The sequence below is a fragment of the Ectopseudomonas toyotomiensis genome (genome assembly GCF_017167985.1).
In the GTDB taxonomy this organism is placed as follows: domain Bacteria; phylum Pseudomonadota; class Gammaproteobacteria; order Pseudomonadales; family Pseudomonadaceae; genus Aquipseudomonas; species Aquipseudomonas toyotomiensis.
On the sequence record NZ_CP070505.1, the window covers coordinates 2653576 to 2709816 of the forward strand.

Genomic DNA, 56241 nt, shown 5'->3' on the forward strand with positions numbered 1-56241 from the left:
GCCCAGACCTACGGCGGTATCAGCGTTGTCTGCTATGACTGCAGTGGCGATCACCATAACGTCGACTACGTGGCGACCGAGCGCTTCGAGGCTCGGGTCGAAGCGGACTCCGCCTCATCACGTATCCACAGCGGTGCCAACCTGCTGCTCAACGGCGGCGAAATCGCCAACCGCTACAGCACCCTGAGCGCGGCTGGCGATATCGACATCGATGCCGACAGTCTGGAGAACACCGGTGCCACGCTCGCCTCGGTAGAACGTGTGCGCCGCTACAACACCGGCCGGGTCACAGACGGAACGGATGAGCGTTTCCGGGCCAACTACATCAATCCCTACAATGCCCAACCCTTGCCCAAGGTATTGCCCGGAGCATTGGGGCAATGGAATCTGGTCAGCGATATCCAGCGAGACACGCCCATCGGCGTCGCGGCGCCCGGCATCATCCAGGCTGGCGGCGATGTGCGTATTCAGGCCACTCAGCCTATTACTAATGAATCCGTCCTGGCCCATAACGCACCCCAGGCCGGTACTGAGCAAACACTGGAAACCACTGTAGGTGGCGCCTCTGCCCCCCTGATCGTGCAGCTCAACCCGCAACTGCCTGCTGATACCGCGCAGCAGGCCGTCGACCCCATCAGCCTCCCTGGCTTCGGCCTGCCGCAGGGGCAGAACGGCCTATTTCAGACCAACACCGATCCCGGCCATCGCTACCTGATCGAAACCAATCCGGCCTTCGTCGACCTCAAGCAATTCGTCAGCTCCGACTACATGCTCGGCCTGCTCGGTTTCGATAACGACACGGCGCAGAAACGCCTGGGCGATGGCCTGTATGAACAGCGTCTGCTCGAACAGGCCATCGCCGCGCGTACCGGCAAACGCTACCTCGATGGCTTCAGCAACAACGACGCGCAATTCCGCTACCTGATGGACAACGCCATTGCCAGCAAGGAGGCGTTGAGCCTGTCGGTTGGTGTGGGGCTTTCCTCTGCCCAGGTCGCGGCGCTGACCCACGACATCGTCTGGCTCGAAGAGCGCGAAGTGAACGGTGAGAAGGTGCTGGTGCCGGTGCTGTACCTGGCCCAGGTTGGTGATCGCCTGGCACCCAGTGGCGCCTTGATCCAGGGTCAGGATGTTGCCCTGATCAGCGGTGGCAACCTGAACAATAGCGGCACCTTGCGTGCCAGTGAAAACCTCAGCGTCACCGCTGCCAGCATCGGCAACAGCGGTTTGATGCGGGCGAGCGACCGCCTGCAACTGCTGGCGACAAACAGCATTCGCAACGCCCAGGGCGGGATCATCAACGGTCAGGACGTATCCCTCATTGCCCTGACAGGCGATATCAGCAACGAACGCACCATCAGCCAGCAGAGCCTGAGCGGCAAGGGTTTCAGCCAGTTGACTAGCGTGGTCGATAAGGCAGCCGGCATCGAATCCGGCAACGATCTGCAACTGCTCGCTGGGGGCGATATCCAGAACATCGGCGGCAGCCTCAAGGCGGGCGGCGACGCCAAGTTGAATGCCGGTGGTGATGTGATCATCGCCTCTGCTGCTGAAGAACACGGCAGCATGCGTAAGGACAAGCGTCACTTCTGGAGCACCACCAGCACCACCCAGCATGGCAGCGATGTGCAGGTGGGTGGGGATCTGGCCGTGACCGCCGGGCAGGATATTGCCGTGGTGGCCAGTGCGGTGAAAGCGGACGGTGACGTGCTGCTGGACGCTGGCCGTGACGTGACCATCGCTGCAGCGGCCAACGAAAGCAGCAGCGAGTACCGCTACAAGCGCAGTGGCAAGAAGGTCGACAAGGAGAACAGCAGCGTACGCCAGCAAGCGGCGGTGATCGAGGCGGGTGGGGATCTGGATGTCCTGGCCGACGGCAACCTGATCCTGAGCGCCAGCCAGCTCAGGGCCGAGGGTGAGGCATTTCTGTATGCCGGTGAGCAACTGGCGCTGCTGGCTGCACAGAACAGCGATTACTACCTCTACGACATGAAGAAGAAGGGCTCCTGGGGCAGCAAGAAGACCCAGCGAGACGAAGTCACCACCGTACGCAATGTCGGCAGCTCCATCACCACCGGCGGTGATCTGATCCTGGTCAGCGAAGGCGACCAGCTGTACCAGAAAGCGCGCCTGGAAAGCGGCAACGACCTGATCCTCGACAGCGGCGGCAGCATCACCTTCGAAGCGGTCAAGGATCTGGATCAGGAGAGCCACGAGAAGAGCAGCAACAGCCTGGCCTGGACCTCAGCCAAGGGCAAGGGCAGTACGGATGAAACCCTCTACCAGAGCCAGTTGATCGCCAAGGGCGACCTGGTGATACAGGCCGTGGATGGCCTGAAGATCGACGTCAAGGAGGTCAATCAGCAGAGCGTGAGCCAGACCATTGACGCCATGGTCAAGGCTGACCCCGAACTGGCCTGGCTCAAGGAGATGGAGCAGCGCGGTGATGTCGATTGGCGGCAGGTGAAGGAGATACATGACTCCTTCAAGTATAGCCATTCGGGGTTGGGGGCTGGGGCGCAGTTGGTGATTGCGATCGTGATGGCTGCCGTGGTTGGCCCGATGGCTGCCGGCGCTCTTGGCGGCGCTGCTACGGGAGCAGCTGCGACCAGCCTGGCAACGACCGGAGTGATCAGCACGATTAACAATAAGGGCAACCTAGGCGCCGCGCTCAAAGACACCTTTAGCAGCGATAGCTTGAAAAATGCTGCTGTGGCAGGAGTGACGGCGGGTCTTACGGAAGGCCTGTATGACAGCATGCTTAATACCAAGACCAACGCGATCACTGGCAAGGTCACGGTTGATCTCAGCAATCTTGATGGCATTGGCCGCTTTGCCGGCAATCAGGTGCTGCAAGGCGGAACCTCTGCCGCGTTGAATAAAGCCCTTGGTCGGGACGTGGACTTCAAGGATGTGCTTCAAAGTGCGCTGTTCAATACTTTAGCGGCCGCTACCTTCAATGCCGTGGGAGATCATACGCAAGGTGTTCTAGATGATGGCAGCGCAGGAAAGGTTGCTATTCATGCGTTTGTGGGTGGTCTGCTTAGCGAAGCGACAGGCGGTGACTTTGTTACTGGTGCGCTTGCTGCTGGTGCGAATGAGGCACTCGTCAAGCAGCTAAACGTTCTCGTTGACGGCAATGAAAGCCTGCTGCTGATGATGTCCCAGTTGGTGGGTGTGGCTGCTGCTGCGATGACAGATGGGGACATGGAGAATGCTGCGTGGGTGACGAAGAATGCTACGCAGTACAACTTCATGGGGCATCAGGAGCTTGATGAGCTTGTTGCAGACGCTCAAGTTTGTGAAGCAAGAGGAAACTGTGACGAGGTAAGGCAAAAATTCAGGGATATTTCTCTCGGTGGCGATGATGCGTTAGGGGCTCTCTGTGCTACTGATCCGGCTAGTTGCATTGAGCTGTATGGTGATCTGGCTCATGATCGCCTAAGTTTGCAGGAGAGAATCAGCAAACTCTATTTCGACGACAGTATTCCCTCGGTACTCAAACGTGATCTGCATGTTTATCAAATGCAGAACATGAGTGCGGTTGGTACACTGACGAAGGCACAGGTGCAGATCGGTCTTGAGAACCAAGGTCTCTCTAGTGATAGCGCTCAGCTAGGCGCTATGGTGGCTGCGGCAGCAGCGTCTGGCGGCCTGGTAGGTCGAACTGGTGGGGCAAACGGTGCATCCAGTGCGGCTACACCGAATGGGGCGATTTGGTCGTCGACTAAAAGCAAGTCAGCAGTTGAAAATGCCTTGGGACATTGGAATAAACACAAGAGTGAGTTTCCAGAACTTCAGAATGCAAAGCAATATGCGGAGCAGTCCAAACGGTTCTTAACAAATCCACCGCAGGGGACTCTGACAAAGACCAATGCTCGAGGTGATACTCTTAGATATGATCCTAATACAAATACGTTTGGCGTATTAGGACAAGATGGTGCGCCGAGAACAATGTTTCGTCCTGCAGATGGAATTAATTACTGGAATCGGCAGTAGGAGTTAAAAGATGAGTTATCCCTGTCCTTGTTGTGGGTATTTGACGTTCGATGAAGAGCTTCCTGGGACTTTTGAGATTTGCCCTGTTTGTGGGTGGGAAGATGACGAAACACAATTTCGTGATCCGACTTACACTGGTGGTGCGAATGCTGTAAGCCTTGAGCAGGCCAGGAAAAATTTCGGAGCTATCGGCGCTGTTGACAAAGAAAGCCTGGGTTCTGTTCGTGAGCCATTGCTAGAAGAGATTCCTAACTAAAAAAAAGGGAAAAGGGGACAGATTTTAATGGCACTTACTTAGCCCTCGTTGGATGTCCCTTCTTTTGGATTTCCGTGCGTTCCACTTGGCGCGCTCGGGTTAGAGAATAATAGGGTACAGACCACGCTTATTGGTCTAGGGTTATGGAATTCCATGGAAGGAGGTCTGTATGCCACGTCGAGCACGCATATCACTGCCAGGCGTTTCAGTTCATCTGATTCAGAGAGGGAACAATCGCTCAGCCTGTTTTTACGCTGACGAGGACTATCTTTTTTATCTGGATGTATTGATGGAGCAAGCAAAGAAGTATGGATGTGCGATCCATGCCTGGTGTCTGATGACCAACCATGTTCATTTGTTGGCCACGCCCGAAAGCCCTGACAGTGCAGGACTCATGATGAAGGGGCTAGGGCAGCGTTACGTGCAGTATGTTAATCGCACATACCGCCGTAGCGGGACGCTGTGGGAAGGTCGTTTCCGCTCTTGTCTCATGCAGGAAGAGGCATATGTGTTGGCTTGCTATCGATACATTGAGATGAACCCCGTACGAGCAGGCATGGTTGAGCACCCAGCTGAATATCGCTGGTCGAGCTACCGGGCCAACGCGCAGGGCGAGCCCTCGGTACTGCGCTGCCCACACCCTCTCTACCAAGCATTGAGTCGAGATGAAAGGCTTAGGGCTGAGGCTTACAGAGAGTTGTTCCGCTATCAGCTAGACCCAGGGCTGGTTGATCAAATACGTGCCGCGACAAATGGAAACTACGCACTGGGAAGTCCGAAGTTTTCTGCCGAAGTTGAGGCAGCGTTGGGGCGAAGAGTCACAAGAGGCAAGCCAGGGCGTCCCAAGAGTGCGCCGGATATTTAGTAAAACGTGGTCTGTCCCCTATTGTTTCTATTGTTCTCTATTGTTCTCCCCTTTGTTCTCCCTATTGTTCTCTATTATTGTTCTGCATTTGTGCAGTGAGGTGAGGCATGAATACAGTTGAAGATGCCTATGGCGAATTGGCTAAAGGGATTTTTGATTTTATCGGAAGTCGCTCGTGGGATAGAGCCTTCTGTAGTTGTCAAATCTATCGCCAAATGGCTTCTACCACCTACTGGCTAGAAGTTTGTGGCAATGTTGATAAGAAGGCCTTGGGATGGCCAGATACCTGTATTGATAGTGGTAGGGCGGCGCTTTTTATTAGGGATGATATCCTTAAGGGGAATGGGCAGCGTATCTGGGGGTTGATCTTTACGCTTTATCCTGATGGGAAATTTAATATTGAATATGATTACACTAAGCCAGAGGGCTATGAAGAGACTGACGATGTTGTAGGTGAGATATAGGCAATGTGTCTGCCTGTCTAGGAAAAGGGAAAATAGGGGGCAAGTAATAGGGGGCAGACCCTGAGGAATCCCCACAAAATATCCAGAAACGAGAACACAGAAACGGAACAATAGGGGACAGACCACGTTTATTGGTCTAGGATTATATGGAATTCCATGGAAGGAGGTCTGTATGCCACGTCGAGCACGGATATCACTGCCAGGCGTTTCAGTTCATCTGATTCAGAGAGGGAATAATCGCTCAGCCTGTTTTTACGCTGACGAGGACTATCTTTTTTATCTGGATGTATTGATGGAGCAAGCAAAGAAGCATGGATGTGCGATCCATACCTGGTGTCTGATGACCAACCATGTTCATTTGTTGGCCACGCCCGAAAGCCCTGATAGTGCAGAACAATACAGAACAATAGGGGACAGACCACGTTTATTGGTCTAGGGTTATGAAATTCCATGGAAGGAGGTCTGTATGCCACGTCGAGCACGCATATCACTGCCAGGCGTTTCAGTTCATCTGATTCAGAGAGGGAATAATCGCTCAGCCTGTTTTTACGCTGACGAGGACTATCTTTTTTATCTGGATGTCTTGATGGAGCAAGCAAAGAAGCATGGATGTGCGATCCATGCCTGGTGTCTGATGACCAACCATGTTCATTTGTTGGCCACGCCCGAAAGCCCTGATAGTGCAGGACTCATGATGAAGGGGCTAGGGCAGCGTTACGTGCAGTATGTTAATCGCACATACCGCCGTAGCGGGACGCTGTGGGAAGGTCGTTTCCGCTCTTGCCTCATGCAGGAAGAGGCATATGTGTTGGGTTGCTATCGATACATTGAGATGAATCCTATCCGTGCAGGCATGGTTGAGCATCCGGCTGAGTATCGCTGGTCGAGCTACCGGGCCAACGCGCAAGGTGAGTCCTCAGTGCTGCGCTGTCCGCACCCCCTCTATCAGACACTGGGTCGAGATGAGGGGCTCAGGACTGAGGCTTATAGAGAATTGTTCCGCTATCAGCTAGACCCAGGGCTTGTTGATCAGATACGTGCTGCGACAAATGGAAACTACGCACTGGGAAGTCCGAAATTTTCTGCCGAAGTTGAGGCTGCATTGGGGCGAAGAGTCACAAGAGGCAAGCCAGGGCGTCCCAAGAGTGCGCCAGATATTTAGTAAACCGTGGTCTGTCCCCTATTATTTTGTCCCCTATTATTTACAGCGTCGGGCATAAAACCGTGCTGTCGCTCTGGCGTATCGGCCTTGAGTACCTCAGGCGCTCGGCCAGCGATTTATCATGCCCGGTTCTGGCGAAGATGGAGCTCTTGCTACGTGACGAGGTTCACCGGCAGACGCAGACACTGGAGTAGATTTGTGGGGATTCCTCAGAATCTGTCCCCATTTTCGGGCGCAGATTAAAGTTGCAAACGATACTGGTCAGCCTTTGAATCTTGTTGTGAGTCCTAGGACGTACAGCGTCTCTAAAGAGCTCATGTTCCAAGTAAGGGAAACCGGTGGTGATGTCTACAGATATAACCCCGCTACGGGCGACTTGACGAAATTTTAATGACTTATGAAACCATATATACAAATTTCAATTAAAACTAAATCTGCGACGGTTGGTTGGGGCGTTGGCGAGAAGCTTATTGACTCGTTAAGTCTAAATGGTGGTTTACTGCTTCCAGAGCAGGTGTCGCACAATGCAGATAAGTTCACAGAGCCTTTTATAGGAAAGGCTGCGAGTGACGGTGTTTGGGCGTCTAAAGCTGCCATCCGTGTCAATGGCTCGTTGTCGGACTTCTACCAAGACTTTGCATGGAGAAGAAAGAAGGCGATTAAATCCTCGGGAAGTGTTGTTCATACATCTCAAAATGTTCGAGGGCAAATTGTTCCGGGTTCCGCCCGCTTAAATTCTGCTTGCAGTGAGCAAATTGACTGGTACGCGCTCTTTAGCGTGTGGTGCGAAATTTTCCCCCCGCAGCTTGGAATGCTTCATCTCTTCAGTGAACCTGAGCTTGGTTCTCATGAGAAGAATAATAGCTTTCAGATTGGGTCATTTAATGCGGCCTTGAAGCCCGATGTGCCGAACATTGGCTGGGCAATGTTCTATGGAGACGAGTTTGCCCGAGAGGTTGATTCTGACAAAATCGCAGCGTCAGGTTTTCCTATTGAGAAAATAGGTAATGGCTACCTAGTGAGGGTCACAAATAGCATTCAGGACGTGGCGAGTGATTTCTCGTTATTTTCAAAACGCCGCGCTGAGCTTAAGAGCTTGTTCCGAGAGGAATTTTTCCTAATCAAGAACGAGCCTTCAATTTGAATAGAACAATAGGTAGAACAATAGGGGACACCCATTAGCCGGCCTGGCGTCAAGACTCAAAGCAACCCGCCCTGCGCGGTTCAGTAAGCCCTTACTACCACCTTGCCCGCCTGTCTTGTGTCCATTGAGTCTTGGCTGTCCCGGCCTGGCTTGGTGCGCCGATTAAAGTTGGCACTTTCCGATTCGCTGTTGGGTCGTAACTGATGTAGGGGATGGCAAAGCAGCGAGGGCATTGCCTGGCATTGGCTTCGCAGCAGTGTCATACCCTGCATAGGATCGGCAGCCGCTTATGGGCTACCGGTTTCAGGCGCCGCTCCATCGTGGGCCGCCACCGACAAGCAAGGAGATTGCCATGGGCTTGGGAACCATACTGCTGATCATTCTGCTTCTGATGCTGGTTGGTGCGCTCCCAGCGTGGCCACATAGCCGCAGTTGGGGTTATGGGCCCACTGGTGGCTTGGGGCTAGTGCTGGTCATCGTGCTGGTGCTAGTGCTGCTCGGTTACGTGTGAGCCGACGCCTGCGTCGTTGATGCAGGCGGTCGCCACCAGTGATTTTCGTCGCTGATGGCCTAGCGGGCTCAGGTGGGGCAACTTCCCGTTCGCGTCAGCCGCCAGTGGGTCTGGCGTGCAGGCCCCGACGGTCGCAATGAAGCTTGGATCTTCTGACGGTGTGGAGTCGGTAGGAGCGGGTTGCCCCGCCCCTGAGCGCCCTAGCGAATCTCCACCACCACCTTGCCCACCGCCTTGCGCTGGCCGAGTGCATCGATGGCTTCACCGCCGCGCTCCAGTGGAAAGGTCTGCGACACCAGCGGCTTGAGCTTGCCTTCGGCGTGCCAGGCGAACAGTTGCTGGAAGTTCGCGGCGTTGTCCTGCGGCTGGCGCTGGGCGAATGAGCCCCAGAATACGCCGACCAGGGAGGCGCCCTTGAGCAGCGGCAGGTTGGCCGGCAGTGCCGGGATGCCACCGCCGGCGGCGAAGCCCACCACCAGGAAGCGGCCGTTCCATCCGATGCTGCGGAAGGCTTCTTCGAACAGCGTGCCGCCCACCGGGTCGTAGATCACGTCGACGCCCTGGCCGCCGGTGAGCTTTTTCACCTCGTCCTTCAGGCTCTGCTCGCTGTAGTTGATCAGCTCGTCGGCGCCGGCGTTGCGCGCCACTTCCAGTTTTTCCACGCTGCTTGCCGCGGCGATGACCTTGGCGCCCATGGCCTTGCCGATTTCCACAGCCGCCAGGCCGACGCCGCCGGAGGCGCCGAGCACCAGCAGGGTTTCACCCGGTTGCAGGTTGGCGCGCTGCTTGAGGGCGTGCATCGAGGTGCCGTAGGTCATGCCGAAGGCCGCCGCGGTGGTCAGGTCCATGCTCTTGGGCACCGGTAGCACGTTGTAGGCCGGCACGGCGACCTCTTCGGCGAAGCCGCCCCAACCGGTCAACGCCATGACCCGATCACCCGCGCGCAGATGGCTGACTTTCTCGCCGACGGCCTTGACCACACCGGCTACCTCGCCACCCGGGGCGAAGGGGAAGGGCGGTTTGAACTGGTATTTGCCTTCGATGATCAGCGTGTCGGGGAAGTTGACCCCGGCGGCCTGCACCTCGATCAGCACCTCGTTCTTTTTCGGCTCGGGGCTTGGCAGGTCTTCCAGTACCAGGGTATCGGCGGGGCCGAAGGCTTTGCACAGCAGGGCTTTCATGAAGGTCATTCCTCTTGCAGGGTGCCATGCAGTGTAGAAAGCGCCCGCTGAGGGTCAACGAGCATGCCGATGCCTGATAGGTCGGCATAAGCGCCGGACTTGGGTGCGGGCCTGTGGATGGCTATGCTAGGCACATCCCCGATGGAGTGCCGAACGTGAAACTGTTGACCGCCCTGCTACTGAGCCTGTCGATCTGCCTGCCTGCCCTGGCCTCTTCGGAAAAGAAGGAGGAGGCTCCTGCGACGATTTATCACAACCTGACGCCAGCGCTGATCGGCAACCTGGCGGATCAAGGCAATCGCCTGAAGTTCTTCAAGGCCGATGTATCCCTGCGGGTGACCGGCACCGAGGCCGAGGAGAAGCTCAAGCAGCATGAACCGCTGATCCGCCATCAGATGGTGATGCTGTTTTCGGCGCAGACCAGCGAGACCATCAACGCTCCCGATGGCCGTGAGAACCTGCGCCTGGAAGCCTTGAAGAAGGTGCAGGACGCGATCAATGGTGAAGAGGGCAAGCCGATTGTCGAAGACCTGCTGTTCAACAATCTGATTATTCAGTGAAAGGGTGCGGCTTCAGCAGCGTGATTTTCGCGGCTGAAGCCGCTCCTACATGTTGTTCAGGCCATCTGCGCCAGGGTCTTGCGAAAACGCGTCAGTGCCGCGACGAAGAACAGCGTGCCGATGCCGGCGATAGCCAGCATGTAGGGCCAGACGATGGTCAGCCCCGCACCGCGATAGAGAATGGCCTGGGCCAGCGCGACGAAGTGAGTGGTCGGCGCCGCCAGCATGATCTGTTGCACCAGCTCGGGCATGCTCTCGCGTGGCGTGGTGCCGCCGGAGAGGATCTGCAGCGGCAGCAGCACCAGGATGATCAGCAGGCCCAACTGCGGCATCGAGCGCGCTACCGTGCCGAAGAAGATACCCATCGAGGTGGTGGCGAACAGGTGCAGCGCCGCGCCGGCCAAAAACAGCGCGATGGAGCCTTCGATCGGCACCTGCAGCCAGCCCTGAACCACCAGCAGCAGTGACAGGGCGGCAGCCGTCAGTACCACCAACCCCATCGACCAGACCTTGGCCAGCATTATTTCCAGTGGCGTCACCGGCATCACCAGCAGGTGTTCCACGGTGCCGTGCTCGCGCTCGCGGATCAGCGCTGCGCCAGTGAGGATGATCGACAGCATGGTTATCTGGTTGATCACCTCCATCACCGAGCCGAACCAGGCGCGCGTCAGATTGGGGTTGAACTGTATGCGCAGCGCCAGTTCGGCCGGCTGCTGCAGCTCGCCCCGGTAGCGGCGGACGAACTCGGCCACTTCGCTGGCACCGATGTTCTGGATGTAGCCGGCACCCGTGAAGGCCATGCTTACCTGGGTGGCGTCGACATTGAGCTGGATCGCCGGGCTGCGGCCGGCGAGCACGTCGCGCTGGAAGTTCGGCGGAATGTTCAGGGTGAAGGTATAGCGCCCGGAATCCATGCCGCGATCCATCTCGCTCAGGTCGATGCGCTCCGGCGTACGGAAATAGGGCTCCTGAAAGGCCTGGATCAGCCGCTCGGAGAGCTGCGACTGGTCTTCGTCGACCACGGCGATGGCGGCGTTGTGCAGGCTCTCCGGCATGCTGGTGGCGGCGGAGTAGATGCCCATGCTGAAGGCCCAGAGGATCAGCAGCACCAGCGCCAGGTCATGCTGCAGGCTGCGCAGCTCCTTGATGCCGAGGTGGAGGATATTGGCCAGGCGTTCCATCAGACCTCCTGTTTGCGCAGCAGGCTGGCGCTGATCAGCGTTAGCAGCGGGATGGTCAGTGCCAGGGCGGCGAAGTAGCCGGCCAGGTCCTGCAGCTCCAGTGCCTTGGAGAAGATGCCGCGGCTGATCACCAGAAATTGTGAGGTCGGGTAGAGCTGGCCGACCACCGCGCCTGCGCCTTCCAATGAGGCGACCGGGTAGATCAGCCCGGAGAACTGGATGGCCGGCAGCAGGGTGACGATGGCGGTGCCGAACACCGCGGCGATCTGGCTCTTGGTGAAGGTCGACATCAGCAGGCCGAGGCCTGTGGCGCACGCCAGGTAGAGCAAGGCGCCGGCCAGCAGGGTCAGCGGGTTGCCCTTGAGCGGCACGTCGAATACGGTGACCGCCAGCAGCGCCAGGAGGATGAAGTTGAACAGGCCCAGAGCGATGTAGGGCAGTTGCTTGCCGAGCAGGAATTCCAGGCGGGTGACTGGTGTGACGTAGAGGTTGATGATCGAGCCCAGTTCCTTCTCGCGCACCACGCCGAGGGCCGTGAGCATCGCCGGAATCAGCATCAGCAGCAGCGGAATTACTGCCGGCACCATGGCCTTGAGGCTCTCCACGTCCGGGTTGTAGCGATAGCGCACTGCAAGCGTGGCGGCGTTGGCTGCTTGTGGCTGTGGCGAACGCCGCGCCAGCTCGCTCAGGTAATGCTGGTGCAGGCCGGTGACGTAGCCCTTGATGGTTTCGGCGCGGGTCGGCATGGCGCCGTCGATCCACATGCCGATCTGCGGGCTGGCGCCGCGCTTGAGGTCGCGGCCGAAGTTCGGCGGAATCTCCACCGCCAGGCTGATATCGCCGCCCCGCAAGCGCCGTTCCAGCTCGTCGTAATCGGAGAGCGGCGTTTTCTCCAGGAAGTAGCGCGATCCGGACAGGTTCAGGTGGTATTCCTGGCTGGTGGTGGTCTGGTCGCGATCCAGTACGGCGAAGCTCAGGTCCTCCACGTCGAGGCTGATGCCGTAGCCGATGATGAACAGCAGCAGCACAGTGCCGAGCAGTGCCATGCCGCCGCGAATGGGGTCGCGGCGCAGTTCCAGCGCTTCGCGCCGGGCATAGCTGAGCAGGCGGCGCAAACTGAACAGCTGGCGCTGCGGTGGTGGTGCCTGTTCAAGCGGCGGCGCCTCGCTGGCGGGCTGTTCGCCAACCGCCTCCTGCAGGTAGGCGATGAAGGTGGCTTCTAGGCTGTCCAGCCCGCGTTTTTCCATCAGGCCTTGCGGCGTGTCGCTGTCGAGCACCTTGCCGGCGTGCATCAGCGAGATGCGGTCACAGCGCTGCGCCTCGTTCATGAAGTGAGTGGAGATGAAGATGGTCACGCCGTCCTGGCGCGACAGGTCGAGCATCAGTTGCCAGAAGCCGTCGCGGGCCACTGGGTCGACACCCGAGGTGGGCTCGTCGAGGATCAGGATTTCCGGCTTGTGGATCACCGCCACGGCCAGCGACAGGCGCTGGCGGATGCCAAGCGGCAGGCGTTCGGGGAGCATGTCCATGACTTCGCCGAGGTCGAAGCGTGCTGCCATCTGTGCCATGCGCGGCTCGATCTCAGCGGTCGGCACATGGAACAGCTGGGCATGCAGCACCAGGTTCTGCCGCACCGTCAGCTCGCCGTACAGGGAGAAGGCCTGGGACATGTAGCCGACGCGCTTGCGCGTGGCCATATCGCGCGGGTCGACTGCCTGGCCGAACAGCAGCGCCTCGCCCTCAGACGCTGGCAGCAGGCCGGTGAGCATCTTCATGGTGGTGCTCTTGCCGCAGCCGTTGGAGCCGAGAAAACCGAAGATCTCGCCACGGCGGATGCGGAACGATACCGAGTCCACCGCGACGAAATCGCCGAAGCGCATGGTCAGGCCCTTGGCTTCGATGGCGATCTCGTTGCTGTCTTGCAGGGGTGGAATGACCACCTGCTGATGGCCGCGGCGGCGTTCCTCGGGCAGCAGGGCGATAAAGGCCTGTTCCAGGCTGGTGCTATGGGTGCGGGTGCGCAGTTCTGCCGGGCTGCCTTCGGCCAGCACGCGGCCGGCATCCATCGCTACCAGATGGTCGAAGCGCTCGGCTTCCTCCATGTAGGCGGTGGCCACCAGCACGCTCATCTGCGGGCGCTGCGTGCGGATGCGGGCGATCAGTTCCCAGAACTGGTTGCGCGACAGTGGGTCGACGCCGGTGGTCGGCTCGTCGAGGATCAGCAGGTCGGGGTCATGGATCAGCGCGCAACACAGCCCCAGCTTCTGCTTCATGCCGCCGGACAGCTTGCCCGCTGGGCGCTCGCGAAATGCAGTCATGCCGGTGCTGCGCAGCAGATCGTCGATGCGCCGCTCGCGCTCGGCAGCGTCCTGGCCGAACAGGCGGCCAAAGAAGTCCAGGTTCTCGAACACCGACAGTGTCGGATAGAGGTTCTTGCCCAGGCCCTGCGGCATATAGGCGATATGCGGGCAGACACGGCGGCGATGGCGGGCATCGGCCATGTCACCACCGAGCACCTCGATGTTGCCTTCCTGAATCTTGCGCGCACCGGCGATCAGCGCCAGCATACTGGACTTGCCGACGCCGTCCGGACCGATCAGGCCGACCATGCGACGCTCTGGCAACTGCAGATCCACCTTCTGTAGGGCCTGGGTCTGGCCGTAGCGCAGGCCGACGCCAGCCAGGCGTGCGACCGGGGCGTTCATTGCGGAACCTTGATCGCCAGATGCGTGGGCCACTCGGCGTCAGGATCGAGGCGCAGGTAGGCCATGCCTGGTACGCCGGTCTTCACCTGCTGCAGGTGTTTGCTCAGCAGCTCGGGGTCGATGCGCGCCTTGACCCGGAACATCAGCTTCTCGCGTTCGCTGGCGGTTTCCACGGTCTTCGGCGTGAACTGGGCGACGCTGGCGACATAGCTGACCTTGGCTGGAATCACGTATTGCGGTGCGGCGTCGATCACCAGGCGCACCTCGCTGCCCAACGCGACGCGACCTGCCTGGCGCTCGGGCAGGAAGAAGGTCATGTAGACGTCGGTCAGATCCACCAGGTTGAGCAGCTTGCCGCCGGCACCGAGCACTTCGCCGGGTTGAGTGACGCGGTATTGCACGCGGCCGGCGCGTGGTGCCTTGAGCTGGCTGTCGTCGATGTCCACCTGCAGCCTCTCGACGCTGGCGCGGGCCGCTTCGGTGGCCGATTGCGCTTCGATGGCCTGCGACTGGGCTGCAGCTATGCCGGCCTCGGCCGAGCTGACCTGAGCGCGCGCGGCGGCCAGCGCGGCCTCGGCACTCTGCAGGCGGGCCAGGTCGTCATCCAACGTCTGCTGAGGCAGGGCGTTGCGCTTGACCAGCGTGGCGCTGCGCGCGTGACGTTTGCGCGCGGCATCCAGCTCCGCCTGGCGTTGGTGCACCACGGCCTCGGCGGCAAGTTTTTCGCTTTGACGCAGGCTGATCTGGCTGGCGGCGGTGATCTGGCCATTCTCTGCCTGACGCAACTGGGCACGGGCCTGGGCCAGTTGGGCTTCGAGCACCTGGGTGTCCATGCGGGCGAGAATCTGGCCGGGCTCGACGAAGTCACCTTCGTCGACTTCGATGCTGGCGACGCGCCCGGCTAGTTTGGTCGCCACATCCACTTCGGTGGCTTCGATGCGCCCGTTACCGCTGGCGAACCCCTCGCCCAGCCCCGCTGGGCGCAGTTGCCACCAGGCTGCGGCCGCCAGCAAGGCCAGGCTGGCGGCGATCAGATAGGGCAGGCGGCGTTTTGCGTTGGTCATCTCGGCTTCCCTGTAGCGCCCCATGGCTGGGGGCTTTCACGACATTTCCATTGTCTGCCAGATGCGCCTCAGGGGGCTTGATGCAGGTCAAGCGCGGGGGGCTGCCACAGGCAGGTTCGGTTGCGACCCTCATGCTTGGCACGATACAGCGCCTGATCACCTTGGGCGAGCAGTTCGCCTGGCTGTTCGTCGCTCACTGGGTCGACCACCGTGATACCGATGCTCAGGGTCAGGTGGCCGAACGGGCTGGCCGGGTGATGGATATCCAGGCTGGCGATGGCTGCATGGACGCGCGCGGCGACCTGCTCGGCACCCTCCAGATTGGTATTGGCGAGAATGATCGCGAACTCCTCGCCACCGTAGCGGCAGGCCGTATCGCCTTCGCGTTGCAGGCTGTCGCGCAGGGCTGCACTGACTCTGCGCAAGGCGTCGTCACCGGCGAGGTGGCCCAGTGCATCGTTGTAGGCCTTGAAGTGGTCGATATCCAGCATCAGCAGCGCCAAAGGCGCGTTGAGGCGGCGCAGGCGGCGCCATTCGGCGAGCAGTTGCTGATCGAAGTAACGGCGGTTGTACAGCCCGGTCAGGCCGTCGAGCTGCGACAGGCGCTGCAGTTGCGCTTCCAGTTGCAGTCGCTCGCTGTTGTCGCGGGAAACGGCGATCAGGTATTCGCGGTCATGCAGTTGCACCAACTGGGTGTTGATTTCGGCTGGTTGGCGACTGCCATCGCGGCGGATCAGCTCGCGCTGGAATATCCGCGAAAGGTTGTCGCGCTGCGCCTGGCGCGCCTGCTCCAGCCAGCGGTGGAAGCCTGGCAGGACTTTCTCCGGATCATCGCGCAGCAACTCGGCGAACTGTTCAGGGCGATAGCCAAGCGTGGCGTAGGTGGCCTGATTCATATGCAGCAGCTCGCGGGTGCCGCTGTCGAAGATGAACAGCCCGTCATGGCTGGAGTCGGTCAGGTCCAGCACCAGCTGTAGACGCTCGCGGTTCTCGCGCAGGCGCTGCTCGGTCTCTTCGCGGCGTTCGGCCTCCAGCTTGAAACGGCGGTTGGCCAGTTGCAGGGCATGGGCGCGACGGCTGTTCTCCAACGCCAGGGCCAGGGCGGCGACCAGTAGCAGGCTGATCGCCAGGCTGGCGCCGAGCACCACGCCGGGCAAGGGCGACTCGAGCTGGTCGAGCAGTTGCTCGGTGGGGCTCAGGCGCAGGCTGAAGTCCTGATTGTTGAGCAGGCTCAGGCCCAGTTGCAGGCTGTGTCGCGCATCGGTGTCCGCTGCGCCATGACGGAACAGGCTGTGACTGTTCTCCAGCAGTTCGAGGTTGAAGGCTTCGCGATCGATCTGGGTCAGCAACTGCAGCATCAGCGGTTCGACGCGAAATACCCCCTGGAGGAAACCGTCGAACACCTTGGTGCCGTCATGCTCGCGGTACAGCGGTGTGTAGAGGACGAAGCCGCGTCCGCCCTGGACCAGATCGAAGCTGTTGGAGAAACGCTGTTCGCCGCTCTCGCGAGCCTCCATCGCCAGTGGGTAATTGGGGTGCTCCGGGTCCAGGCGAAAATTCAGCGCCGCTTCGTTGCCGGCCACCGGTAGCAGCCAGCGCATGCGTAGATCGTCGCCGACCCACTGGATGGATTGATAGGCGGGAAAGCCTCGCAGTACACGCTCCACCTCCTCACCCCAACTGGCATGCGGCAGGCGGCCCAGGCTGTTCCACAAGCGGGCGATGCGTTCGAGGCTGGCCACCTCCAGGTGCAGCGTGCTCTCCAGCTGACGCGCCAGGCTGCGTGCCTGGTAGCCGATACGCTCATCGACACGCTGTTGCTGTACGGCCTCGATCTGACGCCAAAGCAGAACGCTGGCGCCGCTCAGCACCAGTAACAGGAACGCCAGCGCAAGTCGCGCCGGCCAGGGGGAGGATGCCGGCATGGAAAAACTCCTAGGCTCTGTGTCGTGATAGCACAGTGCCGCATGCGACTCAACGCATGGCGAGAATTGCTGTCCATTCGGCATCGCTCACCGGCATCACCGACAGGCGACTGCCCCGTTGTACCAACGCAAGTTCGGCCAGTAGCGGATTGTTCTTCAGTTGCTGCAGCGCCAGCACCTCGTCGAAGGCTTCGACGAACTCGACGTCCAGAGCGCTCCAGGGGTTCTTCTCGGTACTGGCCTTGGGATCGTGATAGTGGCTTTGCGGGTCCAGCGCGGTGGGGTCCGGGTAGATCTCGCCGGCAATACGTGCAATGCCGGCGATGCCGGGTTGTGGGCAGCTGGAGTGATAGAAGAAGAACAGATCGCCCGGCTTCATTGCACGCATGAAGTTGCGCGCCTGGTAATTGCGTACGCCATCCCAGCGCGTTTTGCCCAGTCGTTGCAGGTCGTGGATGGACAATTCATCGGGTTCGGACTTCATCAGCCAATAAGGCATGAACTTTGCTCCTGCAGGTCTGTCCGTAAGCGGACGCTCGTTTGAGGGATATCTCCGACGGCCGGTTGGCGCCGGAAATTGCACAGTGCTTGGCGCTGACGGAAAATGCCCGGCTTAACGCTTGGCGCCGTCGTATTGCACACAACAATAACGCGCGACCAACGCGCGCATTGCCTTGAAGGGGGAGGCAATAGATGAAACGCAAGCCAGATCTTTTGTGGGTTCTCGTCGTACTGTTCAGCCTGGGCGTGGTTACCACGGGTTACACCCAGAGCCTTTGGGAGCGCCAGAGCGAAGCTCCGATCAATGTAACGCAGCAGCCCTGATTCGCGGACTGCCAGCGTAAGCGCCGCAGGGAGCGCGGTGCCGCATCTTTCGATTCAATACCACGCCTTGTCCGTCACCGTTGCCTGCAAGGGCACGTCCCAGCTGGCCATCGCCAGTTCTTCCACGCGCTGACACTCATGCGCCAGGCCCAGTAGTGTCGGCATGTGCCAATTTTTGCGCATGCGCAGATAAGCCAGGCTGCGGTCGTAGAACCCGCCGCCCATACCCAGGCGCCCGCCGCGATCATCGAAGCCCACCAGCGGTAGCAGCACCAGATCCAGCGCCCAGACCTTGCGTTGGCGCTTGGGCTGCGTGCGTGGCTCGAGGATGCGAAAGCGATTGCTCGCCAGTTTCTCGTGCTGGCTGACGCGCTGAAACACCATCTTGGTGCGTGGCCAGGCGCTGAGCACCGGCAGGTAGGTGTGTTTGCCGCGCTTGTGTGCGGCGGCCAGCAAAGGCCTTGGGTCGATTTCGCCATCGTTGGGCAGGTACAGGGCAATATGCCTGGCGCGGCGAAACTGCGGGCTTTGTGCCAACTGACGATACAGGTTACGTGCGGCAAGACGTTGCTGGCTGCGGCTGAGTGCGCGACGACGCTGGCGCAGCACGCGGCGCAGTTGCGGGCGACTGAGAGTGGCGGGCGTAGTCATGAAAGGCAGCTTGGACGAGGCGGGTAGCAGCGTTGAAGGTCACTGCTGGAAATGATGACTTCCCGGCGTGCCGCTGTCGGTTTAGCCCTTGAACCCGAAAGTTCAAGGTGGAGGTTGCAGGAGGCGTTAAGGCTTTCCGTCAGGCGGACATGCACACCGGCCCCAACATGCAACCCCCGTGGTTGTGCGTATCGGCTCAGGGACATCACCGACTGGCGCACACCCCAGGAAGTTGCGCCCAGTATACCCGAACAGAGGGTCTGCGGGGCGGCCTGCGACGAACTGGCAGGCATGACGGTGCTCAGGAGCTCGGGTCGTCGGCCAGTGCATGGTCGACACGATCGAGCAGGTCGCGCACCTGCTGGCGGGTGGAATTGGCGTCCTGATCCAGGCGCTGCTGCTTGTGCAGCAGGTCGTGGGTGATGTTCAAGGCTGCCATCACGGCGACGCGGTCGGCACCGATCACTTTGCCGCTGGTACGGATCTCGCGCATCTTGCCGTCCAGGTAGCGAGCCGCGCTTTCCAGATTGGCGCGTTCGTCCTGCGGGCAGGCGATGCAATATTCTTTGTCCAGAATATGGACGGTCACGGTGTTCGACTGGGTCATGAGTCCTGCTCCAGGGCTTTAAGGCGCGAAATCATCGATTCGACCTTGTGCCGGGCCATTTCGTTCTTTTCGATCAGATGGGCGCGTTCCTCACGCCAGGCCTGTTCGTTCGCCAGCAGGAGTCGGTTGTGAGCCTTTAGCTGCTCGACACGCTGGATCAGCAGTTCCAGCTTGGCGGTCAATGCGTGCAGATCGGCGTCTTCCATGGGCTCTCGCTATGGGAGGGAATGGCTGGACTATATAGGCTTGTCCCGGTTATGGGTCAAACCATGCTTGGCAGTGGTGTGATGCACATGACGGCATCACCCCGGCGGCCTCGGCTCGGATGGTCTTGGCGCGTCTGCCGGTGCTAGGATACGAGGCCTCCATTCTAGAGATTGCGCCGCCTGGCGCCTAGCTATCTATGTCGATTCCAAGCTCTCCCTACGCCGCCTTCGCCGCTCTGCTCAATAGCGCCGGGCATTCCGTTTCCCCTGCCGAACTGCACGGCCTGCTGCTTGGTCGCAGCTGTGCTGGCGCTGGCTTCGACGCCGATGCCTGGCTGCTCGACGCGGCCGACCTGCTTGGTGGCGAGCCTCAGGACAACGTGCGCCAGGCGCTGATCGGCCTGCAGGAAATGGTCAAGGGTGAGCTGTGCAGCGAAGACGTCACCGTGGTGCTGCTGTTGCCGGATGACGAAACCCCGCTGGCGCAGCGCGCGGTCGCTCTGGGGCAGTGGTGTCAGGGCTTTCTCGGTGGCTTCGGCCTGACCGCTCGCGACGGTGCGCTGAGTGCCGAAGCCATGGAAGTGTTGCAGGATCTCTCCGCCATCGCCCAGGTGCAGAGTGCACTGGAAGAATCGGAGGATGGCGAGAGCGACTACATGGAGGTGATGGAATACCTGCGTGTGGCACCGCTGTTGCTGTTCACCGAGTGCGCCAAGCCTGCGGCACCTGCTGCCAAACCGTCCCTGCACTGATTTTTCGTCGGAGCCTGCCTTGATCAGCATCCCCAAGTCCGAATATGCCCGTCGGCGCAAGGCGCTGATGGCGCAGATGGAACCCAACAGCATCGCCATTCTGCCGGCGGCGCCGGTGTATATCCGCAATCGTGACGTCGAGCATGTGTACCGTCAGGACAGCGATTTCCAGTACCTCACCGGTTTTCCCGAGCCGGAAGCGGTGATGGCGCTGATTCCTGGGCGCGAGCATGGTGAATATGTGCTGTTCTGCCGCGAGCGTGATCCCGAGCGCGAGTTGTGGGATGGCCTGCGTGCCGGCCAGGACGGTGCGATCAGCCAGTTTGGCGCCGACGATGCTTTCCCCATTGGCGATATCGACGACATCCTGCCGGGGCTGATCGAAGGGCGCGAACGTGTCTATTACGCCATCGGCAGCAATCAAGAGTTCGATCATCGGCTGATGGAGTGGGTCAACCACATCCGCGCCAAAGCGCGCCAGGGCGCTATGCCGCCAAACGAATTCGTCGCCCTCAACCACCTGCTGCACGACATGCGCCTGTACAAATCGGCCGCCGAAGTGAAGGTGATGAAGGAAGCTGCCGAGATCAGTGCGCGCGCTCATATCCGTGCGATGCAGGCGAGTCGCGCCGGCCTGTTCGAATATCACCTGGAAGCCGAGCTGGACTACGAATTCCGCAAGGGTGGGGCGAAGATGCCGGCCTATGGCAGCATCGTCGCCGTCGGCCGTAATGCCTGCATCCTGCACTACCGCGAGAATGACGCGGCACTCAAGGACGGTGATCTGGTGCTGATCGACGCCGGCTGCGAAATCGACTGCTACGCCAGCGACATCACCCGTACCTTCCCGGTCAGCGGCAGGTTTTCGCCCGAGCAGAAGGCTATCTACGAGCTGGTGCTCAAGGCCAACGAGGAGGCATTCAAGTTCATCGCTCCAGGCCGGCACTGGAACGAGGCCCATGAGGCTACCGTGCGGGTGATCACTGCCGGCCTGGTCGATCTGGGTCTGCTCGAGGGTGATGTTGACGAGCTGATCGCCAGCGAAGCCTACAAGCCTTTCTATATGCATCGCGCCGGCCACTGGCTGGGCATGGATGTGCATGACGTCGGCGACTACAAGGTCGGCGGGCAGTGGCGCGTGCTGGAGGTCGGCATGGCGATGACCGTCGAGCCAGGCATCTATATAGCCCCTGACAACGACAAGGTCGCCAAGAAGTGGCGCGGCATCGGCGTGCGCATTGAGGACGACGTGGTCGTGACCAAGAAGGGCTGCGAGATTCTCACCAATGGTGTGCCCAAGACCGTTGCCGAGATCGAGGCACTGATGGCGGCCGCGCGCACCGAGGCGGCCTGAGCCCATGTCACGCATACAGCTGGCCATTATCGGTGGCGGCCTGGTGGGTGCCAGCCTGGCACTGGCGCTGCAGGGCACGGCGCGTCAGCGTGGTTGGCGCATCGCCCTGATCGAACCCTTCGCCCCAGGCAGCGAATACCAGCCCAGCTATGACGCGCGCTCTACCGCGCTGTCCTATGGCAGCCGGTTGATCTACGAGCGCCTGGGCCTGTGGCAGAGCATTGCCCAGCGGGCCGAGCCGATTCAGCAGATTCATGTGTCTGACCGCGGCCGCTTCGGTGCCACGCGCCTGCAGGCCATCGAGGAAGGCGTGCCGGCGCTCGGTTACGTAGCTGAGAACGCCTGGCTCGGCCATTGTCTGTGGCAGGCGCTGGATCAGGATGTGATCGAGTGGCGTTGCCCGGCCGAAGTGGTCGGCATGCAGCGTCTCGACGATGGCTATCGCCTGACCCTGAACGACGAAACCTGCCTCGACTGCGACCTGGCGATTCTCGCTGATGGTGGGCGTTCCGGCCTGCGTGAGCAGCTTGGTATCGGCGTCAGCAGCAAGCCCTATGGGCAGAGTGCGCTGATTGCCAACGTCAGCCCGCTGGAGGCACATCGCGGCCAGGCCTTCGAACGTTTCACCGATGATGGCCCGATGGCGCTGCTGCCCCTGAGCGACAACCGCTGCGCACTGGTCTGGACGCGCGCCGCGGCTGACGCCGAACGTCTGTTGCGCGCCAGCGAGTCAAGTTTTCTCAGCGAGTTGCAGCAGGCTTTCGGTTATCGCCTGGGCGCCTTGCGCCAGGTGGGTGCACGGCATCTCTATCCGCTGAGCCTGGTCGAGGCGCAGGAGCAGGTGCGTCCGCATCTGGTGGTGCTGGGCAACGCCGCACACAGCCTGCACCCCATCGCCGGCCAGGGCTACAACCTGTCGTTGCGCGATACCCTGGCGCTGGCCGAGGTGCTGATCGGCAGCGAGGCAGCACTGGGCGATTTCGCCACCCTTCAGCGTTACCAGCAAAGGCAGCAGCTCGATCAGCAAATGACCGTCGGCTTCTCCGACCAGGTGACGCGCCTGTTCAGCAACGCGCAGCCGCTGCTGACTGCCGGGCGTAACCTGGGCCTGCTGGGCCTGGATCTGCTACCACCGGCCAAGCGCTGGTTCGCCCGCCAGGCGATGGGCATGGGCACGCGAAGTCTCTGACAGCCAAGGAATGAATATGCGAGCGGATCTGATCATCGTCGGTGCCGGAATGGTCGGCAGCACCCTGGCCCTGGCATTGGAGCACAGCGGTCTGGACATTCTGATCGTCGACGGCAGCCCGCTGAGCGTGGCGCCGTTCGACGTGCAGGCGCCGTTCGAGCCACGTGTCAGCGCGTTGTCGATGGCCAGCCAACGCATTCTCGAACGCCTGGGCGCCTGGCAGGGCATCGCGACTCGGCGTGCCTGCCCCTACGGCGAGATGCGCGTCTGGGATGGCTCCGGCACCGGCAGCATCCACTTCGCTGCGGCCAGCGTGCATGCCGAGACGCTTGGCCATATTGTCGAGAATCGCGTGGTGCAGGATGCCCTGCTCGAAAGGCTGCACGACAGCCAGATCGGCCTGCTGCCTGGCGCGCGCCTGGAGCAGCTGCGCCGCTCCGGCGACGACTGGTTGCTGACGCTTACCGATGGTCGCCAACTGCGCGCACCGCTGCTGGTCGCGGCCGACGGCGCCAACTCCGCGGTACGCCGCCTGGCCGGCTGCGCCACGCGCGAGTGGGATTATCTGCACCATGCCATCGTCACCAGCGTGCGTTGCGAGCGAGCGCACCAGGCCACTGCCTGGCAACGCTTTACCGACGATGGTCCACTGGCCTTTCTGCCGCTGGCAGGCCCTGCCGGCGAGCACTGGTGCTCGATCGTCTGGTCGACCGTGCCGGTCGAAGCCGAGCGCTTGATGGCGCTGGACGACGAGGCTTTCTGCATCGAGCTGAGCAAGGCCTTCGAATCGCGCCTGGGCAAGGTGCTGCACGCCGACCGCCGGCTGTGCATCCCGCTGCGCCAGCGTCATGCCAAGCGTTATGTCGAGCCTGGGCTGGCGCTGATTGGCGATGCTGCGCACACCATCCATCCGCTGGCGGGGCAGGGCGTCAACCTGGGTTTCCTCGACGCTGCCGTGCTGGCCGAGGTGCTGCTGCATGCCGCCGAACGCGGTGAGTGCCTCAGTGATGAGCGCGTGTTGAGCCGTTTCGAGCGTCGGCGCATGCCGCACAACCTGGCGATGATGGCGGCGATGGAAGGCTTTCAGCGCTTGTTCCAGGCCGACCCGTTGCCGCTGCGCCTGCTGCGCAACGTCGGTCTTGACCTGGTGGATGGCCAGGCCGAGGCCAAGGCGCTGTTCGTGCGTCAGGCGCTTGGGCTGGCCGGCGACCTGCCGGAACTGGCGCGAGCCTGAGCTGACGCAACTTGTAATAACTGCTGCGTGTCGTCTCGCTGTTTACGTTGAGAAGGCAAATAACATTCACTACTATTCAGCCACTTTGCTCACCCACAAGAGGCTGGTCCCATGAAGGCTCGCAACGCGCTTCTCGCTGCATTCACTCTCAGCACCCTGGCAACCGCCGTTCAGGCTGCTGATGAGGTGGTGGTCTACTCCGCCCGTATCGACGAGCTGATCAAGCCGGTATTCGATCTCTACACCGAGAAGACCGGGGTCAAGGTGAAGTTCATCACCGACAAGGAAGCCCCGCTGATCGCCCGTCTCAAGGCCGAAGGTGCCAACACCCCGGCTGACCTGCTGATCACCGTCGACGCCGGCAACCTCTGGCAGGCCGAGCAGGAAGGCGTGCTGCAGCCGACCAAGTCCGATGTGATCGACGCCAATATCCCCGCCCAGTACCGCTCCAGCACTGACAGCTGGACTGGCCTGTCGCTGCGCGCGCGGACCATTTTCTACTCCACCGAGCGCGTCAAGCCGGAAGAGTTGTCCACCTACGAAGCCCTGGCCGACAAGAACTGGGAAGGTCGCCTGTGCCTGCGCACCAGCAAGAAGGTCTACAACCAGTCGCTGACCGCCACCCTGATCGAAACCCATGGCGCCGAGAAGACCGAGGAGATCGTCAAAGGTTGGGTCAACAACCTGGCCACCGACGTATTCCCGGATGACACCGCGCTGCTGCAGGCCATCGACGCCGGCCAATGCGACGTGGGCATCACCAACACCTACTACTACGGCCGTCTGCACAAGCAGCAGCCGGATCTGAAGGTCAAACCCTTCTGGCCGAATCAGGACGACCGCGGCGTGCACGTCAACCTGGCCGGTGCCGGTGTGACCAAGCATGCACCGCATGCCGAGCAGGCCAAGAAGCTGCTGGAGTGGATGACCACCCCGGAGGCACAGAGCATCTTCGCTGGCGTCAACCAGGAGTTCCCGGCCAACCCGGCGGTCGCACCGTCCGACGAAGTGGCTGCCTGGGGCAGTTTCAAGGCTGACTCGATTGCCACCGAAGTAGCCGGCAAGCGTCAGGCTGAAGCGACCATGCTGATGGATCGCGCCGGCTGGCAGTAAAGGAGATCGTGCCCACGCACTGGCGTGGGTACGTCACCAGTGGCGCTCCGCGTCATGTCTGTTGGCTTCTGACGCTAGAGCGTCAAGCGCTACATCATCGTACTTTCGGTAGTCCACACTGCTGCCGCTATACTGCGACGCCCCGCCTAGCCGGGGCGTCGTCATTTGCGTAGTCGAGGAATCCGCGTGCCGCATCCCGTCCAGCGTCGCTGGTACCCCATCGTCCTTGCCGTCGCCGTTCTGGTGCTGATGCCGTTGTCGGTATTGCTGCTGAGCTGGCATGAGGTCGATCAGCAGATCTGGTCGCACCTGTGGCAGACACAGATGGCGCGGCTGATTGGCAACACGCTGACACTGGTGATTGGCGTCGGTGTGGGCGTGACACTGCTGGGCGTCAGCCTGGCCTGGCTCACCAGCCTTTGCGAGTTCCCGGGTCGGCGCTGGCTGGACTGGGCGCTGATGCTGCCCTTCGCCATTCCCGCCTATGTCCTGGCCTTCGTCTTCGTCGGCCTGCTGGATTTCGCCGGCCCGCTGCAGACGCTACTGCGCGAATGGTTCGGCAGTGGCCTGCGCCTGCCGCGGGTACGCTCCACCGGTGGCGTGATCATCGTCCTGGTGCTGGTTTTCTACCCCTACGTCTATCTGCTCGCCCGTGGCGCGTTCCTGGCCCAGGGCAAGGGCCTGATGGAAGCCGCGCGGGTGCTCGGGCAGAGCCCCTGGCAGGCGTTCTGGCGGGTGGCACTGCCGATGGCGCGACCGGCCATTGGCGCCGGTCTGGCCCTGGCGATCATGGAAACCCTGGCCGATTTCGGTGCGGTGTCGGTATTCAACTTCGACACCTTCACCACGGCGATCTACAAGACCTGGTACAGCTTCTACAGTCTGACCAGTGCGACCCAGCTGGCCAGCCTGCTGCTGCTGGCGGTGGCGCTGGTGCTCTATGGCGAGCGCCGTGCGCGTGGCGCCGCGCGGCCAGCCAATGAGCGGCCGCGGGGCAAGGCGCTATACCACCTGCATGGCTGGAAGGCCTTTGCCGCCAGCGCCTGGTGCGGCCTGGTGTTCGCCTGTGCCTTCGTCATCCCGCTGCTGCAACTGCTGGCCTGGTTCTGGCAACGCGGCCGCTTCGACCTCGATGAGCGCTACGCCGGGCTGATTCTGCATACCCTTTATCTGGGCGGCATGGCGGCGCTGATCACGGTGAGCGTGGCCATGCTGCTGGCCTTTGCCCGGCGTCAGGCGCCGAATCGCGGTGTGCGTTTCGGTGTGGCGCTGGGCAACCTCGGCTATGCCTTGCCGGGGTCGGTGCTGGCGGTGGCGATCATGCTGGCGTTCAGCTTTCTGGATCGTGAACTGGTGATTCCACTGTCCACGGCATTGGGCGGTGCCGGCAAGCCGCTATTGCTGGGTAGCCTGGCGGCGCTGCTGGTGGCCTATCTGATTCGTTTCATGGCGGTGGCCTTCGGGCCGCTGGAAACCAGCCTGGCGCGTATTCGGCCGTCCCTGCCGGAGGCCTCACGCAGTCTGGGCGTTGGCAGCTTCGGGCTGTTCTTCAGGGTCTATCTGCCGCTGCTGCTGCCGGGCACCCTGTCGGCTGCGCTGCTGGTATTCGTCGACGTGCTCAAGGAAATGCCGGCAACCCTGCTGATGCGCCCGTTCGGCTGGGACACCCTGTCGGTGCGGGTGTTCGAAATGACTAGCGAAGGCGAATGGGCGCGCGCCTCGCTGCCGGCGCTGACCCTGGTGCTGGTCGGTCTGTTGCCGGTGATCCTGCTGATCCGCCGTTCGGCACGCGGTTTCGGTTGAGAGTGGTGGATTGTCTGCTTGCGTTCCCAGCGGTCCTCGTCCCGAGCGGCTCTAAGGCTGGGTGTGCATTTCCTCGTTGGCAGGGTGTACCGGGCGGCGATCCGTTCGCGAAGCAGTACAGCATGAGGCTCGATGGCAAGTTGTGCACCTTGGCTGACTGTTCGCTGACGCTCCTGAGTCCGCCCTACGACCTGACGCCAGGATGACCCCCCGGACGCATGCGGCTACAATGCGCGCCATTCGCGAGTCGGGGTAACCCGATAGTACTCATCTAGAAGCGTAGCCGAGGCAGCCAGTGCAAGGCGAAAGTGGGAGAGAAAGCGGAATGTACTTTTGTACATGAGCATTTCGAGCCCACTTTCAACGCAGCAATGGCAACGCAGGTAGCTTCTAGGGGTCTGAATCGCTTCGCCAAGCCCGGAAGGAGATTTACCCATGGGACAGCGTACCCCCCTCTATGACCTGCACCTGGCGCTGGGGGCCAAGATGGTGGACTTCGGCGGCTGGGACATGCCGCTGCACTACGGTTCACAAGTGGAGGAGCATCATCAGGTGCGCCGTGAGTGCGGCGTGTTCGACGTCTCGCACATGTGCGTGGTGGACGTGAGCGGCAGCCAGGCCCAGGCCTTCCTGCAGCGTCTGCTGGCCAACGACGTGGCCCGCCTGGAGAGCCCCGGCAAGGCGCTGTATAGCGCCATGCTCAATGAGCAGGGCGGGGTGATCGACGACCTGATCGTTTACCTCACCGAGCAGGGTTACCGCCTGGTGGTCAACGCCGGTACCCGTGACAAGGACCTGGCGTGGATGCATGCCCAGGCAAGCGACTTCGATGTGCAACTGCGCGAGCGTCGCGATCTGGCCATGCTCGCCATTCAGGGGCCGAAGGCGCGCGCACGGGTTTCCGAACTGCTGAGCCAGGCACGTGCCGCACTGATCCACGAGCTCAAGCCGTTCCAGGGCCTGCCTGAGGGCGACTGGTTCATCGCGCGTACCGGTTATACCGGCGAAGATGGTCTGGAAATCGTGCTGCCAGTGACCGAGGTGGTGTCCTTCCTCAACGACCTGGTCGGTGCTGGTATTTCGCCCATCGGCCTTGGCGCCCGTGACACCCTGCGCCTCGAGGCGGGTATGAACCTCTACGGCCAGGACATGGATGAGCAGGTCAGCCCGCTGGCCGCCAATATGGCCTGGACCATCGCCTGGGAGCCGGCCGAGCGCGACTTCATCGGCCGCCAGGCGCTGCAGGCGCAGCGTGCTGCCGGCTGCCCGAGCAAGCTCGTTGGCCTGGTGCTGGAGGAGCGTGGCGTGCTGCGCGCGCACCAGGTGGTGCGCGTCGAAGGTATCGGTGACGGTGAGATCACCAGCGGCAGCTTCTCGCCGACGCTGAACAAATCCATCGCGCTGGCACGGGTGCCTGCAACGACCGGGGATCGTGCCGAGGTGGAGATCCGCGGCAAGTGGTACCCGGTGCGTGTGGTCAGGCCGGGCTTCGTGCGTAACGGCAAAACTCTTATCTGAGAACCTGCCTACGATCTGCTGCGCGTCGGCCCTGCTGCGTTAAAAACAGGCTCGGAAAGCCGTTAAAGGCTGACGCGCTTCAGCGCGGTCCGAAGGACGAGTGCAACGAGCAATGCTCATTTACAGCTCGTAAACTCTGCTTCCTCGCCGTTTTGACCAGCCGAAGGCTGTTACTAACGTAGCGCCTTGCATGGCTCTAGCTCGCGAGATCGTAATCAGGTTCTGAATCTTTTTGGTCGCGGTGCTGGCTTCCCCTGGCGCCGAGGCCTGCTAAATTGTCCTGACGGCCCACTTGCCGTCATCGCTTACGAGGAAAGACACATGAGTAATATCCCCGCCGATCTGCGTTATGCCGCCAGCCACGAGTGGGCGCGCCTGGAGGCTGACGGCAGTGTGACCGTGGGCATCTCCGACCACGCCCAGGAAGCCCTTGGCGACGTGGTGTTCATCGAGCTGCCGGAAGTTGGCAAGCAACTGAACGCTGGCCAGGAAGCTGGCGTGGTGGAGTCGGTCAAGGCTGCTTCCGACATCTATGCGCCAGTTGGCGGCGAAGTGATCGCCATCAACGAGGCATTGGCCGACAGCCCGGAAAGCGTTAACGGCGATCCGTACGGTAGCTGGTTCTTCAAGCTCAAGCCGAGCGATGCCAGCGAACTGGACAAGCTGCTGGACGCGGCAGCCTATCAGGCTGCTGCTGACGCCGACGCCTGATTCATCTGGCTTCGACCCGGAGACCCGCTACGGCGGGTTTCTGCGTTTCTGGGCTCCGCTAACGAATTCGCTTGTAGGGTGTCAGTGTTAGCCCGAATGTCATTCGGGGAGTGACGATACCCGTGTGGGAGGGGGCTTCATCGGCGAGCTCTTGTCGCGGCTAAAGCCGCTCCTGTAAGGCCTGTTGAATCCTCAACCGCTGGTCAGTTGGGCTAACACTTATTCGAAATACAATATATAAAAATACATATTGTATTGAATGAAGGTATCCCATGGATGAACCCATCGATATCCAGCAGTTGCGCGCCAATGCTGACGCTGCCGGGCAGTTGCTCAAGGCATTGGCCAACCCTGATCGTCTGCTGCTGCTCTGCCAGCTGTCGCAGGGTGAGCGCAACGTCAGTGAGCTGGAGGCGCTGCTCGGTATCCAGCAGCCTACGCTGTCCCAGCAGCTGGCCGTGCTGCGTCGTGAAGGGCTGGTGGCAACCCGTCGCGACGGCAAGCAGATCTTCTATCGCATCAGCAGCCCGGCGGCGCTGGCCGTGATCGAAACCCTGTATCGGCTGTTCTGCGAGGGGCAGCAATGAGCATCGACTGGGCCGCTTTCACACCCTGGAGCGCTCTGGCCGGCGGCGCGCTGATCGGTCTGGCCGCCGCAATCTTTGCCCTGGCCAATGGGCGGGTGGCCGGTATCAGTGGTCTGCTCGGCAGCGTTCTGCAGCCAGGCGCAGAAGGGCGCGGCGAGAAGGCATTGTTCCTCCTCGGGCTGTTGTTGGCGCCGCTGCTGTGGGGGCTGTTCAGCGCCTTGCCTGCGATCAGCTTCGATGGCGGCGCGCTGTCGCTGATTGGCGCCGGTTTGCTGGTGGGCATCGGCACGCGCTACGGCTCTGGCTGTACCAGCGGCCATGGCGTATGCGGCATCTCGCGCCTGTCTCCGCGCTCCATGCTGGCCACCTTGTGCTTCATGGCCACGGGTTTCGCTACGGTTTTTGTCCCACGTCATCTTCTGGGGGGCTGAACATGGCCAGACTGAGCGCATTCGTGGCCGGTCTGCTGTTCGGCCTCGGTCTGCTGCTGGCCGGTATGGCCAACCCGACCAAGGTGCTGGCCTTTCTCGACCTGGCCGGTGCCTGGGACCCGTCCCTGGCGCTGGTGATGGCCGGTGCCATCGTGGTCGCGGCGCTGCCGTTGCACCTGGCGCAACGGCCCGCCAGGGCACTGCTCGGCGGCGCCATGCAGTTGCCGATGCGTCGTGACCTCGATGCTCGCCTGATTGGCGGCAGCCTGCTGTTCGGGATCGGTTGGGGCATCGCCGGCATCTGTCCGGGACCGGCCGTTGCCATCCTGCTGACCGGGCACTGGCAGGTCCTGCTGTTCGTCGCGGCGATGCTCGCCGGGATGCTGATCTTTACTGCGCTGGAAGGCCGGCGCGGACGTTGACCTGGAGAACCTCGATGAAAGCCAATGTTGGAACGCTCGATCGCAGTCTGCGCATCGCCGCAGGACTGATTCTTATCGCGCTGAGCCTTGCCGGTGTCATCGGCCTGTGGGGCTGGATCGGTGTGGTGCTACTGGCGACCGGCATCTTTCGCTTCTGCCCGGCATATCCACTGCTGGGTATCAACACCTGCAAAATGAAATGAAACATATCCACTGAGGTGGCATGCATGTGCGGCTTGATGTAGATCAAGTCGCCCCGGGTTTGCGCTGGGCATGGTCAGGACATAACCAGAACAGCCAATACCTGAGGAGAAATACGCATGCGCACTCTGAGCCTGATGGCCGGGTTGTGCCTGGGCGCCAGCGCCTGGGCCAATGTACCGGCCAACGAACCCGTCGAGCCTATCGCACCGGCCGAGATCACCGATCCGGCCAAGGTGGAACTGGGCAAGCAGCTGTTCTTTGACCCGCGCCTGTCGCGCTCGGGGTTCATTTCCTGCAACTCCTGCCACAACCTGTCGATGGGCGGCAGTGACAACCTGCCCAGCTCCATCGGTCACAACTGGCAGCAAGGGCCGATCAATTCGCCCACGGTGCTCAATTCCAGCCTCAACCTCGCGCAGTTCTGGGATGGCCGCGCCGCCGATCTCAAGGAACAGGCTGCCGGCCCCATCGCCAATCCGATGGAAATGGCCTTCACTCACATTCTCGCCATTGACGTGCTGCGCTCGATCCCGCAATACCGCGAGTCGTTCAAGGCCGTGTACAAGAGCGATGAAATCACCCTGGATGAAGTGACCGACGCCGTCGCCGAGTTCGAAAAGACCCTGGTCACGCCCAATTCGCGCTTCGACCTGTGGCTCAAGGGCGACCAGCAGGCCATCACCCAGACCGAACTGGAGGGCTACCAGCTATTCAAGTCCATCGGCTGCGTCGCCTGCCACAACGGTCCGGCGCTGGGCGGCAACTCGTTCCAGAAGATGGGGCTGGTCGAACCCTATGAAACCAGCAATCCGGCCGAGGGAGTGGCCGGCCTGACTGGCAAGGATGCCGATCGCTTCAAGTTCAAGGTGCCCACCCTACGCAACGTCGAACTGACCTATCCCTACTTCCACGACGGCGCCTACTGGAAGCTGGAGGAGTCGGTAGACATCATGGCGCGCTTGCAGTTGGGGCGTAAGCTGAGCGAGGAAGAGATTGGCAAGATCACCGCCTTTCTCAAGACTCTGACCGGCCAGCAGCCGAGCTTCGCCCTGCCGATCCTGCCGCCGTCGAACAACGATACGCCGCGGCCGCAGCCATTCGAGTGAGCAGGCTGTAACGACAACGCCCGGCGTATGCCGGGCGTTATCGTTTTGTGCAAGGAAGGTGAAACCCCGGGATCGGCGCGCTAGCCTTTGGGCTGCTGCTGGGTGATGCAGTGGATATTGCCACCACCGAGCAGGATCTCGCGGCCTGGCACCATCACCACGCGATGCTCGGGGAAAATACGCTCAAGGATGGCGCGCGCCTCTTCGTCCTTCGGGTCATCGAAGCTCGGCGCGACGATGCCGCCGTTGACGATGAGGAAGTTGACGTAGGAGCCGGCCAAGCGAACCTCCGGGCTACGCTCCTGGCTGCCGTCGACGATGTCGACGCCTGCGCATTCTTCGGCGCTGGCGTGGATCGGGCCGGGGATCGGCATCTTGTGCACGGTCAACTGACGGCCCTTGGCGTCGCGCGCGTTTTCCAGCACACGCATGGCGGCCTGGCAGCGCGGGTAGTTGGGATCGTTCTGATCGTCGGTCCAGGCCAGCAGCACCTCGCCCGGGCGCACGTAGCAGCAGAAGTTGTCGACGTGGCCGTCGGTCTCGTCGTTGTAAAGGCCGTCGGGCAGCCAGATCACCGTATCGATGGCCAGATGCTCGCGCAGCACGGCCTCGATCTCTTCGCGCGACAGGTGCGGGTTGCGGTTTTTGTTCAGCAGGCACTCTTCGGTGGTGATCAGGGTGCCTTCGCCGTCGACGTGGATCGAGCCACCCTCGAGCACGAAACCTTCGGTGCGATAGCGCTTGCAGCCTTCGATCTCGAGAATCTTGCGCGCCACCTGGTCGTCGCGCTGCCACGGCCAGTACAGGCCACCATCAAAACCGCCCCAGGCGTTGAACGTCCAGTCCACGCCGCGCACTTCGCCGCTGGTGTTGGTGACGAAGGTCGGGCCGGTGTCGCGCACCCAGGCGTCGTCGGTGGTGATTTCCACCAGGCGGATGTTGTCGTCATCCAGTCGCGCGCGGGCGTTCTCGTACTGCGCCGCGGATACGCAGACGGTTACCGGTTCGAACTGGGCGATGGCCTTGGCCACTGCGGTGAAGGCCGCCTGCGCCGGCTTGCCGCCGTTGCGCCAGTTGTCCGGGCGCTCGGGCCAGATCATCCAGGTCTGGCTGTGCGGTTCCCATTCTGCCGGCATACGAAAGCCATCGGCGCGTGGTGTGGTGGTCAGCGTGGTCATGTCCTGGTTCCGTAGGGTGCGCCATGCGCACCGGCAAAGTGTTTGTAGGGCTAGGTGCGCACAGCGCACCCTACGAGATCGACGGGGTTTGACCATTGAGCGTGGAAAGTGGCCAGTATAGGTTCGGCCGTCGGTCGCGGAACACACCCCAGGCCGTGCGCACTTTCTCCAGCTCGGTCAGATCGAAGCTGTGCACCAGCACGCCTTCCTCGGTCTGGTTCAGCTCCTCGACCTTCTCGCCGAACTGGTTGGCGATGAACGAGCTGCCGTAGAAGGTGATGTCGTAGCCGTCCTGTTCTTCGCGGCCGATGCGGTTGCTGGCCACCAACGGCATCAGGTTGGCGCCGGCATGGCCCTGCTGCACGCGCTGCCAGTGATCGCGCGAGCTGATGTTCGGGTCATGCGGCTCGCTGCCGATGGCGGTCGGGTAGAAGAGGATTTCCGCGCCCATCAGCGCCATGCTGCGCGCGCATTCCGGGAACCATTGGTCCCAGCAGATGCCGACACCGATCCTGGCGTAGGCGGTATCCCAGACCTTGAAGCCGGTATCGCCGGGGTTGAAGTAATACTTCTCGTGGTAACCGGGGCCGTCCGGGATATGGCTTTTCCGATAAATACCGAGGTTGCTGCCGTCGGCATCGATGACGGCGATGCTGTTGAAGCGCGCGCGGCCAGCGCGCTCGAAGAAGCTGATCGGCAGTACCACCTGCAGCTCGGCAGCGACCTTCTGGAAGTGCTGGATGGCCGGATTTTCCGCCACCGTGGTGGCCAGCTGGGTGTAGTCGGCGTTCGGTTTCTGGCAGAAGTAGGGCGCCTCGAACAGCTCCTGGATCAGGATGATCTGGGCGCCCTGGGCTGCCGCCTGGCGCACCAGCCTCTCGGCGTTGGCGATGTTAGCGGGGGTATCCCAGGAGCAGGCCATCTGGGTCGCGGCGACGGTAACGATACGGGACATGAAGCACCTCTTGGCTCGTTCGCAGGCCGCTCCGGCGGCCCATTCAGAGTGCCGTGGCTGAACATCGACCAGGGCGGGATGTTCGATTTATATCCGATAAATATCGATATTACAAGGTGCTTTGGTCGAATCGGCGAAAAAATATCCGATTTTTATCGATTCAGAAGTTGGCAAGCCGTAGGGTGCCCCAGGCCTCGATTGCCGAGATGTCAGCGGTGCGCACGGCGCACCCTACGGGATAAGCGGCGTGGCTCGTTTCGGCAATGCAGCCGGCAGATACAGGCCGAGATAGGCATCGAATACGCGCATGCCTTCTTCGGCCAGGCGCGGGGTGATCTCCCCGTGCAACTGCACGGAGCGTGCGTAGACGCGATCGCCCAGGGACATGGCCAGGCTGAATACATCGATATCCATCGGTAATTGCGGCAGGGGGAAGTGCCGCTCGAACAGTGCGCGCATCAATCGGCCCAGTTCCAGATCGTGCTGGTGATCAGCCTGGGTCACCTCGGCCAGACCATGCTGGGCGAGGATCAGCTGCCGTGCGGCGGCGTCCTTGGCGTAGATAGCCAGCATGCGCTGCTCGATCAGGCGCGAGAGGTCGTGCCAGGTGCGCAATGCGGCATGCTCGACCGGTTCGAGCAGGCTGCCACGGAAGGCTGCGTGCACGTCCGCGGTCAGCCCTTCGAGCAGGGCCGGCACGCTGGCGAAGAAGTGATACACCGAAGAAGGCGGAATGCCGGCTCGTTCGGCCACCGTGTAGACCGACAGGTTGGCCATACCCTGCTCGGCCAGCAACTCACGAGCGGCAGAGAGAATCACGGCAATACGTGCCTGGCTGCTGGCGCGCGGTTTGCGGATGCTGGCGGGGCGCGACATGGTGAGCTCCTCGGTGGGCGAGGTGCTATTGGACGTCAGGCGCTATTGGCGAGGCAAGCCTCGCCATCCGTTCAGCTGCCGTCGCGGAAGCGCTGCCAGAGGTTGTTGCGTACCTGGGCATGTTTCTCCGAGAGAACCTCCAATGGATACAGGCGGCGCTTGGTGTCCTGATCCGGATACAGGCCGGGCTGCTGCAGCAGGGCGCTGTCGATGAACTGTGCCGAGTCGGCATTGCCGTTGGGGTAGAGCGTCTCGGCGGTAATCTGGGCGATTACCTGCGGCTGCATCAGGTAGTCGATGAAACGGTGGGAGAGATCGGGGCGGCTGGCATTGGCGGGAATCACCAGGTTGTCGACGAACAGTACCGAACCCTCGTCCGGTACCACGAAGCGCACTGGCTGGCCGGCCTGGGCTGCGGCGAGGGCGTCGCCGACCCAGGCCATGGCTAGGCACAGGTCGCCGCTGTTGAGATCTTCGATGTAGCGTTCGCTGTCGACGTAGCGCAGGTTCGGGCGCAGGGCGTCGAGTATCTCTCCGGCGCGCTCGACTCGGCTCGGGGCGCTGCGTGCCAGGCTGCGGCCCTGGTAGTTGAGCAGCAGTGACAGGGTTTCATCCGGTGCATCCAGCACGCTGATGCCGCAACTGGCCAGGCGCTTGCTCTGTTCGGCGTCGAACAGCAGGCTCCAGCTGTCCGGCAGGGGGCCACCATAGGCGGCCTCGGCTCGTGGGGTATTGATTGCCAGGCCAACCGCGCCCCACAGGTAGGGGACGGCGTGCTGGTTCTGCGGGTCGACCGCAGCCAGCTTGCTCAGCAGTTGCTTGTCCAGGTGCGTGCGGTTGGGCAGCAGGTTGAAATCCAGCGGGCGAATGCGGCCGCTGGCAATCAGCCCTGGCAGGTCGTTGTGCGAGGGTACGGCGATGTCGATGGGCTGGCCGCTTTCCAGCGCTTGCGCCAACTCCTCTGCGCTGGCGAAGGTGTGGTACTCGACTTCGATGCCGGTGTCGCGAGTGAAGTTCTCCAGCACCTGCGGCGCGATGTAATCGTTCCAGTTGTAGACACGGATGCTATCGGCGGCCTGAGCCAGGCCGCAGCTCAGGCCCAGCAGGATGGCGGCAAGAGCGCGTTGCATGAGTAACTCCCCGATTGATCAAAGCAACAGTATCCGGCGGTCTGATTTGCCGGAGTTTGATGCATGTCAGCGCAGTCGCCTTGTGGCGAACCGCTGGTCCCTACGCAAAGCGTCAGAGCTGTCGGTTGGCAGTTGGCAGGCAAAAAGAAGCCGGCTCTGCGGCCGGCTTTCTCGGTGTTACACGGTGTGCAGGTACCAGTTGTACTCGAGGTCGGAGATGGTGGTCTCGAACTCCTGCAGCTCGGCTTCCTTGCATGCGACGAAGATGTCGATGTACTTCGGGTCGATGTACTTGTTCAGCACTTCGCTGTCGTCCAGCTCGCGCAGGGCATCGCGCAGGTTGTTCGGCAGGCTGGGTTCGAGCTGTTCGTAGGAGTTGCCCTCGATCGGCTCGCCCGGTTCGATCTGGTTGGTCAGGCCGTGGTGGATACCGGCGAGAATCGAAGCCAGCATCAGGTAGGGGTTGGCATCAGCACCGGCAACGCGGTGTTCGATGCGTACCGCGTCGGCGCTGCCAGTCGGCACGCGTACGGCCACGGTGCGGTTGTCCAGCGCCCAGCTCGGTGCATTGGGCACGTAGAACTGTGCGCCGAAGCGACGGTAGGAGTTGACGTTGGGGCAGAGGAAAGCCATCGACGCCGCCATGGTGTCGAGAATGCCGCCCACGGCATGGCGCAGCGAGGTGTTCTGCAGCGGATCGTCGGCGGCGAAGATGTTCTTGCCGGTCTTCTTGTCCAGCAGCGAGATATGCACGTGCAGACCATTGCCCGCCTGGCCCGGGTAGGGCTTGGCCATGAAGGTGGAATCCATTTCATGGTCGTAGGCGATGTTCTTGATCAGGCGCTTGAGCAGCAGCGCGTAGTCGCAGGCCTTGATGGCATCTTCGACGTGATGCAGGTTGACCTCGAACTGCGCCGGGGCGCTTTCCTTGACGATGGCGTCGGCCGGGATGTCCTGCTCCTTGGCCGCTTCGAGCATGTCCTGCAGGCAATCGACGTACTCGTCGAGGTCGTCGATCAGGTAGACCTGAGTGGAATGCGGGCGTTTGCCGGAGATCGGCGAGCGTGGCGGCTGCGGGCGACCGTTCACGTTCTCCTGGTCGATCAGGTAGAACTCCAGTTCGAAGGCTGCGCAGATACGCAGGCCCAGTTCGTCGAACTTCTGCACCACCTGGCGCAATACCTCGCGCGGGTCGGCGAAGAAAGGCGTGCCGTCCAGCTCGTGCATGGTCATCAGCAGCTGCGCGGTGGGGCGCTTCTGCCAGGGTTCGTTGCACAGGGTATTGGGGATGGGGAAGCAGATACGGTCGGCGTCACCGATATCCAGGCCAAGGCCGGTGCTCTCGACGGTGGAACCGTTGATGTCGAGGGCGAAGAGCGAGGCCGGCAGGTTGATGCCTTTCTCGTACACCTTGTGCAGGGCGTTTCGATCGATGCGCTTGCCGCGCACCACGCCATTCATATCTGCAATAAGAAGGTCGACGAACTGGACCTCGGGATGTTCCTTGAGGAACGCGTTCGCTTCGTTAAGCTGAACGGCACGCGGGGGTACCGACATGATGCAACACCTTTTTGTTAAATATATCAATCATGCGACTGCATGGGTGTGAGTCAATCCGAAACGCACTTTACTGTCAAGCTGGCCCAATGATGCCCTGTAGTGGGGCGTGGTGGCCATTTTTGGGGCATTTCAAGGCCTTTCAGCGGGCTCCAAGCGTTGATCTCTCAGGCTGCTCAGTGGGGTGTGTTCAATTTTTTACAGAGCTATTGTGTAAAAAAATGAACAAGGCTAAGCTCAGTTCAAACCCATAACAGCAATAATACGGGTGTCTCATGTTTTGCCTGCCGGCCATCGGCGTCAGCGCTTGCGCCAGGACCATCGGTCACGCGACCTCTTCCCTCATCAACGAGGCGAGCCCGCTCATCATGCAGGCCGGATCAGTCATGAGCATGACCGCTGCAACGCAGCAACATCTCTCCCTTGCGGCCTCTGCGCCGCGTGGCCTGTCTCGTCAGGCTGTTCGCTCATTCCATACCCTGCACGATAGCGTACGTGGCTGCGCAACGCTCCCTGGCGTGCGCCCAGGCCGTTGCTCTGCAGCGCACCGCTCACTCGCGGGCTTTGCTGGGCTCGCGCAATCCCCCGAGCTAGAAGGCTCGGCGCTCGTGAGAAAGGGTGAGCGATTTTATTTCGGTGGAGTGAAATGCCAGGTGTCGGAGGTGCCGCACCCCTAGTAGCATCCACCCGAATATCTCGCCTTCTTTCAGGCCTTTGGTGAGGCTTGCAGGGAGAAGGCGGGGCAACGCTGAACCCGCTATAACTCAAGCTGGTTCTACAACCCTGAGGTCTCTATGAGTACCAAGCTAGACCAGCTCACGAGCTGGCTGAAAGAACGCAAAATCACCGAAGTCGAATGCCTGATCAGTGACCTGACCGGCATTGCCCGCGGCAAGATCTCGCCGACCAACAAGTTTCTCGACGAGAAAGGCATGCGCCTCCCCGAGAGCGTGCTGCTGCAGACCGTGACGGGCGACTATGTCGAGGACGACATCTATTATGACCTGCTGGACGAAGCGGACATCGACATGTTCTGCCGTCCGGATGCCAACGCTGTCTTCGTCGTGCCCTGGGCCATCGAGCCCACTGCCATGGTGATCCACGATACGTTCGACAAGCAGGGCAACCCCATCGAACTGTCGCCGCGCAACATTCTCAAGAAGGTGTTGCAGATGTACGCCGAGAAGGGCTGGAAGCCCATCGTCGCGCCGGAGATGGAGTTCTATCTGACCAAGCGCAACAGCGATCCGGACTTCCCGCTGGTAGCGCCTGTTGGCCGCTCCGGCCGCCCGGAAACCGGACGTCAGAGCTTTTCCATCGATGCGGCCAACGAGTTCGACCCGCTGTTCGAAGACATGTACGACTGGTGCGAGCTGCAAGGCCTGGATCTGGATACCCTGATCCACGAAGAAGGCCCGGCGCAGATGGAAATCAACTTCCGTCATGGCGATGCACTGCACCTGGCCGACCAGATTCTGGTGTTCAAACGCACCATGCGTGAGGCCGCACTCAAGCATGACGTGGCGGCCACCTTCATGGCCAAGCCGATCACCGACGAGCCTGGCAGCGCCATGCACATCCACCAGAGCGTGGTCGACATCAAAACCGGCAAGAACATCTTCTCCAACGAAGACGGGACGATGAGCGAGCTGTTCATGCACCACATCGGGGGGTTGCAGAAATACATCCCCGAGCTGTTGCCGCTGTTCGCGCCGAACGTCAACTCGTTCCGCCGCTTCCTGCCCGATACCTCGGCGCCGGTGAACGTGGAGTGGGGCGAGGAAAACCGCACCGTAGGCCTGCGCGTACCTGAGGCCAGCCCGCAGAACCGCCGCGTGGAAAACCGCCTGGCTGGCGCTGATGCCAACCCCTACCTGGTGCTGGCGGCGACCCTGCTGTGCGGCTACATGGGCATGGTTGGCGGGGTCAAGCCCGGTGCACCGGTCAAGGGCCGCGGTTACGAGCGTCGCAATCTGCGCCTGCCGGTGACCATCGAGAGCGCCCTGGAGCGTATGGAAGCCTGCAAGGACGCCGAGAAATTCCTCGGCGAGAAGTTCATCCGTGGCTATGTCGCGGTCAAGCGTGCCGAGCACGAGAACTTCAAGCGCGTGATCAGCTCCTGGGAACGCGAGTTCCTCCTGCTGTCGGTGTAATGCATTGATGGCACTGTGGAAGGGCTTCAGTGGCGATGGCCGCCGCTGGAGCACCTCCCACGAACCAACGGATTTTTCGTGGGCCGCCAAGGCGGCTCGCACCAATAAGGTGTTGTGATGAACCAGCAATCCAAGAACCCCAAGACCGCCCAGTGGCAGGCCCTGAGCCAGGCCCACCACCTGGCGCCGTTCAGTGATTACAAGCAGCTGGCCGAGAAGGGCCCGCGCATCATCACCGAGGCAAAAGGCGTGCACCTGTGGGACAGCGAGGGCAACAAGATCCTCGATGGCATGGCCGGTCTGTGGTGCGTGGCCGTCGGCTATGGCCGCGAGGAGCTGGTCGAAGCTGCCGCTACGCAGATGCGCCAGTTGCCGTTCTACAACACCTTCTTCCAGACCGCCCATCCGCCGGTGTTGGAGTTGGCGCATGCCATTTCCCAGCTGGCGCCGGCCGGCATGAACCACGTGTTCTTCACCGGCTCGGGCTCGGAGGGCAATGACACCATGCTGCGCCTGGTACGCCACTACTGGGCGTGCAAGGGCCAGTCGAGCAAGAAGATCATCATCGGCCGCGACAATGGTTACCACGGCTCCACCGTGGCCGGTGCCAGCCTCGGCGGCATGAAGTTCATGCACGAGCAGGGCGACCTGCCGATCCCCGGTATCGCCCATATTCCGCAGCCGTACTGGTTCGGTGAGGGCGGCGACCAATCGCCTGAAGCATTCGGTATCTGGGCTGCCGACCAGTTGGAGAAGAAGATTCTCGAACTGGGCGTGGACAATGTCGCGGCTTTTATCGCCGAGCCGATCCAGGGTGCTGGCGGTGTGATCATTCCGCCCGAGACCTACTGGCCGCGCATCAAGGAAATCCTGGCCAAGTACGACATTCTTTTCGTCGCCGATGAAGTGATCTGCGGTTTCGGCCGTACCGGCGAGTGGTTCGGCAGCCAGTACTACGACCTCAAGCCTGACCTGATGACCATCGCCAAGGGCCTTACCAGCGGTTACGTGCCGATGGGCGGGTTGATCGTCAGCGACAAGGTGTTCGAGGTGATCGAGGCGCACGGCGATTTCAACCATGGCTTTACCTATTCCGGCCATCCAGTGGCGGCAGCGGTGGGCCTGGAGAACCTGCGCATTCTCAAGGAAGAAGGCATCGTCGAGCGGGTGAAGGCAGAAACGGCACCGTATTTGCAGCGTCGTCTACGTGAGCTGGCCGATCACCCGCTGGTGGGCGAAGTGCGCGGCGTCGGCATGCTTGGCGCCATCGAGTTGGTGCAGGACAAGGCGACGCGCACACGTTATCCGGGTGACAAGGCGGTAGGCATGATCTGCCGCGGCCACTGCTTTAATAACGGTCTGATCATGCGCGCCGTGGGCGACACCATGATCATCGCGCCACCACTGGTGATCAGCCAGGCGGAAGTGGATGAGCTGGTAGAGAAAGCACGCAAGTGCCTGGATCTGACCCTGCGTGACCTGTCGGTCTGAAAGCCCGCAGTCACGGAAAGTTGTCAGCGGTGCCATGACCTTGCCAGACTGCGCCAGAGTGCACGAGCCGGCCTGATTCGAACGGCTTGCGCGACCTCTGGAATAACGACACAACAACAGGAGCTGTACGCATGAAAACATTCGGCAAGACCCTTCTCGCGTTGTCCCTGACCGCGGCCGTGGCAGGCGCTGCTCAGGCTGACAGCAAGGTGCTGCATGTCTACAACTGGAGCGATTACATCGCCGAAGACACGCTGGCCAACTTCGAGAAGGAAACCGGCATCAAGGTCGTCTACGACGTCTTCGACAGCAACGAAGTACTGGAAGCCAAGCTGCTGGCCGGCAGCTCCGGTTACGACGTAGTCGTGCCGTCCAACCCGTTCCTGGCCAAGCAGATCAAGGCTGGCGTGTTCCAGAAACTGGACAAGTCCAAGCTGCCGAACTGGTCGAACCTGGACAAGGACCTGCTCAAGGCCCTGGAGCCGAGCGATCCGGGCAACCAGTACTCGATCCCCTACATGTGGGGCACCATCGGCATCGGCTACAACGTCGAGAAGGTCAAGGCCGTGCTCGGCGAAGACGCGCCGGTCGACTCCTGGGATCTGGTGTTCAAGCCCGAGAACATGGAAAAGCTCAAGGCCTGCGGCGTTTCCTTCCTCGATTCCCCAACCGAAATTCTCCCGGCCGCTCTGCACTACCTGGGCTACGCCCCGGACAGCAGCAAGGCTGACGAACTGAAGAAGGCCGAGGAACTGTTCCTCTCCATCCGTCCTTCGGTGGCTTACTTCCACAGCTCCAAGTACATCTCCGACCTGGCCAACGGCAACATCTGCGTCGCCATCGGCTACTCGGGCGATATCTACCAGAGCAAGGCACGCGCCGAAGAAGCGAAGAACGGCGTGGAAGTCGGCTACAACATTCCGAAGGAAGGCGCGGGCTCCTTCTTCGACATGCTGGCAGTGCCGGCCGACGCCAAGAACGTCGAAGCTGCACACGTGTTCCTCAACTACCTGATGGAGCCGGCGGTGATGGCCAACATCACCAACTACGTGCAGTTCCCCAACGGCAACGCCGCAGCTACGCCGCTGGTCGATGAGGCGCTGCGCACCGATCCGGGCGTTTACCCGACTCCGGAAGTGCTGAAGAAGATCTACACCTTCCCGGACCTGGCGCCGGCGGTGCAGCGCAACATGACCCGCAGCTGGACCAAGATCAAGTCCGGTCGCTAAGCAACGAAGCAACGCCGCCTGGCGGGTTCGCCCGCCAGGTACCCAAATCGCGAGAAGAGGAAACGTTATGCGTCGTTCTACCCTGCTGGCCGGCCTTGTCGCCGCTGCCATTGGCATGTCCGCAGCTCAGGCAGCCGATCGTGTGGTCAAGGTCTACAACTGGTCCGACTACATTGCGCCGGACACCATCGCCGAGTTCGAGAAGGAAACCGGTATCAAGGTGGTGTATGACGTTTTCGACTCCAACGAAACCCTCGATGGCAAGCTGGCCACCGGCCAAAGCGGCTATGACGTGGTGGTGCCTACCAACCACTTTCTAGCCAAGCAGGTACGTGCCGGCACCTACCTGAAACTGGACAAGTCCAAACTGCCCAACCTGGTCAATCTCGATCCGACCATCATGAAGAACCTGGCCGCGGGCGACCCCGGCAACGAATACTCGGTGCCCTACCTGTGGGGCACCAATGGCATCGGCCTGAACGCCACCAAGGCCCGTGCCGTGCTCGGCGATGACGCACCGCTGGATTCCTGGGCGCTGCTGTTCGATCCGCAATATGCCGAGAAACTCGCCTCCTGTGGCATCGCCCTGCTCGACTCGGGCGACGAAGTGCTGCCGCAGACGGTCAACTACCTGGGCATGTCGCCGCATACCACCAAGCGCGAAGACTACGAGAAGGCCTTCGAGCAGATGATGAAGGTGCGTCCCTACATCACCTACTTCCACAGTTCCAAGTTCATCTCCGATCTGGCCAACGGCAACATCTGCGCCGCTTTCGGTTACTCCGGTGACGTGCTGCAGGCCGCCGACCGCGCCGAAGAGGCCGGCCGCAGCGACGAGATCATCTACATCATTCCCAAGGAAGGCACCGCCATGTGGGCGGACCTGCTGGCGATTCCCAAGGACTCGAAGAACGTCGACGAAGCGCACGCCTTCATCAACTACCTGCTGCGCCCCGACGTGATCGCCAAGATCAGCGACTACGTGGCCTACGCCAACCCCAACCTCAAGGCCACCGAGCTGGTCGACGAGAGCGTGCGCGAGAACCCGGGCGTTTATCCCAGCGAGGAGGTCATGGCCAAACTCTACGTTGCCGAGGAGCGTACGCCCGAGGTGCAACGCTGGCTGACCCGCGACTGGACGAGAATCAAGAGCGGACGCTGATCGGCGGAAGATTTTCCTATAAAGTGCCGCGCCTTTTTCGGGCGGCACACAATAACGAGGATGATACTGTGCGAGTTACCCTGCCCAAGTCTCTGATCGCCCTGGCGGCCTCCGCTGTCTGTGGTGTGGCCCTGGCCCAACCCAAGGTGCACATCTACAACTGGAGCGATTACATCGGTGAAGAGACGCTGGCCAAGTTCGAGGCGAAAACCGGCATCAAGCCGATCTATGACGTCTTCGACTCCAACGAAACCCTCGAAGGCAAACTGCTCGCCGGCCGCAGTGGCTACGATGTGGTGGTGCCGTCCAACCACTTCCTCGGCAAGCAGATTCGCGCCGGCGCCTTCCAGCCACTCGACCGCAGCAAGCTGAGCAACTGGGACAATCTCGATCCGGCGCTGCTCAAGCAGCTGGAGACCAACGACCCCGGTAACCAGTATTCGGTGCCCTACCTGTGGGGCACCAACGGCATCGGCTACAACGTCGAGAAGGTCAAGGCCGCGCTCGGCGTCGAGGAGATCGATTCCTGGGCCGTGCTGTTCGAGACCGAGAACATCAAGAAGCTCAGCCAGTGCGGCGTCGCCTTCCTCGATTCCGGTGATGAAATGATCCCGGCCATGCTCAATTACCTTGGCCTGGACCCCAACAGCACCAACCCCGACGACTACGCCAAGGCCGAGGCCAAGCTGCTGGAAGTGCGCCCCTACGTCACCTACTTCCACAGCTCCAAGTACATCGGTGATCTGGCCAACGGCAACATCTGCGTGGCTGCCGGTTTCTCCGGCGACATCCTGCAGGCCGCCGACCGTGCCGACGAGGCTGGCAAGGGCATCGAAATCGCCTACAGCATTCCCAAGGAAGGTGCCAACCTCTGGTTCGACATGATGGCCATTCCCGCCGACGCGGCGAACGCCGAACAGGCGCATGCCTTCATCAACTTCCTCCTCGCGCCCGAGGTGATCGCCGAAGTCAGTGACTACGTCGGTTATGCCAACCCCAATACCAAGGCGGATGAATTCATGGATGAGGAGGTGCGCAACGACCCCTCCGTTTACCCGTCACAAGCGGTGCTGGACAAACTGTACATCTCCGCCGAGCTGCCGGTTCGCGTGCAGCGCCTGATGACCCGCAGTTGGACCAAGGTCAAGTCGGGTCAGTAATCGTTCCTGCCCGGCCGCAGGGGTCGGGCACAATCTTCCGGGAGTTTTCCTAAATGGCTGTTGCCTCCAGCGCCTACAAAAAAGCCCTCGAGGGGGATCAGACACCGAAAGAGGTGCTGGTCAAGATCGATCGGGTGACCAAGAAGTTCGACGAGACGGTGGCCGTCGACGATGTCTCGCTGACCATCAACAAGGGCGAGATCTTCGCTCTGCTGGGTGGCTCCGGCTCCGGCAAGTCGACCCTGCTGCGCATGCTCGCCGGCTTCGAGCGTCCGACCGAAGGACGCATCATCCTCGATGGCGTCGACATCACCGACATGCCGCCCTACCAGCGGCCGATCAACATGATGTTCCAGTCCTACGCGCTGTTCCCGCACATGACAGTGGCGCAGAACATCGCCTTCGGCCTGCAGCAGGACAAGCTGCCCAAGGCCGAGATCGAAGAGCGCGTGGCCGAGATGCTCAAGCTGGTACACATGACCCAGTACGCCAAGCGCAAGCCACACCAGCTCTCCGGTGGTCAGCGTCAGCGCGTGGCCCTGGCCCGCTCCCTGGCCAAGCGCCCCAAGCTGCTGCTGCTCGACGAGCCGATGGGTGCGCTGGACAAGAAGCTGCGTTCGCAGATGCAGCTGGAACTGGTGGAGATCATCGAGCGTGTCGGCGTGACCTGTGTGATGGTGACCCACGACCAGGAAGAGGCCATGACCATGGCCCAGCGCATCGCCATCATGCACCTGGGCTGGATTGCCCAGACCGGTAGCCCGATCGATATCTACGAGACGCCGACCAGCCGCCTGGTGTGTGAGTTCATCGGCAACGTCAACCTGTTCGACGGTCAGATCACCAGCGACGAGGCCGACCACGCGATCATCGACTGCCCGCATCTGGACAAGCCGATCTACATCGGCCACGGCGTCAGCACGCGCGCCGAGAACAAGTCCGTCAGCTACGCCCTGCGCCCGGAAAAACTGCTGATGGCCACCGCGCTGCCGGATGACCACGAGCATCCCGATTACAACTGGAGCCGTGGCCACGTGCACGACATCGCCTACCTCGGCGGTCACTCGGTGTACCACGTCAAGCTCACTTCCGGGCAGATCGTGCAGTGCTTCATCGCCAACGCCGAGCGCCGCGGCAAGCGCCCGACCTGGGACGATCCGGTGGTGGTGTACTGGGAAGACGACAGCGGCGTGGTACTGCAATCATGAAACCGAGCAAACTGGTGCGCTATCTGCCCACTGGGCGGCATGCCGTTATCGGCATACCCTTCCTCTGGCTGTTCATGTTCTTCCTGCTGCCATTCATCATCGTGCTGAAGATCAGCTTCGCCGAAGCCGACGTGGCGATTCCGCCCTATACGGAAATCTACCAGTGGGCGGACAACAAGCTGACGCTGCTGTTGAATTTCGGCAACTACATCTTCCTTAGCGAAGATGCCCTGTACCTGTCGGCCTACCTGGGTTCGCTGCAGATCGCCTTCTTTAGCACCTTGCTCTGCCTGTTGATCGGCTACCCGATGGCCTATGCCATCGCCCGGGCGCCGAAAGAGCACCAGACGGTACTGCTGCTGCTGATCATGATGCCGACCTGGACTGCGATCCTGATCCGCGTCTATGCCTGGATGGGCATCCTCGGCAACAACGGCCTGCTCAACAGCCTGCTGATGGGCATTGGTCTGATCGATACGCCGCTGCAGATTCTCAACACCAACACCGCGGTCTATATCGGCGTCGTGTATTCGTACCTGCCGTTCATGATCCTGCCGCTCTACGCCAACCTGGTGAAGCACGACCTCAGCCTGCTGGAGGCCGCCTCCGATCTGGGGTCGAGTAATTTCAACAACTTCTGGAAGATCACCGTGCCGCTGTCGAAGAACGGCATCATCGCCGGCTCCATGCTGGTGTTCATTCCGGTGGTCGGCGAGTTCGTCATCCCCGAACTGCTTGGCGGCCCGGAGACCCTGATGATCGGCAAGGTGCTGTGGCAGGAGTTCTTCAACAACCGCGACTGGCCGGTAGCGTCCGCCCTGGCCGTGGTGATGCTGGCGATCCTGATCGTGCCCATCATTCTCTTTAACCGTAACCAGGCGAAAGAACTGGAGGGCCGCCCATGAAGCGTTTCAGTTTCTCCAGCATCATGCTCTGGGCTGGCTTGATCTTCATCTACCTGCCCATGGTCATTCTGGTCATCTACTCGTTCAACGCCTCGCGGCTGGTAACGGTGTGGGGCGGCTGGTCGGTGAAGTGGTACGTCGGTTTGCTGGACAACACCCAGCTGATGAACTCGGTGATGCGCTCGCTGGAAATCGCCTGCTACACCGCCATCGCGGCGGTGGCGCTGGGCACCCTCGCGGCCTTCGTGCTGACCCGCATCACCCACTTCAAGGGCCGCACCCTGTTCGGTGGCCTGGTCACCGCGCCGCTGGTGATGCCGGAAGTGATCACCGGTCTGTCGCTGCTGCTGCTGTTCGTGCTGATGGCGCAGCTGATCGGCTGGCCAATGCAGCGTGGCATGACCACCATCTGGATCGCCCACACCACCTTCTGCTCGGCCTATGTGGCGGTGGTGGTGTCGTCGCGTCTACGTGAACTGGACATGTCCATCGAAGAGGCGGCCATGGACCTGGGGGCGCGGCCGTGGAAGGTGTTCTTCCTGATCACCGTGCCGATGATCGCGCCGTCGCTGGCAGCAGGGGCGATGATGTCCTTCGCCCTGTCGCTGGACGACCTGGTATTGGCCAGCTTCGTCTCTGGTCCGGGTTCGACTACCTTGCCAATGGAGATCTTCTCCGCCGTGCGCCTGGGGGTTAAGCCGGAGATCAACGCGGTGGCCAGCCTGATCCTGCTGGCGGTGTCGTTTGCCACCTTCCTGGCCTGGTTCTTCGCCCATCGCGCCGAGGAAAAACGCAAGAAGGCCATGCAGCAGGCCATGGACGAGACCACCAATCCGTCCTGGCAGCAGGTCGTCGACAGCCGTCGCAGCACCAGCAGCAACTGAGCTTCTGGCTGAAAGCAAAACGGGCCCCGCGGGGCCCGTTTTTCATGCGGTAGGGTGCGCCGTGCATGCGCTATTTCACCAACGCCTTCCAGGCCTTGAGGCTGTTCACGATCTGCGTCTGAGTCGCACGCAGTTGGCGCTGCTCATCGTCCAATTCCTGCTGCGCCAGACCATACAGCTTGTTCAGCTCGCCATACAGGCGGTCGACCTCGGGCACTTCCAGCACGCCTCGCGCCAGACGCAACCAGACCAGCAGGCGCTCCAGGCGCGGCATCTGCTCAGCCAGATCTTCCGGTTGCTGCTGGTAGCGACGCAGTTGCAGGGCCGTGCCTTCTTCGTTCAGCAGGGTCGGCAGCCAGTTGCCCAGGGCTGCGTTACCCTGGCGGTTACCGCGATTGTTGCGCTCTGCCGTCCAGCTGCGTTGCAGCAGCCAGTGCGACAGCTTCAGCGACAGCAGGCCCCAGCGGCAGCCATCCAGTTCGGCGGCGAACAGCGCGGGAGCGTTGCGCCGCATGCTGTCGTCGTGCTGCCCAGCCGCCAGGCGCGGTCGCCAGTCATCGAGCAGCGCATCGAGTGCTTCACGCAATTCGCGCGAGCTGGCACGCGGCGCCGCCTGGCCGAGGCTGGCGAGCAGGGCGCGCAGGTCGATCAGTTGCTCCAGCCATTGCTGCAACAGACTCCAGTGACCATTCCAGCGATACTGCTCGGCCAGGCGCTGGCTGGCGCCGAGCAGGTGCCAGGCGAGTGCGGCGAAAGTGTCGTCCAGGCTCATCTCACCCTGCAGCTTGGGTGCTGGCAGGCTGAGGTTATAGCTGCCAGCATCGAACAGACGATAGCCCCGCTCGGCCTTGCTGATGTCGCAGGGCATCAGCGGCAGTTCGGCGGCCAGCTCACAGGCCAGCTCCAGCAGCGCGGCGGGTTCGCCCTGGCGCAGCTCCAGCTCCAGCTCGCAAATCTCTTCTTCGCCTTCACCGGCGATCACCTTGCCCAGGTCCAGCGCGGCTTCGATGACGACCTTGGCCTTGCCACGGCCCCAGGCAATCTCCGCTTTTTCACGGACGAAATCGGTGGTGAACAGCGGCTGCAGGGTTTTCTTGTCCAGTTCGGCCAGGCTGGCCGGCCAGCAACTGTCGTCGAGCTTTTTCAGGTCGAGCTTGGCCTTGCTCAGGTACCAGTCCCACTCGTTGCGTTCGGACAGGCCGGCGACGCTCTGGCCGCGGCTCTTCAGGGTCTGGATGAACTGCTCGCCGTCACGGCGCAGGCGCAGGGCGACCTTGGCCCCGGCCAACTCGCGATCGGGGGTGTCATAGTACTGGTTGAACAGTTCGCCGCGTTGCCAGCCGCTCTTGTTGCGCTTCTTCAGCAGCGGGTGTTCACGCAGTGCTGCCAGGGTGGCGCGGCTGGCGCGCAGTTTGATTTCGGTTTCTTTGACCATGGTGAGGAGCTAGATAGCCTTTTATGAAAATGTGACAGACCGATGACACGCGCTGGCGGATGACGAAGCCGGTCCCTATACTTGCGGCCTTCTCAAAACGGGGGCTTACCCTATGCCTATCAATCCCTTTGTCAGCCTGTTCGGCCGTTCACCCATCGGCCCCATGCAACAGCATATCGCCAAGGCCCACGAGTGCGCGGCGAACCTGGTGCCCTTCTTCGAGGCCATAATGGCCGAGGATTGGGTCAAGGTAGAACAGGTACAACAGGAGATGTCCCGGCTGGAGCACGAGGCCGACAAGCTGAAGAAAAGCGTGCGTCTGCACCTGCCCAAGAGCCTGTTCCTGCCGGTGCCGCGTTCGGACCTGCTTGAGCTGCTCAGTGTACAGGACAAAGTCGCCAACCGTGCCAAGGACATCGCCGGCCTGATGCTTGGCCGCCAGATGGCCATTCCGCAGGCGCTGCAGCCGCTGATGCGCACCTACGTGCAGCGCAGTGTGGACGCCAGCGCCCAGGCGCTGAAGGCGATGAACGAATTGGACGAGCTGCTCGAGACCGGTTTCGCCGGCCGTGAAGCGGTGCTTGTGGAAACCCTGATCGAGGAGCTCGGTTCGATCGAAAACGATACCGATCGCCTGCAAATCGAGGTGCGCCGCAACCTGTTCAAGCTGGAGAAGGACCTTCCCCCGGTCGATGTGATGTTCCTCTATCAGATCATCGACTGGGTCGGCGATGTCGCCGACCGCGCCCAACGAGTGGGCAACCGACTGGAACAACTGCTGGCGCGCTAAGCGCCAGTGTCCTTTCTGGGATCTACGGAAAACTAATTTATGTCTCTGATTGCGGACTACGGGCTGGTTCTGCTCGTTCTTGCCTGCCTTTTCGGTTTTTTCATGGCCTGGGGTGTTGGAGCCAACGATGTAGCCAATGCTATGGGTACATCCGTTGGCTCGCGTGCACTTACCATCAAGCAGGCGATCATCATCGCCATGGTCTTCGAGTTCGCCGGTGCCTATCTGGCTGGCGGCGAGGTGACCGAAACCATCAAGAACGGCATCGTCGATGCCAACATGATCAGCCCCAATCTGATGGTGCTGGGCATGATGTCGGCGTTACTGGCAGCCGGTACCTGGCTGCTGGTGGCTTCGACACGTGGCTGGCCGGTATCGACCACACATACCATCGTCGGTGCCGTGATCGGCTTCGCTGCAGTCGGCGTGTCGATGGATGCGGTGCACTGGGGCGGCGTCGGCCCTATCGTCGCCAGTTGGGTGGTTACGCCGCTGCTGGCCGGGATCATCTCCTTCTGCCTGTTCGTCAGCGTGCAGAAACTGATCATCGACACCGATAATCCCTTCCTGAACGCCAAGCGCTACGTACCGCTGTACATGTTCATCACCGGTTTTGTGATCTCGCTGATGACCATGACCAAGGGCCTCAAGCATGTTGGTCTGAACCTTTCCAGCACCGAAGGGTTCCTGCTTTCGGTCGCTATCGGTGTGCTGGTCATGCTCATCGGTATTGCCCTGCTCAGCCGCATCCATGTCGATGTCGAGGCTGACAAGGCCTTCCATTTCTCCAGCGTGGAGAAAGTGTTTGCCATCCTGATGATCTTCACCGCCTGCTCCATGGCATTTGCTCATGGCTCCAACGACGTGGCCAATGCGGTCGGTCCGCTGGCCGCCATCGTCGGCGTGATCCAGAGTGGCGGTGAGCTGGCTGCCGGGGAAAAGTCTCTGGTACCGGGCTGGATTCTGCTGCTGGGTGCACTGGGTATCGTGGTCGGCCTGGCCACCTACGGTTACAAGGTTATCGCCACCATCGGCAAGGAAATCACCGAGCTGACGCCAAGCCGTGGTTTTGCTGCGGAGCTGGCTGCCGCCACCACCGTAGTCAGCGCTTCAGGTCTGGGGCTGCCGGTTTCCACCACCCACACCCTGGTCGGCGCCATTCTCGGTGTTGGCCTGGCACGCGGCATCGGCGCACTGAACCTGGGCATGATCGGCAAGATCTTCCTGTCCTGGATCATTACCCTGCCGGCAGGTGCGATCCTGTCGATCATCTTCTTCTTCATCCTGCGCGCGCTGTTCGGCGGGGTTTGATTCCACTTCGGCGGTTTCACCGACAGGACGATGCCCCTATGATGGGGCATCGTTTTAGGAGATCGCCGATGCCCCTGCCGTCCTTTCAAGAGCAGTTCGCTGCGCTGATCGCTGCGCCATCGGTGAGCTGCACCCAGCCCAATTGGGACCAGAGCAACGCGCCCGTCATCGAGCTGCTCGCTGCCTGGCTGGGTGATCTGGGTTTTGCCTGCGAAACCCAGCAGATCGCTCCGGGCAAATTCAACCTGCTCGCCAGCTATGGCTCCGGCCCTGGCGGTCTGGTGCTGGCCGGGCATAGCGACACCGTGCCCTTCGATGCCGCGCTGTGGCAGACCGACCCACTCAAGCTGACCGAGGTCGGCGACCGCTGGGTGGGCCTCGGCAGTTGCGACATGAAAGGTTTTTTTGCCCTGGCCATCGAAGCCGTGCGGCCGCTGCTCGATCAGCCGTTCAAGCAACCCCTGCTGATCCTTGCCACCTGTGATGAAGAGAGCTCCATGGCCGGCGCCCGCGCCCTGGCCGAGGCCGGCCGGCCGCTTGGCCGTGCGGCGGTGATTGGCGAGCCGACCGGCCTCAAGCCCATCCGCCTGCACAAGGGTGTGATGATGGAGCGCATCGACATTCTCGGCCAGAGCGGCCACTCCTCCGACCCGGCGCTTGGCCGCAGTGCGCTGGAGGCCATGCAGGACGTGATGGGCGAGTTGCGCGGCCTGCGCGCGCAGTGGCAACGCGAGTTCAACAACCCGCAATTCGGCGTGCCGCAACCGACGCTGAATCTTGGCTGCATCCATGGCGGCGATAATCCCAACCGCATCTGTGGCCAGTGCGCGCTGGAGTTCGACCTGCGCCCGTTGCCGGGCATGGACCCGGAGCAACTGCGTGAGGCGATTCGCGGCAAGCTGCAGCCGTTGGCGCTCAAGCATCAGGTGCGCATCGACTACGGCCCGTTGTTCCCGGCCGTACCGCCCTTCGAGCAATCTGCCGATGCCGAGCTGGTGCGCCTGGCCGAGCGTCTGACCGGGCACAGCGCGCAAGCGGTGGCATTTGGCACCGAGGCGCCTTATCTTCAGCAACTTGGCTGCGAGACCCTGGTGCTCGGCCCCGGTGACATCGACTGCGCCCACCAGCCCGGGGAACACCTGGAGCTGGCGCGCATCGAACCCACTGTGGCGCTGCTGCGCCAGTTGATCCAACACTATTGCCTGACGCGGAGTGAAGACGTGCAACGACGATGAGAGCCAGCCCCGAGCCCGCCCTATCGCTCATGGCGGGTTGTACCCGCCCTACGTCTGGACGCCACGGATCTCTACATGCACGACTACGTCACCTGGTTACGCCACGCTTCGCCCTACATCAACGCTCACCGCGACTGCACGTTCGTGGTCATGCTGCCGGGCGAGGGCGTTGCCCACCCGAACTTCGCCAATATCGTCCACGATCTGGTGCTGCTGCACAGCCTCGGTGTGCGCCTGGTGCTGGTACACGGCTCGCGTCCGCAGATCGAGGCGCGCCTGGCTGCTCGTGGCCTGATCCCGCATTACCATCGCGACTTGCGCATCACCGACGCACCGACCCTGGAATGCGTGATCGACGCCGTCGGCCAGTTGCGCATCGCCATCGAAGCGCGCCTGTCGATGGACATGGCCGCCTCGCCGATGCAGGGCTCGCGCCTGCGTCTGACCAGCGGCAACTTCGTCACCGCGCGGCCGATCGGCGTGCTCGACGGCATCGACTATCACCACACCGGCGAAGTGCGGCGTATCGATCGCAAGGGCATCAATCGCCAACTCGACGAGCGCAGCATCGTGCTGCTGTCGCCGCTGGGGTACTCGCCTACCGGGGAGATCTTCAATCTGGCCTGTGAGGACGTCGCTACCCGCGCGGCTATCGACCTGGGTGCGGACAAGCTATTGCTGTTCGGCGCCGAAGACGGTCTGCTCGACGAGCAGGGCAGGTTGGTGCGTGAGCTGCGCCCACAGCAGGTGCCGGCGCATCTGGCGCGCCTGGGCAGCAATTATCAGGGCGAACTGCTCGATGCCGCAGCCGAGGCCTGCCGTGGCGGCGTCAAACGCAGCCACATCGTCAGCTACGCCACCGATGGCGCGCTGCTCAGCGAGCTGTTCACCCGCACCGGCAACGGCACGCTGGTGGCGCAGGAGCAGTTCGAATCTCTGCGTGAGGCGACCATCGAGGATGTCGGCGGTCTGATCGAGCTGATCAGCCCGCTGGAAGAGCAGGGCATTCTGGTGCGTCGTTCGCGCGAGGTGCTGGAGCGCGAGATCGAGCAGTTCAGCATCGTCGAACGCGAGGGGCTGATCATCGCCTGCGCAGCGCTCTATCCCATCGCCGATTCCGACTGTGGCGAGCTGGCCTGCCTGGCGGTCAATCCTGATTACCGCCATGGCGGCCGCGGCGACGAGTTGCTCGAACGCATCGAGGCCAGGGCGCGGGCGCAGGGGATCAAGATCCTGTTCGTACTCACCACCCGCACCGCCCACTGGTTCCGCGAGCGCGGCTTCGAGCCAAGCAGCGTCGAGCGCATGCCCACCGCGCGGGCGTCGCTGTACAACTACCAGCGCAATTCGAAGGTATTCGAGAAGACGTTGTAAGCGAGGGGTATGAATCGCAGCGAACTGTAGGAGCGGATTTATCCGCGAGCTTCGCGGCTGAAGCCGCTCCTACAGAATTGATTCCAATCGCAACTGCTCTCAGGCGCTGTGCTGCTGCAGGCGCATCTGCTCGAAGCCGTCGTCCCAGCCGGCCTCCCAGGCCGCAGCGGGGATTTCGTCAGGGTAGGGCTGGCGGGTCCTGGGTTGGCCAGTAAGGCCGGCCATATAACCTTGCTGGTAGGCCTTGGTCAGGCTTTCCAGGCTCCATTGCGGCGTGGCGTCATCGGCCATGGGCGCTGCTCGTCTATCGTCCTTTACCCGGCAATGCTAGCTGGCCGGGCGGCCAAGGGAGTGGCCGCCCATCCTGGCTTTTGCTCCGCTGGTTGGCTTTGTGACGCAGTCGACGCTTCGCCGCCTTACACGGCCAAAGCCAGAATGCTCGCCTGGTAGGCCGCGACGAAAGCATCGAAATCACCCTTGGGCTGCGCTTCAAGCTCTGCCTGCGCGGCCAGCGAGTCGTGGGCGGCCTGTTCGAAGGCTTGCTGCTGCTGCGTGCTGAGCGGTTGAGCGCGGAAGTATTCGGCGTGACGCTGGCTCTGCTGCAGGGCGAACTCGGTGAAGCTCGTGCCTTGACGCAGAATCGCCAGGACCTGCGCCGATGGCGTCATCGCCACATCCGCGACCTTGGCTTGCTGTTGCGCCAACGCCTCGATATGCACGCTGCTGCCCTGGCTGCGGTCGAGCAGTTCGGCCAGCGGCAGGATGCGTTCGAGCAGCTCGCTGGCCCACACCTTGAGCTCCACCTGCTGGTTGCCTCTGTGCAGATGCAGGCCGGGACGACGACCTTCCTTGACCACCTTGAGGAAGTTGCTGGTGCAACTGCTGCACTCACCGTTCTCCAGCAGCGGACTGTCTTCCAGTGCACAGAACAGCAGGAAGGCGTCGATGAAGCGCGCCTGCGCCACATCGATGCCCAGTGGCAGGAAGGGGTTGATGTCCAGGCAGCGCACTTCCACGTATTGCACGCCACGGCTCATCAACGCCTGGATCGGGCGCTCGCCGCTGTAGGTGACGCGTTTCGGGCGGATGCTCGAGTAGTACTCGTTCTCGATCTGCAGGATGTTGGTGTTCAGCTGCAGCCACTCGTCGCCGCGCTTGATGCCGGCCTCGACATAGGCCGGGTAGGGCGTGCCTACCGCGAGGCGAAGGCTGTCGGTGTAGCTGGCCAGGTCGTTGTAGCAGGGGGTCAGGCCGGACTGCGCGCTGCTCTGGTAACCCAGGTCGCTCATGCGCAGGCTGGTGGCGTAGGGCAGGTACAGGGTGCTGGTGTCCAGCTCCTGAAGCTGGTGCGGGCGGCCACGCATGAAGCCTTTGTCCAGCGCCGGCGAGGCACCGAACAGGTACATCAGCAGCCAGCTGTAGCGACGGAAGTTGCGGATCAGTGCGATATAGCGCGCCGACTGATAGTCACGCGCACTCTGCTCGTTGCCTTCGCTCTGCTGTTGCAGCTGCCACAGCCCCTCGGGCAGGGAGAAGTTGTAGTGGATGCCGGCGATGCACTGCATGGTCTTGCCGTAACGCAGCGCCAGACCCTTGCGGTACACGTACTTGAGGCGGCCAATGTTGGAGCTGCCGTAGCGGGCGATGGGAATGGTCTCCTCGTCCGGCAGGGCACAGGGCATCGACGGGCTCCACAGCAGTTCGCCATCGAGCTTGTCGTAGGCGAAGCGGTGGATGCTGTCCAGTTCGGCGAGGGTGGCGGCTGGATCATTGGCGGTGCCGGTGATGAACTCCAGCAGCGACTCGGAATAGTCGGTGGTGATCTGCGAATGGGTCAGCGCCGAGCCCAGAGCCTGCGGGTGCGGGGTCAGGGCCAGTTGGCCATCGCGGTCGACGCGCAGGCATTCGCGCTCGATGCCGTGCAGACACTCACCCAGCAGGGACAGGTTGGCCGGCTCGCCGAGCTGAGCCAGGCGGCGGGAGAGAAGATCGCTCAAGATGCAATTCCTAACTGGGCAGTCGCCACAATATGGGGATCGCCCCTGCACTCTGCAAGGGGCGAACGGTTTGCCAGATTAGACCAGGCCGAGCGCGGGCGATTACACGCAGGCGAAGGTGCCTTGCGCCTTGGCGACCAGCTTGTCGCCCTGCAGCACTTCGGCTTCCACCACCTGTGTGCGGCGACCGGCGTGCAGCACCTTGGCGTGGCACAGCACGTTGCCCTCGGATACCGGGCGGATGTAGTTGATCTTGCACTCCAGGGTCACGCTGCTCGGGCCGCCATCGCCCAGGCTATGGCTGGCCTGACCCATGGCGGTGTCGATCAGCGAGAACAGCGCGCCGCCGTGCAGCTTGCCGTGCAGGTTGCGCAGCTCGTCGGTGAGAGTCAGGCGCACGCGCGCCTCGCCGCCGCCGACCTGGAGAATCTCCAGGCCGAGCAGGCGGGAAAAGGCGCTGCTGGCGCCCACGTTGTCAGTC

Annotated in this window: 53 protein-coding genes, 1 other RNA gene and 1 pseudogene (2 of these 55 cut by a window edge); 36 read left to right on the plus strand and 19 right to left on the minus strand. The window is 61.7% G+C overall.

The genetic code is table 11. The features are described 5' to 3' along the window. The 9 genes and pseudogenes from JWV26_RS12265 to JWV26_RS12300 all read left to right on the plus strand — a co-directional run. A protein-coding gene (locus tag JWV26_RS12265; RefSeq protein ID WP_206416965.1) for a two-partner secretion domain-containing protein crosses the window boundary here: on the plus strand, window positions 1–3999 show its 3' portion. 2391 nt of this gene lie to the left of the window's left edge; 3999 of the gene's 6390 nt are visible here — the last part of the coding sequence; its start codon lies beyond the left edge, outside the window; it ends in the stop codon at window positions 3997–3999. Window positions 4000–4009: 10 nt separating this feature from the next. Continuing rightward, window positions 4010–4255: a CPCC family cysteine-rich protein gene (locus tag JWV26_RS12270; protein ID WP_206416966.1), complete on the plus strand. Its 246-nt coding sequence runs from the start codon at window positions 4010–4012 to the stop codon at window positions 4253–4255. A 169-nt stretch (window positions 4256–4424) separates the two neighbouring features. Further along, complete coding sequence (locus JWV26_RS12275) at window positions 4425–5120, plus strand: transposase (RefSeq protein WP_206416967.1); 696 nt, start codon at window positions 4425–4427, stop codon at window positions 5118–5120. A gap of 107 nt (window positions 5121–5227) precedes the next feature. Next, window positions 5228–5584 (plus strand): antitoxin YezG family protein, encoded by a 357-nt coding sequence (locus JWV26_RS12280; RefSeq protein WP_206416968.1) that lies wholly within the window; start codon window positions 5228–5230, stop codon window positions 5582–5584. 172 nt (window positions 5585–5756) lie between these two features. Next, the gene (locus tag JWV26_RS12285) at window positions 5757–6020 is read left to right on the plus strand and encodes a transposase (RefSeq protein ID WP_241201216.1); all 264 of its coding nucleotides are present in this window, start codon (window positions 5757–5759) and stop codon (window positions 6018–6020) included. 30 nt (window positions 6021–6050) lie between these two features. Continuing rightward, entirely contained in the window at window positions 6051–6746 is a 696-nt protein-coding gene (locus tag JWV26_RS12290; RefSeq protein WP_206416969.1) for a transposase, read from the plus strand. Between the two features lie 59 nt (window positions 6747–6805). After that, window positions 6806–6940, plus strand: a pseudogene (locus JWV26_RS24375) (IS4 family transposase); the annotation flags it as partial. A 203-nt stretch (window positions 6941–7143) separates the two neighbouring features. Next, a complete protein-coding gene (locus tag JWV26_RS12295) occupies window positions 7144–7890 on the plus strand; it encodes a hypothetical protein (protein WP_206416970.1) in 747 nt (248 codons plus the stop codon). Between the two features lie 352 nt (window positions 7891–8242). Beyond that, complete coding sequence (locus JWV26_RS12300; protein WP_072423525.1) at window positions 8243–8401, plus strand: DUF3309 family protein; 159 nt, start codon at window positions 8243–8245, stop codon at window positions 8399–8401. Between the two features lie 200 nt (window positions 8402–8601). Here the strand turns inward: JWV26_RS12300 and JWV26_RS12305 are convergent, their stop codons facing one another. After that, a complete protein-coding gene (locus JWV26_RS12305) occupies window positions 8602–9582 on the minus strand; it encodes an NADPH:quinone oxidoreductase family protein (protein WP_206416971.1) in 981 nt (326 codons plus the stop codon). Window positions 9583–9737: 155 nt separating this feature from the next. On the opposite strand from JWV26_RS12305, the gene JWV26_RS12310 reads away from it, so the two are divergent. Next, a complete protein-coding gene (locus JWV26_RS12310; RefSeq protein WP_072423524.1) occupies window positions 9738–10142 on the plus strand; it encodes a flagellar basal body-associated FliL family protein in 405 nt (134 codons plus the stop codon). A 56-nt stretch (window positions 10143–10198) separates the two neighbouring features. Here JWV26_RS12310 and JWV26_RS12315 read toward each other — a convergent pair whose 3' ends face one another. From JWV26_RS12315 to JWV26_RS12335, 5 genes are read right to left on the minus strand one after another with little or no spacing between them, the layout of a single operon-like run. After that, window positions 10199–11323: an ABC transporter permease gene (locus JWV26_RS12315; RefSeq protein WP_196457851.1), complete on the minus strand. Its 1125-nt coding sequence runs from the start codon at window positions 11321–11323 to the stop codon at window positions 10199–10201. Then, window positions 11323–14028, minus strand: a complete 2706-nt coding sequence (gene rbbA / locus JWV26_RS12320) for a ribosome-associated ATPase/putative transporter RbbA (RefSeq protein WP_206416972.1) — start codon at window positions 14026–14028, stop codon at window positions 11323–11325. Before rbbA ends, JWV26_RS12315 begins: the two co-directional genes overlap by 1 nt. After that, complete coding sequence (locus tag JWV26_RS12325) at window positions 14025–15116, minus strand: HlyD family secretion protein (RefSeq protein WP_074913560.1); 1092 nt, start codon at window positions 15114–15116, stop codon at window positions 14025–14027. Before JWV26_RS12325 ends, rbbA begins: the two co-directional genes overlap by 4 nt. A gap of 44 nt (window positions 15117–15160) precedes the next feature. After that, window positions 15161–17017 carry a sensor domain-containing diguanylate cyclase gene (locus JWV26_RS12330; RefSeq protein ID WP_206416973.1) on the minus strand — a complete coding sequence of 619 codons (1857 nt, stop codon included), beginning with the start codon at window positions 17015–17017 and terminating at the stop codon, window positions 15161–15163. A gap of 49 nt (window positions 17018–17066) precedes the next feature. Further along, window positions 17067–17516, minus strand: coding sequence for an EVE domain-containing protein (locus JWV26_RS12335; RefSeq protein WP_093048118.1), 450 nt, complete (start codon window positions 17514–17516; stop codon window positions 17067–17069). A 194-nt stretch (window positions 17517–17710) separates the two neighbouring features. Here JWV26_RS12335 and JWV26_RS24510 point away from each other — a divergent pair, with 194 nt between their 5' ends. After that, window positions 17711–17842 carry a hypothetical protein gene (locus JWV26_RS24510; protein WP_003458646.1) on the plus strand — a complete coding sequence of 44 codons (132 nt, stop codon included), beginning with the start codon at window positions 17711–17713 and terminating at the stop codon, window positions 17840–17842. Window positions 17843–17896: 54 nt separating this feature from the next. On the opposite strand, the gene JWV26_RS12340 is transcribed toward JWV26_RS24510, so the two are convergent. From JWV26_RS12340 to JWV26_RS12355, 4 genes are all read right to left on the minus strand, one after another. Further along, window positions 17897–18493 carry a 5-formyltetrahydrofolate cyclo-ligase gene (locus JWV26_RS12340; RefSeq protein ID WP_074913563.1) on the minus strand — a complete coding sequence of 199 codons (597 nt, stop codon included), beginning with the start codon at window positions 18491–18493 and terminating at the stop codon, window positions 17897–17899. Between the two features lie 55 nt (window positions 18494–18548). Then, window positions 18549–18727: non-coding RNA, 6S RNA (gene ssrS, locus JWV26_RS12345), on the minus strand. A 67-nt stretch (window positions 18728–18794) separates the two neighbouring features. Then, on the minus strand, window positions 18795–19100 hold the full coding sequence (locus JWV26_RS12350) for a cell division protein ZapA (protein WP_017678355.1): 306 nt from the start codon (window positions 19098–19100) through the stop codon (window positions 18795–18797). Continuing rightward, a complete protein-coding gene (locus JWV26_RS12355; RefSeq protein ID WP_003458652.1) occupies window positions 19097–19306 on the minus strand; it encodes a TIGR02449 family protein in 210 nt (69 codons plus the stop codon). The genes JWV26_RS12350 and JWV26_RS12355 overlap by 4 nt, the downstream gene beginning before the upstream one ends. Window positions 19307–19503: 197 nt before the next feature. Here JWV26_RS12355 and JWV26_RS12360 point away from each other — a divergent pair, with 197 nt between their 5' ends. The 13 genes from JWV26_RS12360 (at window position 19504) to JWV26_RS12420 (ending at window position 31730) form a co-directional block, all read left to right on the plus strand. Beyond that, on the plus strand, window positions 19504–20058 hold the full coding sequence (locus tag JWV26_RS12360; protein WP_017678356.1) for a YecA/YgfB family protein: 555 nt from the start codon (window positions 19504–19506) through the stop codon (window positions 20056–20058). A gap of 19 nt (window positions 20059–20077) precedes the next feature. Further along, window positions 20078–21412, plus strand: a complete 1335-nt coding sequence (gene pepP, locus JWV26_RS12365) for a Xaa-Pro aminopeptidase (protein ID WP_206416974.1) — start codon at window positions 20078–20080, stop codon at window positions 21410–21412. A 4-nt stretch (window positions 21413–21416) separates the two neighbouring features. Next, window positions 21417–22601 carry a 2-octaprenyl-6-methoxyphenyl hydroxylase gene (ubiH, locus tag JWV26_RS12370; RefSeq protein ID WP_196457826.1) on the plus strand — a complete coding sequence of 395 codons (1185 nt, stop codon included), beginning with the start codon at window positions 21417–21419 and terminating at the stop codon, window positions 22599–22601. Between the two features lie 16 nt (window positions 22602–22617). Then, complete coding sequence (locus JWV26_RS12375; RefSeq protein ID WP_162843946.1) at window positions 22618–23835, plus strand: 2-octaprenyl-3-methyl-6-methoxy-1,4-benzoquinol hydroxylase; 1218 nt, start codon at window positions 22618–22620, stop codon at window positions 23833–23835. A 111-nt stretch (window positions 23836–23946) separates the two neighbouring features. Further along, window positions 23947–24948 (plus strand): extracellular solute-binding protein, encoded by a 1002-nt coding sequence (locus JWV26_RS12380; protein WP_017678360.1) that lies wholly within the window; start codon window positions 23947–23949, stop codon window positions 24946–24948. 186 nt (window positions 24949–25134) lie between these two features. Next, window positions 25135–26751: an ABC transporter permease gene (locus tag JWV26_RS12385; RefSeq protein WP_072423512.1), complete on the plus strand. Its 1617-nt coding sequence runs from the start codon at window positions 25135–25137 to the stop codon at window positions 26749–26751. A 435-nt stretch (window positions 26752–27186) separates the two neighbouring features. Further along, window positions 27187–28269 carry a glycine cleavage system aminomethyltransferase GcvT gene (gcvT, locus tag JWV26_RS12390; protein WP_206416975.1) on the plus strand — a complete coding sequence of 361 codons (1083 nt, stop codon included), beginning with the start codon at window positions 27187–27189 and terminating at the stop codon, window positions 28267–28269. A 321-nt stretch (window positions 28270–28590) separates the two neighbouring features. Further along, window positions 28591–28980: a glycine cleavage system protein GcvH gene (gcvH, locus tag JWV26_RS12395; protein WP_072423510.1), complete on the plus strand. Its 390-nt coding sequence runs from the start codon at window positions 28591–28593 to the stop codon at window positions 28978–28980. Between the two features lie 272 nt (window positions 28981–29252). Then, window positions 29253–29567, plus strand: a complete 315-nt coding sequence (locus JWV26_RS12400; RefSeq protein ID WP_075744877.1) for an ArsR/SmtB family transcription factor — start codon at window positions 29253–29255, stop codon at window positions 29565–29567. After that, a complete protein-coding gene (locus tag JWV26_RS12405; protein WP_206416976.1) occupies window positions 29564–29998 on the plus strand; it encodes a YeeE/YedE family protein in 435 nt (144 codons plus the stop codon). Before JWV26_RS12400 ends, JWV26_RS12405 begins: the two co-directional genes overlap by 4 nt. Before the next feature lie 2 nt (window positions 29999–30000). Next, the gene (locus tag JWV26_RS12410; protein ID WP_206416977.1) at window positions 30001–30420 is read left to right on the plus strand and encodes a DUF6691 family protein; all 420 of its coding nucleotides are present in this window, start codon (window positions 30001–30003) and stop codon (window positions 30418–30420) included. Window positions 30421–30434: 14 nt separating this feature from the next. Then, window positions 30435–30623, plus strand: a complete 189-nt coding sequence (locus JWV26_RS12415) for a YgaP family membrane protein (protein WP_074913569.1) — start codon at window positions 30435–30437, stop codon at window positions 30621–30623. A 117-nt stretch (window positions 30624–30740) separates the two neighbouring features. Continuing rightward, window positions 30741–31730 carry a cytochrome-c peroxidase gene (locus tag JWV26_RS12420; RefSeq protein ID WP_083431560.1) on the plus strand — a complete coding sequence of 330 codons (990 nt, stop codon included), beginning with the start codon at window positions 30741–30743 and terminating at the stop codon, window positions 31728–31730. Window positions 31731–31810: 80 nt separating this feature from the next. Here JWV26_RS12420 and aguA read toward each other — a convergent pair whose 3' ends face one another. From aguA to JWV26_RS12445, 5 genes are all read right to left on the minus strand, one after another. Next, window positions 31811–32908, minus strand: coding sequence for an agmatine deiminase (gene aguA, locus JWV26_RS12425; RefSeq protein ID WP_206416978.1), 1098 nt, complete (start codon window positions 32906–32908; stop codon window positions 31811–31813). A gap of 70 nt (window positions 32909–32978) precedes the next feature. Continuing rightward, window positions 32979–33863: an N-carbamoylputrescine amidase gene (aguB, locus tag JWV26_RS12430; protein ID WP_206416979.1), complete on the minus strand. Its 885-nt coding sequence runs from the start codon at window positions 33861–33863 to the stop codon at window positions 32979–32981. Window positions 33864–34094: 231 nt separating this feature from the next. Next, window positions 34095–34739 (minus strand): TetR/AcrR family transcriptional regulator, encoded by a 645-nt coding sequence (locus JWV26_RS12435; protein ID WP_093048140.1) that lies wholly within the window; start codon window positions 34737–34739, stop codon window positions 34095–34097. Window positions 34740–34810: 71 nt separating this feature from the next. Then, on the minus strand, window positions 34811–35869 hold the full coding sequence (locus JWV26_RS12440) for a polyamine ABC transporter substrate-binding protein (RefSeq protein ID WP_093048143.1): 1059 nt from the start codon (window positions 35867–35869) through the stop codon (window positions 34811–34813). 177 nt (window positions 35870–36046) lie between these two features. Continuing rightward, window positions 36047–37426, minus strand: coding sequence for a glutamine synthetase family protein (locus JWV26_RS12445; RefSeq protein WP_047591612.1), 1380 nt, complete (start codon window positions 37424–37426; stop codon window positions 36047–36049). A 794-nt stretch (window positions 37427–38220) separates the two neighbouring features. On the opposite strand from JWV26_RS12445, the gene JWV26_RS12450 reads away from it, so the two are divergent. The 8 genes from JWV26_RS12450 to JWV26_RS12485 all read left to right on the plus strand — a co-directional run bounded on the left by JWV26_RS12450 (window position 38221) and on the right by JWV26_RS12485 (window position 47618). Next, on the plus strand, window positions 38221–39579 hold the full coding sequence (locus JWV26_RS12450) for a glutamine synthetase family protein (RefSeq protein ID WP_017678374.1): 1359 nt from the start codon (window positions 38221–38223) through the stop codon (window positions 39577–39579). Window positions 39580–39696: 117 nt separating this feature from the next. After that, window positions 39697–41070, plus strand: a complete 1374-nt coding sequence (locus tag JWV26_RS12455) for an aspartate aminotransferase family protein (protein WP_206416980.1) — start codon at window positions 39697–39699, stop codon at window positions 41068–41070. Window positions 41071–41201: 131 nt separating this feature from the next. After that, complete coding sequence (locus JWV26_RS12460) at window positions 41202–42299, plus strand: extracellular solute-binding protein (RefSeq protein WP_017678376.1); 1098 nt, start codon at window positions 41202–41204, stop codon at window positions 42297–42299. A 67-nt stretch (window positions 42300–42366) separates the two neighbouring features. After that, window positions 42367–43461, plus strand: coding sequence for a polyamine ABC transporter substrate-binding protein (locus JWV26_RS12465; protein WP_074913574.1), 1095 nt, complete (start codon window positions 42367–42369; stop codon window positions 43459–43461). Between the two features lie 68 nt (window positions 43462–43529). Beyond that, window positions 43530–44621 (plus strand): polyamine ABC transporter substrate-binding protein, encoded by a 1092-nt coding sequence (locus JWV26_RS12470; protein WP_074913575.1) that lies wholly within the window; start codon window positions 43530–43532, stop codon window positions 44619–44621. Window positions 44622–44674: 53 nt separating this feature from the next. After that, window positions 44675–45829: a polyamine ABC transporter ATP-binding protein gene (gene potA, locus JWV26_RS12475; RefSeq protein ID WP_072423498.1), complete on the plus strand. Its 1155-nt coding sequence runs from the start codon at window positions 44675–44677 to the stop codon at window positions 45827–45829. Beyond that, window positions 45826–46734, plus strand: coding sequence for an ABC transporter permease subunit (locus JWV26_RS12480; RefSeq protein WP_420890268.1), 909 nt, complete (start codon window positions 45826–45828; stop codon window positions 46732–46734). Before potA ends, JWV26_RS12480 begins: the two co-directional genes overlap by 4 nt. Continuing rightward, window positions 46731–47618 (plus strand): ABC transporter permease subunit, encoded by an 888-nt coding sequence (locus tag JWV26_RS12485; protein ID WP_017678381.1) that lies wholly within the window; start codon window positions 46731–46733, stop codon window positions 47616–47618. The genes JWV26_RS12480 and JWV26_RS12485 overlap by 4 nt, the downstream gene beginning before the upstream one ends. 70 nt (window positions 47619–47688) lie before the next feature. Here the strand turns inward: JWV26_RS12485 and JWV26_RS12490 are convergent, their stop codons facing one another. Continuing rightward, window positions 47689–49053, minus strand: coding sequence for a CYTH domain-containing protein (locus tag JWV26_RS12490; protein WP_206416981.1), 1365 nt, complete (start codon window positions 49051–49053; stop codon window positions 47689–47691). A gap of 112 nt (window positions 49054–49165) precedes the next feature. Between JWV26_RS12490 and JWV26_RS12495 the strand changes: the two genes are divergently transcribed. The 4 genes from JWV26_RS12495 (at window position 49166) to argA (ending at window position 53763) form a co-directional block, all read left to right on the plus strand. Then, window positions 49166–49843 carry a TIGR00153 family protein gene (locus JWV26_RS12495; protein WP_072423495.1) on the plus strand — a complete coding sequence of 226 codons (678 nt, stop codon included), beginning with the start codon at window positions 49166–49168 and terminating at the stop codon, window positions 49841–49843. Between the two features lie 39 nt (window positions 49844–49882). Further along, window positions 49883–51154 carry an inorganic phosphate transporter gene (locus JWV26_RS12500; RefSeq protein WP_072423494.1) on the plus strand — a complete coding sequence of 424 codons (1272 nt, stop codon included), beginning with the start codon at window positions 49883–49885 and terminating at the stop codon, window positions 51152–51154. A 68-nt stretch (window positions 51155–51222) separates the two neighbouring features. Beyond that, entirely contained in the window at window positions 51223–52389 is a 1167-nt protein-coding gene (argE, locus tag JWV26_RS12505; RefSeq protein ID WP_072423493.1) for an acetylornithine deacetylase, read from the plus strand. Window positions 52390–52464: 75 nt separating this feature from the next. Further along, entirely contained in the window at window positions 52465–53763 is a 1299-nt protein-coding gene (gene argA, locus JWV26_RS12510) for an amino-acid N-acetyltransferase (RefSeq protein WP_206416982.1), read from the plus strand. Window positions 53764–53862: 99 nt separating this feature from the next. On the opposite strand, the gene rmf is transcribed toward argA, so the two are convergent. The 3 genes from rmf to JWV26_RS12525 form a co-directional block, all read right to left on the minus strand. Continuing rightward, complete coding sequence (rmf, locus tag JWV26_RS12515; protein WP_017678387.1) at window positions 53863–54054, minus strand: ribosome modulation factor; 192 nt, start codon at window positions 54052–54054, stop codon at window positions 53863–53865. Window positions 54055–54179: 125 nt separating this feature from the next. Continuing rightward, entirely contained in the window at window positions 54180–55760 is a 1581-nt protein-coding gene (gene gshA, locus JWV26_RS12520; RefSeq protein WP_206416983.1) for a glutamate--cysteine ligase, read from the minus strand. Between the two features lie 102 nt (window positions 55761–55862). Next, window positions 55863–56241: the 3' portion of a PaaI family thioesterase gene (locus tag JWV26_RS12525; RefSeq protein ID WP_072423490.1), read on the minus strand. 8 nt of this gene lie beyond the right edge of the window; the window shows 379 of its 387 coding nt (coding positions 9–387); the start codon falls outside the window, past its right edge; it ends in the stop codon at window positions 55863–55865.

Bases quoted from the DNA above. Each gene is read 5' to 3' on its own strand.
- JWV26_RS12490 (WP_206416981.1), bottom strand. From the start codon at position 49,053: ATGGTCAAAGAAACCGAAATCAAACTGCGCGCCAGCCGCGCCACCCTG.
- JWV26_RS12360 (WP_017678356.1), top strand. From the start codon at position 19,504: ATGTCGATTCCAAGCTCTCCCTACGCCGCCTTCGCCGCTCTGCTCAAT.
- JWV26_RS12485 (WP_017678381.1), top strand. From the start codon at position 46,731: ATGAAGCGTTTCAGTTTCTCCAGCATCATGCTCTGGGCTGGCTTGATC.
- JWV26_RS12315 (WP_196457851.1), bottom strand. From the start codon at position 11,323: ATGGAACGCCTGGCCAATATCCTCCACCTCGGCATCAAGGAGCTGCGC.
- JWV26_RS12270 (WP_206416966.1), top strand. From the start codon at position 4,010: ATGAGTTATCCCTGTCCTTGTTGTGGGTATTTGACGTTCGATGAAGAG.
- JWV26_RS12440 (WP_093048143.1), bottom strand. From the start codon at position 35,869: ATGCAACGCGCTCTTGCCGCCATCCTGCTGGGCCTGAGCTGCGGCCTG.
- JWV26_RS12400 (WP_075744877.1), top strand. From the start codon at position 29,253: ATGGATGAACCCATCGATATCCAGCAGTTGCGCGCCAATGCTGACGCT.
- potA (WP_072423498.1), top strand. From the start codon at position 44,675: ATGGCTGTTGCCTCCAGCGCCTACAAAAAAGCCCTCGAGGGGGATCAG.
- JWV26_RS12480 (WP_420890268.1), top strand. From the start codon at position 45,826: ATGAAACCGAGCAAACTGGTGCGCTATCTGCCCACTGGGCGGCATGCC.
- JWV26_RS12305 (WP_206416971.1), bottom strand. From the start codon at position 9,582: ATGAAAGCCCTGCTGTGCAAAGCCTTCGGCCCCGCCGATACCCTGGTA.
- JWV26_RS12290 (WP_206416969.1), top strand. From the start codon at position 6,051: ATGCCACGTCGAGCACGCATATCACTGCCAGGCGTTTCAGTTCATCTG.
- JWV26_RS12380 (WP_017678360.1), top strand. From the start codon at position 23,947: ATGAAGGCTCGCAACGCGCTTCTCGCTGCATTCACTCTCAGCACCCTG.
- JWV26_RS12325 (WP_074913560.1), bottom strand. From the start codon at position 15,116: ATGGGGCGCTACAGGGAAGCCGAGATGACCAACGCAAAACGCCGCCTG.
- rbbA (WP_206416972.1), bottom strand. From the start codon at position 14,028: ATGAACGCCCCGGTCGCACGCCTGGCTGGCGTCGGCCTGCGCTACGGC.
- JWV26_RS12415 (WP_074913569.1), top strand. From the start codon at position 30,435: ATGAAAGCCAATGTTGGAACGCTCGATCGCAGTCTGCGCATCGCCGCA.
- JWV26_RS12280 (WP_206416968.1), top strand. From the start codon at position 5,228: ATGAATACAGTTGAAGATGCCTATGGCGAATTGGCTAAAGGGATTTTT.
- JWV26_RS12445 (WP_047591612.1), bottom strand. From the start codon at position 37,426: ATGTCGGTACCCCCGCGTGCCGTTCAGCTTAACGAAGCGAACGCGTTC.
- JWV26_RS12300 (WP_072423525.1), top strand. From the start codon at position 8,243: ATGGGCTTGGGAACCATACTGCTGATCATTCTGCTTCTGATGCTGGTT.
- JWV26_RS12355 (WP_003458652.1), bottom strand. From the start codon at position 19,306: ATGGAAGACGCCGATCTGCACGCATTGACCGCCAAGCTGGAACTGCTG.
- JWV26_RS12465 (WP_074913574.1), top strand. From the start codon at position 42,367: ATGCGTCGTTCTACCCTGCTGGCCGGCCTTGTCGCCGCTGCCATTGGC.
- JWV26_RS12460 (WP_017678376.1), top strand. From the start codon at position 41,202: ATGAAAACATTCGGCAAGACCCTTCTCGCGTTGTCCCTGACCGCGGCC.
- gcvT (WP_206416975.1), top strand. From the start codon at position 27,187: ATGGGACAGCGTACCCCCCTCTATGACCTGCACCTGGCGCTGGGGGCC.
- JWV26_RS12285 (WP_241201216.1), top strand. From the start codon at position 5,757: ATGCCACGTCGAGCACGGATATCACTGCCAGGCGTTTCAGTTCATCTG.
- JWV26_RS12375 (WP_162843946.1), top strand. From the start codon at position 22,618: ATGCGAGCGGATCTGATCATCGTCGGTGCCGGAATGGTCGGCAGCACC.
- JWV26_RS12405 (WP_206416976.1), top strand. From the start codon at position 29,564: ATGAGCATCGACTGGGCCGCTTTCACACCCTGGAGCGCTCTGGCCGGC.
- JWV26_RS12295 (WP_206416970.1), top strand. From the start codon at position 7,144: ATGAAACCATATATACAAATTTCAATTAAAACTAAATCTGCGACGGTT.
- JWV26_RS12500 (WP_072423494.1), top strand. From the start codon at position 49,883: ATGTCTCTGATTGCGGACTACGGGCTGGTTCTGCTCGTTCTTGCCTGC.
- JWV26_RS12450 (WP_017678374.1), top strand. From the start codon at position 38,221: ATGAGTACCAAGCTAGACCAGCTCACGAGCTGGCTGAAAGAACGCAAA.
- argE (WP_072423493.1), top strand. From the start codon at position 51,223: ATGCCCCTGCCGTCCTTTCAAGAGCAGTTCGCTGCGCTGATCGCTGCG.
- JWV26_RS12335 (WP_093048118.1), bottom strand. From the start codon at position 17,516: ATGCCTTATTGGCTGATGAAGTCCGAACCCGATGAATTGTCCATCCAC.
- JWV26_RS12435 (WP_093048140.1), bottom strand. From the start codon at position 34,739: ATGTCGCGCCCCGCCAGCATCCGCAAACCGCGCGCCAGCAGCCAGGCA.
- argA (WP_206416982.1), top strand. From the start codon at position 52,465: ATGCACGACTACGTCACCTGGTTACGCCACGCTTCGCCCTACATCAAC.
- aguA (WP_206416978.1), bottom strand. From the start codon at position 32,908: ATGACCACGCTGACCACCACACCACGCGCCGATGGCTTTCGTATGCCG.
- JWV26_RS12350 (WP_017678355.1), bottom strand. From the start codon at position 19,100: ATGACCCAGTCGAACACCGTGACCGTCCATATTCTGGACAAAGAATAT.
- JWV26_RS12420 (WP_083431560.1), top strand. From the start codon at position 30,741: ATGCGCACTCTGAGCCTGATGGCCGGGTTGTGCCTGGGCGCCAGCGCC.
- JWV26_RS12455 (WP_206416980.1), top strand. From the start codon at position 39,697: ATGAACCAGCAATCCAAGAACCCCAAGACCGCCCAGTGGCAGGCCCTG.
- rmf (WP_017678387.1), bottom strand. From the start codon at position 54,054: ATGGCCGATGACGCCACGCCGCAATGGAGCCTGGAAAGCCTGACCAAG.
- JWV26_RS12410 (WP_206416977.1), top strand. From the start codon at position 30,001: ATGGCCAGACTGAGCGCATTCGTGGCCGGTCTGCTGTTCGGCCTCGGT.
- JWV26_RS12340 (WP_074913563.1), bottom strand. From the start codon at position 18,493: ATGACTACGCCCGCCACTCTCAGTCGCCCGCAACTGCGCCGCGTGCTG.
- gcvH (WP_072423510.1), top strand. From the start codon at position 28,591: ATGAGTAATATCCCCGCCGATCTGCGTTATGCCGCCAGCCACGAGTGG.
- ubiH (WP_196457826.1), top strand. From the start codon at position 21,417: ATGTCACGCATACAGCTGGCCATTATCGGTGGCGGCCTGGTGGGTGCC.
- JWV26_RS12275 (WP_206416967.1), top strand. From the start codon at position 4,425: ATGCCACGTCGAGCACGCATATCACTGCCAGGCGTTTCAGTTCATCTG.
- JWV26_RS12495 (WP_072423495.1), top strand. From the start codon at position 49,166: ATGCCTATCAATCCCTTTGTCAGCCTGTTCGGCCGTTCACCCATCGGC.
- aguB (WP_206416979.1), bottom strand. From the start codon at position 33,863: ATGTCCCGTATCGTTACCGTCGCCGCGACCCAGATGGCCTGCTCCTGG.
- JWV26_RS12330 (WP_206416973.1), bottom strand. From the start codon at position 17,017: ATGCCGGCATCCTCCCCCTGGCCGGCGCGACTTGCGCTGGCGTTCCTG.
- JWV26_RS24510 (WP_003458646.1), top strand. From the start codon at position 17,711: ATGAAACGCAAGCCAGATCTTTTGTGGGTTCTCGTCGTACTGTTCAGC.